General features: G+C 46.7%; 57 protein-coding genes, 1 riboswitch and 2 other annotated features (2 of these 60 running past the window's edge). Of the genes, 27 read left to right on the top strand and 30 right to left on the bottom strand.

Annotated features, from left to right (window positions below):
- The 5 genes from BHE18_RS16275 to BHE18_RS16255 form a co-directional block, all read left to right on the top strand.
- On the top strand, positions 1-301 hold the final stretch of the coding sequence (locus BHE18_RS16275) for a cytochrome c oxidase subunit I (RefSeq protein WP_440480397.1). 1,628 nt of this gene lie to the left of the window's left edge; the window shows 301 of its 1,929 coding nt (coding positions 1,629-1,929); its start codon lies beyond the left edge, outside the window; it ends in the stop codon at positions 299-301.
- Entirely contained in the window at positions 298-882 is a 585-nt protein-coding gene (locus BHE18_RS16270; protein WP_071619566.1) for a cytochrome c oxidase subunit 3, read from the top strand. Before BHE18_RS16275 ends, BHE18_RS16270 begins: the two co-directional genes overlap by 4 nt.
- 4 nt (positions 883-886) lie before the next feature.
- On the top strand, positions 887-1,153 hold the full coding sequence (locus BHE18_RS16265; RefSeq protein WP_071619565.1) for a hypothetical protein: 267 nt from the start codon (positions 887-889) through the stop codon (positions 1,151-1,153).
- An 11-nt stretch (positions 1,154-1,164) separates the two neighbouring features.
- Complete coding sequence (locus tag BHE18_RS16260) at positions 1,165-2,757, top strand: FMN-binding glutamate synthase family protein (protein ID WP_071619564.1); 1,593 nt, start codon at positions 1,165-1,167, stop codon at positions 2,755-2,757.
- 79 nt (positions 2,758-2,836) lie between these two features.
- A complete protein-coding gene (locus BHE18_RS16255; RefSeq protein ID WP_171910730.1) occupies positions 2,837-3,349 on the top strand; it encodes a DinB family protein in 513 nt (170 codons plus the stop codon).
- Positions 3,350-3,379: 30 nt separating this feature from the next.
- Here BHE18_RS16255 and BHE18_RS16250 read toward each other — a convergent pair whose 3' ends face one another.
- From BHE18_RS16250 to BHE18_RS16210, 9 genes are all read right to left on the bottom strand, one after another.
- The gene (locus BHE18_RS16250) at positions 3,380-3,943 is read right to left on the bottom strand and encodes a GNAT family N-acetyltransferase (RefSeq protein WP_071619563.1); all 564 of its coding nucleotides are present in this window, start codon (positions 3,941-3,943) and stop codon (positions 3,380-3,382) included.
- Between the two features lie 70 nt (positions 3,944-4,013).
- Positions 4,014-4,505, bottom strand: coding sequence for a hypothetical protein (locus BHE18_RS16245; protein ID WP_141771903.1), 492 nt, complete (start codon positions 4,503-4,505; stop codon positions 4,014-4,016).
- A gap of 130 nt (positions 4,506-4,635) precedes the next feature.
- The gene (locus BHE18_RS16240; protein ID WP_071619561.1) at positions 4,636-4,818 is read right to left on the bottom strand and encodes a hypothetical protein; all 183 of its coding nucleotides are present in this window, start codon (positions 4,816-4,818) and stop codon (positions 4,636-4,638) included.
- 512 nt (positions 4,819-5,330) lie between these two features.
- Positions 5,331-6,761, bottom strand: a complete 1,431-nt coding sequence (gene proS / locus BHE18_RS16235) for a proline--tRNA ligase (RefSeq protein ID WP_071619560.1) — start codon at positions 6,759-6,761, stop codon at positions 5,331-5,333.
- Between the two features lie 44 nt (positions 6,762-6,805).
- Positions 6,806-6,997 (bottom strand) — a binding site (T-box leader).
- 49 nt (positions 6,998-7,046) lie between these two features.
- Positions 7,047-8,264, bottom strand: coding sequence for an MFS transporter (locus BHE18_RS16230; protein WP_071619559.1), 1,218 nt, complete (start codon positions 8,262-8,264; stop codon positions 7,047-7,049).
- A gap of 88 nt (positions 8,265-8,352) precedes the next feature.
- Positions 8,353-8,600, bottom strand: a binding site (T-box leader).
- Between the two features lie 47 nt (positions 8,601-8,647).
- Positions 8,648-9,274, bottom strand: coding sequence for a hypothetical protein (locus BHE18_RS16225; RefSeq protein ID WP_071619558.1), 627 nt, complete (start codon positions 9,272-9,274; stop codon positions 8,648-8,650).
- A complete protein-coding gene (locus BHE18_RS16220; protein WP_141771902.1) occupies positions 9,267-9,821 on the bottom strand; it encodes a sigma-70 family RNA polymerase sigma factor in 555 nt (184 codons plus the stop codon). The genes BHE18_RS16225 and BHE18_RS16220 overlap by 8 nt, the downstream gene beginning before the upstream one ends.
- A 355-nt stretch (positions 9,822-10,176) precedes the next feature.
- On the bottom strand, positions 10,177-10,350 hold the full coding sequence (locus BHE18_RS23305) for a hypothetical protein (RefSeq protein WP_171910729.1): 174 nt from the start codon (positions 10,348-10,350) through the stop codon (positions 10,177-10,179).
- Between the two features lie 858 nt (positions 10,351-11,208).
- The gene (locus BHE18_RS16210; RefSeq protein ID WP_071619555.1) at positions 11,209-12,657 is read right to left on the bottom strand and encodes a carbon starvation CstA family protein; all 1,449 of its coding nucleotides are present in this window, start codon (positions 12,655-12,657) and stop codon (positions 11,209-11,211) included.
- A 300-nt stretch (positions 12,658-12,957) separates the two neighbouring features.
- Here BHE18_RS16210 and BHE18_RS16205 point away from each other — a divergent pair, with 300 nt between their 5' ends.
- Entirely contained in the window at positions 12,958-13,854 is an 897-nt protein-coding gene (locus tag BHE18_RS16205) for a glycerophosphodiester phosphodiesterase (protein WP_071619554.1), read from the top strand.
- Positions 13,855-13,899: 45 nt separating this feature from the next.
- On the opposite strand, the gene BHE18_RS16200 is transcribed toward BHE18_RS16205, so the two are convergent.
- The 4 genes from BHE18_RS16200 to BHE18_RS16185 form a co-directional block, all read right to left on the bottom strand.
- The gene (locus tag BHE18_RS16200; RefSeq protein WP_235860351.1) at positions 13,900-14,613 is read right to left on the bottom strand and encodes a LytR/AlgR family response regulator transcription factor; all 714 of its coding nucleotides are present in this window, start codon (positions 14,611-14,613) and stop codon (positions 13,900-13,902) included.
- Positions 14,591-16,357, bottom strand: a complete 1,767-nt coding sequence (locus BHE18_RS16195; protein WP_071619552.1) for a sensor histidine kinase — start codon at positions 16,355-16,357, stop codon at positions 14,591-14,593. Before BHE18_RS16195 ends, BHE18_RS16200 begins: the two co-directional genes overlap by 23 nt.
- A 112-nt stretch (positions 16,358-16,469) precedes the next feature.
- A complete protein-coding gene (locus BHE18_RS16190; RefSeq protein WP_071619551.1) occupies positions 16,470-17,312 on the bottom strand; it encodes a YihY/virulence factor BrkB family protein in 843 nt (280 codons plus the stop codon).
- Between the two features lie 37 nt (positions 17,313-17,349).
- Positions 17,350-17,766, bottom strand: coding sequence for a YtxH domain-containing protein (locus BHE18_RS16185; RefSeq protein ID WP_071619550.1), 417 nt, complete (start codon positions 17,764-17,766; stop codon positions 17,350-17,352).
- A 284-nt stretch (positions 17,767-18,050) separates the two neighbouring features.
- On the opposite strand from BHE18_RS16185, the gene BHE18_RS16180 reads away from it, so the two are divergent.
- Positions 18,051-18,272, top strand: a complete 222-nt coding sequence (locus BHE18_RS16180; RefSeq protein WP_071619549.1) for a DUF1128 domain-containing protein — start codon at positions 18,051-18,053, stop codon at positions 18,270-18,272.
- A 927-nt stretch (positions 18,273-19,199) separates the two neighbouring features.
- On the opposite strand, the gene BHE18_RS16175 is transcribed toward BHE18_RS16180, so the two are convergent.
- The 11 genes from BHE18_RS16175 to motA all read right to left on the bottom strand — a co-directional run bounded on the left by BHE18_RS16175 (position 19,200) and on the right by motA (position 33,054).
- Positions 19,200-19,715: a type 1 glutamine amidotransferase domain-containing protein gene (locus BHE18_RS16175; protein WP_071619548.1), complete on the bottom strand. Its 516-nt coding sequence runs from the start codon at positions 19,713-19,715 to the stop codon at positions 19,200-19,202.
- A gap of 79 nt (positions 19,716-19,794) precedes the next feature.
- Positions 19,795-21,108, bottom strand: coding sequence for a lysine N(6)-hydroxylase/L-ornithine N(5)-oxygenase family protein (locus BHE18_RS16170; RefSeq protein ID WP_235860350.1), 1,314 nt, complete (start codon positions 21,106-21,108; stop codon positions 19,795-19,797).
- Between the two features lie 105 nt (positions 21,109-21,213).
- Positions 21,214-22,203 carry a class I SAM-dependent methyltransferase gene (locus BHE18_RS16165; RefSeq protein ID WP_071619547.1) on the bottom strand — a complete coding sequence of 330 codons (990 nt, stop codon included), beginning with the start codon at positions 22,201-22,203 and terminating at the stop codon, positions 21,214-21,216.
- Positions 22,200-23,519 (bottom strand): FAD-dependent oxidoreductase, encoded by a 1,320-nt coding sequence (locus tag BHE18_RS16160; RefSeq protein WP_071619546.1) that lies wholly within the window; start codon positions 23,517-23,519, stop codon positions 22,200-22,202. The genes BHE18_RS16165 and BHE18_RS16160 overlap by 4 nt, the downstream gene beginning before the upstream one ends.
- Before the next feature lie 251 nt (positions 23,520-23,770).
- The gene (locus BHE18_RS16155) at positions 23,771-26,212 is read right to left on the bottom strand and encodes a PAS domain S-box protein (RefSeq protein WP_071619545.1); all 2,442 of its coding nucleotides are present in this window, start codon (positions 26,210-26,212) and stop codon (positions 23,771-23,773) included.
- Between the two features lie 375 nt (positions 26,213-26,587).
- Positions 26,588-27,010: a GNAT family N-acetyltransferase gene (locus tag BHE18_RS16150; RefSeq protein WP_071619544.1), complete on the bottom strand. Its 423-nt coding sequence runs from the start codon at positions 27,008-27,010 to the stop codon at positions 26,588-26,590.
- Positions 27,011-27,287: 277 nt separating this feature from the next.
- Positions 27,288-28,214, bottom strand: coding sequence for a pseudouridine-5'-phosphate glycosidase (locus BHE18_RS16145; RefSeq protein ID WP_071619657.1), 927 nt, complete (start codon positions 28,212-28,214; stop codon positions 27,288-27,290).
- A gap of 51 nt (positions 28,215-28,265) precedes the next feature.
- Positions 28,266-29,360, bottom strand: a complete 1,095-nt coding sequence (locus BHE18_RS16140) for a carbohydrate kinase (RefSeq protein ID WP_071619543.1) — start codon at positions 29,358-29,360, stop codon at positions 28,266-28,268.
- 488 nt (positions 29,361-29,848) lie between these two features.
- On the bottom strand, positions 29,849-31,249 hold the full coding sequence (locus BHE18_RS16135; protein ID WP_071619542.1) for an alanine/glycine:cation symporter family protein: 1,401 nt from the start codon (positions 31,247-31,249) through the stop codon (positions 29,849-29,851).
- A gap of 241 nt (positions 31,250-31,490) precedes the next feature.
- Positions 31,491-32,276 carry a flagellar motor protein MotB gene (gene motB, locus BHE18_RS16130; RefSeq protein ID WP_071619541.1) on the bottom strand — a complete coding sequence of 262 codons (786 nt, stop codon included), beginning with the start codon at positions 32,274-32,276 and terminating at the stop codon, positions 31,491-31,493.
- Positions 32,263-33,054 (bottom strand): flagellar motor stator protein MotA, encoded by a 792-nt coding sequence (gene motA, locus BHE18_RS16125; protein ID WP_071619540.1) that lies wholly within the window; start codon positions 33,052-33,054, stop codon positions 32,263-32,265. Before motA ends, motB begins: the two co-directional genes overlap by 14 nt.
- Positions 33,055-33,230: 176 nt before the next feature.
- On the opposite strand from motA, the gene BHE18_RS16120 reads away from it, so the two are divergent.
- From BHE18_RS16120 to BHE18_RS16095, 6 genes are all read left to right on the top strand, one after another.
- Positions 33,231-34,712 carry a methyl-accepting chemotaxis protein gene (locus BHE18_RS16120; RefSeq protein ID WP_083573834.1) on the top strand — a complete coding sequence of 494 codons (1,482 nt, stop codon included), beginning with the start codon at positions 33,231-33,233 and terminating at the stop codon, positions 34,710-34,712.
- 121 nt (positions 34,713-34,833) lie between these two features.
- Positions 34,834-35,034, top strand: a complete 201-nt coding sequence (locus BHE18_RS16115) for a hypothetical protein (RefSeq protein ID WP_071619539.1) — start codon at positions 34,834-34,836, stop codon at positions 35,032-35,034.
- 250 nt (positions 35,035-35,284) lie between these two features.
- Complete coding sequence (locus BHE18_RS16110; protein ID WP_071619538.1) at positions 35,285-35,692, top strand: hypothetical protein; 408 nt, start codon at positions 35,285-35,287, stop codon at positions 35,690-35,692.
- Between the two features lie 406 nt (positions 35,693-36,098).
- Positions 36,099-37,007 (top strand): ABC transporter permease subunit, encoded by a 909-nt coding sequence (locus tag BHE18_RS16105; protein ID WP_071619537.1) that lies wholly within the window; start codon positions 36,099-36,101, stop codon positions 37,005-37,007.
- 5 nt (positions 37,008-37,012) lie between these two features.
- Complete coding sequence (locus BHE18_RS16100; RefSeq protein WP_071619536.1) at positions 37,013-38,053, top strand: hypothetical protein; 1,041 nt, start codon at positions 37,013-37,015, stop codon at positions 38,051-38,053.
- Positions 38,040-38,636 (top strand): hypothetical protein, encoded by a 597-nt coding sequence (locus BHE18_RS16095; RefSeq protein WP_071619535.1) that lies wholly within the window; start codon positions 38,040-38,042, stop codon positions 38,634-38,636. Before BHE18_RS16100 ends, BHE18_RS16095 begins: the two co-directional genes overlap by 14 nt.
- A 46-nt stretch (positions 38,637-38,682) precedes the next feature.
- Here BHE18_RS16095 and BHE18_RS16090 read toward each other — a convergent pair whose 3' ends face one another.
- Positions 38,683-39,057 carry a DnaJ family domain-containing protein gene (locus BHE18_RS16090; protein WP_071619534.1) on the bottom strand — a complete coding sequence of 125 codons (375 nt, stop codon included), beginning with the start codon at positions 39,055-39,057 and terminating at the stop codon, positions 38,683-38,685.
- 255 nt (positions 39,058-39,312) lie between these two features.
- Between BHE18_RS16090 and BHE18_RS23300 the strand changes: the two genes are divergently transcribed.
- Entirely contained in the window at positions 39,313-39,480 is a 168-nt protein-coding gene (locus tag BHE18_RS23300; RefSeq protein WP_171910728.1) for a hypothetical protein, read from the top strand.
- 48 nt (positions 39,481-39,528) lie between these two features.
- On the opposite strand, the gene hmpA is transcribed toward BHE18_RS23300, so the two are convergent.
- Positions 39,529-40,758 carry an NO-inducible flavohemoprotein gene (hmpA, locus tag BHE18_RS16085; RefSeq protein ID WP_071619533.1) on the bottom strand — a complete coding sequence of 410 codons (1,230 nt, stop codon included), beginning with the start codon at positions 40,756-40,758 and terminating at the stop codon, positions 39,529-39,531.
- 175 nt (positions 40,759-40,933) lie between these two features.
- On the opposite strand from hmpA, the gene BHE18_RS16080 reads away from it, so the two are divergent.
- On the top strand, positions 40,934-41,386 hold the full coding sequence (locus BHE18_RS16080) for an RrF2 family transcriptional regulator (protein ID WP_071619532.1): 453 nt from the start codon (positions 40,934-40,936) through the stop codon (positions 41,384-41,386).
- 341 nt (positions 41,387-41,727) lie between these two features.
- Here BHE18_RS16080 and BHE18_RS16075 read toward each other — a convergent pair whose 3' ends face one another.
- Positions 41,728-42,093: a hypothetical protein gene (locus BHE18_RS16075; RefSeq protein ID WP_235860356.1), complete on the bottom strand. Its 366-nt coding sequence runs from the start codon at positions 42,091-42,093 to the stop codon at positions 41,728-41,730.
- A 248-nt stretch (positions 42,094-42,341) separates the two neighbouring features.
- Between BHE18_RS16075 and BHE18_RS16070 the strand changes: the two genes are divergently transcribed.
- Entirely contained in the window at positions 42,342-43,574 is a 1,233-nt protein-coding gene (locus BHE18_RS16070) for an aminopeptidase (RefSeq protein ID WP_071619530.1), read from the top strand.
- A gap of 80 nt (positions 43,575-43,654) precedes the next feature.
- Here the strand turns inward: BHE18_RS16070 and BHE18_RS16065 are convergent, their stop codons facing one another.
- Complete coding sequence (locus BHE18_RS16065) at positions 43,655-44,236, bottom strand: DUF6944 family repetitive protein (protein WP_071619529.1); 582 nt, start codon at positions 44,234-44,236, stop codon at positions 43,655-43,657.
- A gap of 161 nt (positions 44,237-44,397) precedes the next feature.
- Between BHE18_RS16065 and BHE18_RS16060 the strand changes: the two genes are divergently transcribed.
- The 10 genes from BHE18_RS16060 (at position 44,398) to BHE18_RS16010 (ending at position 55,155) form a co-directional block, all read left to right on the top strand.
- Positions 44,398-45,687, top strand: coding sequence for an MDR family MFS transporter (locus BHE18_RS16060; RefSeq protein WP_071619528.1), 1,290 nt, complete (start codon positions 44,398-44,400; stop codon positions 45,685-45,687).
- A 196-nt stretch (positions 45,688-45,883) separates the two neighbouring features.
- Positions 45,884-46,012: a YflJ family protein gene (locus BHE18_RS16055; RefSeq protein ID WP_071619527.1), complete on the top strand. Its 129-nt coding sequence runs from the start codon at positions 45,884-45,886 to the stop codon at positions 46,010-46,012.
- Positions 46,013-46,201: 189 nt separating this feature from the next.
- Positions 46,202-46,303: riboswitch (purine riboswitch) on the top strand.
- A gap of 125 nt (positions 46,304-46,428) precedes the next feature.
- On the top strand, positions 46,429-47,625 hold the full coding sequence (locus BHE18_RS16050) for a NupC/NupG family nucleoside CNT transporter (protein WP_235860347.1): 1,197 nt from the start codon (positions 46,429-46,431) through the stop codon (positions 47,623-47,625).
- A 136-nt stretch (positions 47,626-47,761) separates the two neighbouring features.
- On the top strand, positions 47,762-48,265 hold the full coding sequence (locus BHE18_RS16045) for an acyl-CoA thioesterase (RefSeq protein ID WP_071619525.1): 504 nt from the start codon (positions 47,762-47,764) through the stop codon (positions 48,263-48,265).
- A 475-nt stretch (positions 48,266-48,740) separates the two neighbouring features.
- Complete coding sequence (mreBH, locus tag BHE18_RS16040) at positions 48,741-49,745, top strand: rod-share determining protein MreBH (protein WP_071619524.1); 1,005 nt, start codon at positions 48,741-48,743, stop codon at positions 49,743-49,745.
- A 659-nt stretch (positions 49,746-50,404) separates the two neighbouring features.
- Positions 50,405-50,977 (top strand): RNA polymerase sigma factor, encoded by a 573-nt coding sequence (locus tag BHE18_RS16030; RefSeq protein ID WP_071619522.1) that lies wholly within the window; start codon positions 50,405-50,407, stop codon positions 50,975-50,977.
- The gene (locus BHE18_RS16025) at positions 50,974-51,672 is read left to right on the top strand and encodes an anti-sigma factor (protein ID WP_071619521.1); all 699 of its coding nucleotides are present in this window, start codon (positions 50,974-50,976) and stop codon (positions 51,670-51,672) included. Before BHE18_RS16030 ends, BHE18_RS16025 begins: the two co-directional genes overlap by 4 nt.
- Positions 51,673-51,857: 185 nt before the next feature.
- Positions 51,858-53,204, top strand: a complete 1,347-nt coding sequence (locus BHE18_RS16020) for a copper amine oxidase (RefSeq protein ID WP_071619520.1) — start codon at positions 51,858-51,860, stop codon at positions 53,202-53,204.
- 111 nt (positions 53,205-53,315) lie between these two features.
- Entirely contained in the window at positions 53,316-53,954 is a 639-nt protein-coding gene (locus BHE18_RS16015; protein WP_235860346.1) for a class F sortase, read from the top strand.
- Positions 53,955-54,132: 178 nt separating this feature from the next.
- The gene (locus tag BHE18_RS16010) at positions 54,133-55,155 is read left to right on the top strand and encodes an STAS domain-containing protein (RefSeq protein ID WP_071619519.1); all 1,023 of its coding nucleotides are present in this window, start codon (positions 54,133-54,135) and stop codon (positions 55,153-55,155) included.
- A gap of 508 nt (positions 55,156-55,663) precedes the next feature.
- Here BHE18_RS16010 and BHE18_RS16005 read toward each other — a convergent pair.
- Both BHE18_RS16005 and BHE18_RS16000 read right to left on the bottom strand, forming a co-directional pair.
- Positions 55,664-56,365, bottom strand: coding sequence for an N-acetyltransferase (locus BHE18_RS16005; protein WP_071619518.1), 702 nt, complete (start codon positions 56,363-56,365; stop codon positions 55,664-55,666).
- A gap of 13 nt (positions 56,366-56,378) precedes the next feature.
- Complete coding sequence (locus BHE18_RS16000) at positions 56,379-57,488, bottom strand: mandelate racemase/muconate lactonizing enzyme family protein (protein ID WP_071619517.1); 1,110 nt, start codon at positions 57,486-57,488, stop codon at positions 56,379-56,381.
- An 87-nt stretch (positions 57,489-57,575) separates the two neighbouring features.
- Here BHE18_RS16000 and BHE18_RS15995 point away from each other — a divergent pair, with 87 nt between their 5' ends.
- Positions 57,576-57,671: the start of a hypothetical protein gene (locus BHE18_RS15995; protein ID WP_071619516.1), read on the top strand. The gene runs 1,170 nt beyond the window's last position; 96 of the gene's 1,266 nt are visible here — the first part of the coding sequence; it begins with the start codon at positions 57,576-57,578; its stop codon lies off the right edge, out of view.

Below are 57,671 nucleotides of genomic sequence, written 5' to 3'. Positions count from 1 at the left end.
CATCGATCGCCCGGTCGTCACGACGATCGATCAGTTATGGTATGAAAAGCAGAAAGGGGACGGGACCCTCCGGACCATCAGGGAGGACGGACCGATTTATGTATCCCGGAACACGGCACAGCCTGTGTTTCTGTCTGGCATCCTTTTTGTTTCCTCCTTCGGCTTCATCTTTTATCAGCCCCTTATTCAATGGGCGGGTGTGATCGGGGTAGCCTCTATGCTGATCCTGAGGTCCTTCAAGGATGACAGCTGGCAGGCTTACACCCGCTCCGAGCTTGAAGGAAAGGAGGAAAAATCATGAACACAGAGTCCTTTCTTCTCGAACAGAAAGAAGACAAGAAAATGGGAATGTGGTTTTTCATCGCCGCGGAGGTCGTTATCTTCGCTTCTTTATTCGGTGTCTACCTGACGCTGCGTTCCCATACCGACGGAGGTCCTTCCCCGAAGGAGATGTTCGAATTGAATGGAGTGATGGTCTCGACCGTCCTCCTGCTTTCGAGCAGCTTCACGATTTACATCGCAAGCCATGCGGCGGAAGGAAGACAAGCCAGTAAGACCTCCGTATACCTTTCGCTGACATTGGTCTTGGCCGGGATATTTTTATTCATGGAAGGAAAGGAACTTCTTCATTACTACGAAAAAGGTTACGAAATGCAGAACAGCTCTTTCTTATCCGCATTTTATCTGCTGGTCGTGACCCACGGAGCACATGTTGCGGCAGGATGCATCTGGATGGCCCTCCTGCTCATACACCTGAAGATGAAGGGTCCTGGCAGACAAGTGCAGTCTAAGCTTGCCGTGTTTTCCCTTTACTGGCATTTTGTCGACCTTGTATGGGTCCTGATTTTCACACTCGTTTATTTATACGGGAAGGTGGGGTAGCACCATGAAAAAATCGACGCTCGTCTTGCTATACGTGATCGTCATCGGCACTGCCGTCGCAGGGTATCTTCTGATCGAATTCGGGAGGAAGCAGTTATCACCGGCAGCTGCCCTGGTCTCGATTCTCGCTCTTGCCGCCGTCTCCATCGCGGTTCAGCTGTCAGCACTGATGAAGGCGGGGCCCCCGCTGAACAAATGGAAATGGCTCTCGTTATCAAGCGGCCTCCTCGTCGGGGGACTTGCGGTTTTATATCTGGTTTTATTAGAATAGGAGGAAATCAAATGGATGGAATCTCAATCGTATTAGGCATTTTACTAACACTTATTGGACTGGTCATCCTGGTTCCGGCCGTGATGATCCTGTATCTTATGTTCAAAGATGAAAAGCAGGAAGAACATGCCGTCCTTCGTAATTTTCCGATCCTCGGAAAGATGAGGTATATTTTAGAGAAAATCGGTCCGGAAATGCGGCAGTATCTCTTCTCGAATGACAATGAAGGGAAGCCGTTTTCCCGGAATGAATACCAGCAGACCGTGCTGTCAGGAAAGTACAAATCCCGCATGCTCGGTTTCGGTTCTGAACGCGATTTTGAAAAGGAAGGCTATTATATCCGGAATACATTATTTCCCGTACAGCGTGATGAACTGCGCGTCGACAACAGCCAAAAAATCACGTCGATGATGTATAAAATCGACAAGGACAACCTGTTCAGGCGCAAAGAACACCGCGAGGAAAAAGAGGTCTCCCCCTTCCTCCTCCGGGAAGAAGATTCCCCGGTCATAGGGAAAGACACGTGCAGGCACCCTTTCAAAGTCAGGAGCCTCGTCGGACAGTCGGCCATGAGCTACGGATCGCTCGGGGAAAAAGCCATCACCGCCCTGTCGACCGGTCTCGCCCTTGCCAAAGGGACATGGATGAACACCGGTGAAGGCGGGTTATCGAAGCATCACTTAAAAGGCGGTGTCGATATCATCTGCCAAATCGGACCGGGCCTGTTCGGTGTCCGCACCAAGGACGGAGAGTTCTCATGGGAAGAATTCAAGAAAAAGAGCGATCTGGATGAAGTGAAGGCATTCGAACTGAAGCTCGCACAGGGAGCCAAAACACGCGGCGGCCATGTCGACGGGGCCAAGGTGACACCGGAGATCGCCAACATCCGCAACGTGGAACCGTATAAATCGATCGACAGTCCCAACCGCTTCAAGGAATTCGGGAACAATGAAGAAATGCTTGATTTCATCGAGAAAATGCGCGAGATAGGCGGAAAGCCGGTCGGGATCAAAATCGTTATAGGGAACACGGATGATTTTGAAAAACTCGCTTCCTATATGGCTTCTTCCGGAAAACACCCGGATTTCATCACGGTGGACGGCGGAGAAGGCGGAACCGGGGCTTCCTATCAGGAGTTGGCGGCTTCAACGGGTGTGCCGATCAAATCGGCCCTGCCTTATGTCCATGATACGCTCCTTAAATTCGGCGTCCGCGACAAGTTGAAGATATTCGCTTCCGGAAAACTTCTGACCCCTGATAAAATCGCATTCGCTCTCGCCCTCGGTGCCGATTTCGTCAACATTGCGAGGGGCCTGATGTTCTCCGTCGGCTGCATCCAGGCACAGGTATGCCACACCAACAACTGCCCGGTCGGCGTCGCAACGACCGACGACAAACTTCAAAAGGCCCTGATCGTCGAAGAAAAAGCATTCCGTGTCTGCAACTATATGCTTTCCCTTCGCGAAGGACTGTACAATCTTGCAGCAGCGGCAGGCGTCGATACACCTGTAAAACTCAATCGCGAGCACATCGTCTTCCGCGATAAAGACGGCCGGCTGCATCCGATGAAACCGGTTGAGGATCATGTTTTGCAGAAGGCATAAAAATCTTGCCCGTCCCTCGAAGGTATGACCAGGGGCGGGCTTTTATATACCATTGACAATCTACAACTATGATAAAATATTGAATACATACTATTTGAAAGAAGTGATGGGTGTGAAGGATCCAAGAGAAAACATTCTTTTTCATCATCAAGAATTCATCCGATGGGCACATTCGCTGAACTCTCTTCCTAAGGAAGAATGGCACCGTCCAGTTGAAGAAGGCAAGTGGAGCATCGCCGAAATAGTCGGTCATTTTGAGCCATGGGATGAGTTTGTGGTGAATAAGCGCCTTCCTTTCCTTGGAACGAAAGAACCGCTGCCGCATGCGCCCTATCCACAGATGTTAAATGATGAATCTGCTTCAAAGGCACGCACAAGCGAACAATCAGTTGTAATTGAACGATTTATCCTTTCCAGAGAGCAATTGATTGAAAGTCTTGAAGGGATTCCTCCTGAGTCCTGGGAACAGACACTCAAACCAGGTAATAAAGAAATAACCTTGATCGAATATCTCGAAGGGCTGGCTGAACACGACCTTCACCATAAACGGGAAGTTGACCGGGCCCTTTCAAAAAGAAACGCCGGAATCTAAGGATCCCGGCGTTTCTTTTTCACAATGGATTTAGTAATAATCCTCTGCATTCATATAAAACACATGATTATCCGTCCACTTCCCATTTTCATTAATAAAGCCTTTCCGCGTGCACTCATACTTCATACCGATTCCTTCTGCAAGCTTGATCGAAGGCGTATTATCAAGATTGATATGAGCTTCCACCCGGTGATAATTTAGTTTTTCAAAGGCGATCTTCAGCGCACCCCGGACGGCTTCTTTCCCGTATCCGCGCCGCCAATGTGTATTATTCAGCGTATATCCGACCCGGCCCCAATGAAAATTCAGCCTCATCAGCGTCGAGAAATCAACGCTCCCTATATAAGCACCCGTTTGCTTAAGAAAGACTCCGAATATATACACCTCATCGCTATTCATCATGACATTCTGCTGATCAATCATATTGTGGAACCAGAATTCCGTACACTCGCTCATATCCTGCAAACCGATGTCATATTTATGCTGCGAAGGCAGCTTGTTCATATTTTCATGCAGCCAATTATGATAGTCACTCTTCATGAACGGCCTGACAATCAGCCTGGCCGTTTCTACACTTAAACTCCTGTTATCCACGGAGTCACCTCGCTTTCAGGGCGGACCCGGAAAATATTTTTCTCTTATTATACCAGTTTATGAGGTGCACCTACTTCATTCTTTCAATCTTGATTTCTTTTTTATAAGGAAAACCGAAATACATATACTTCACCGTAACGGAGTCGACTTTTTTGCAATGATCGACCGCCACACCGTAATGACGAATCGTACTTCTGTTATCCAGTTCTTCCAGCTCGATGACCTCTTCACGGCTCAACTTCGGTTCGATCTCATACTCATCTATAGGGTGAAAACTGATTCCCTCAATTTCTTCTTTTATTGCAAAAATGCCAATCAGCGCACTGGAACGGCTCACACCCAAATCCACTTTGCAAGGACGGCCGCCTTCATTGACCAATACCTTTTTCAACTTAACCCCGTGAAAGCCTTCGTTCTGCAGCTCCACCGTCACGAGTCCGGGCTGTTCACTGCTCCACCCATAGCCATCACTCGCAAGCGGAGGATTCAATTTTAAATAGAGCACCAGACATGCCAGGAAAAACGCGGCACCTCCGATGATCCACCTCACCATCTTATTCACTGAGTTTCACCTCGCCGTTATCCTCTCCTATCAGCCTACGATACAGATTCCCATGTTGTGCTTATTCCTCATCCTCTAATTTTTCCCGCAAAAAAAGAAGCGCCCCTTCAAGAGAAACGCTTCGCTTCAATCATTTTTGCTGATCCCACTTTTCCCACTCTTCCTCAAGCTCCTTCTCTATTTCCTCATCCGAAAGGGAATGGTCGTCACCATTATCAAAATGATTGGCAATGCGGCCCAGCTTCACATTAATCATCCACAGACTGATCACCACGAATGAAATAATAAGAATCACAATAAGTTCCATAAACACTCCTAATCCCCTCCTTACCTATTTATATTAGGCAGGGTCACCAAATAGACGAGGGTTTAAAAAGAAGGGCCAGAAGAATTAGACAGGACTTGGGCGGGGCTGCGGTGCCGGTTGGGGACAGGGTTTGGCTGAGTCAGGGGGACAGGTACCTTGGTCCGATTGGTGCCTGTTGGCGGGATACCGGGGCTGCGGTTGAGGTGCCTGGCTCAAATCGGGGTGACCTGAGCCTGGCTCGATTCCGGCCTTATGAGCCTGGCTCGAATTGGGGTTTTGGTGCCTGGAACAAACCCAGGCAGCTGTGCCTGGCACAAACCGACTCGATTGTGCCTGGCACAACCACCTGCAAAAAAATGTACCAGGTACAAATCTCATCCCCTGTACCTGGTACATTTCCTCTAGATTGTACCAGGTACAAAATTATCAATCTGTACTTGGTACATCACTGCATCATTGTACCTGGTACAAACACCCCCCCCCCCGTACCTGGTACACACACCTCATACCTCAAGTTCTTAATAAGCCTTTGCCCAATACACCATCTTCTCAGCCGGCTTCCCACAGCACACGCAGGTATCTCCCACTTTTTCCTGATCAAACGGCATACAGCGTGAAGTCGCTCCGGTTTCTTCCTTGATTTTATCTTCACAGGCAAGCTCTCCGCACCACATTGCTTTTACGAAGCCGCCTTTTTCCGATACAACCTTCTTGAAGTCTTCAAACCCTGCAGCGATGCTCGTCATTTCCTCACGATGCTCCTTTGCTTTTTCAAAAAGGTTCTTCTGGATTTCTTCGAGAAGTTCTGGGACTTTCGTTTGCAGCTCATCCACTGGAACCGTCACTTTCTCACCGGTATCGCGGCGGGCAAGGATCACCTGTCCGTTTTCAATATCACGAGGCCCGGCCTCAAGACGAAGCGGAATCCCCTTCATTTCGTACTCATTGAACTTCCAGCCCGGCTTCTTGTCGCTCGCATCGATCCCGACACGCGCCACGGCTGACAGCTTCTTCTTCATATCATAGGCAAAATCAAGCACGCCTTCTTTATGCTGCGCGATCGGCACGATCATCAGCTGAGTCGGTGCCATGCGCGGCGGTACGACGAGTCCGCGGTCATCGCCGTGCACCATGATCATCGCCCCGATGATGCGCGTTGTCAGTCCCCACGATGTCTGCTGCACATGCTGGAGCTTCCCTTCGCGGTCGGTGAACTGAATGCCGAACGCTTTTGCAAATCCGTCACCAAGGTGATGGGATGTCCCGGATTGCAGCGCTTTTCCGTCGTGCATCAGGCTCTCGATCGTATACGTATACTTCGCGCCGGCAAATTTTTCTTTTTCCGTCTTCTGACCCTTCACCACCGGGATTGCCAGCAGCTCTTCGCAAAGCTCCGCATACACTTCGAGCATCCTTACCGTTTCTGCGTGGGCGTCTTCATCCGTCTCATGGCATGTATGACCTTCCTGCCACAGGAACTCAAGTGTCCTCAGGAACGGCCGCGTCGTTTTTTCCCAGCGCACGACATTTGCCCACTGATTATAAAGCTTCGGCAGATCGCGGTAGGAGTGGATGATGTTTTTATAATGCTCGCCGAACAGCACTTCGGATGTCGGGCGGACACATAATCTCTCGGTCAGCTCTTCTTCTCCTCCGTGGGTAACCCATGCCACTTCCGGTGCGAATCCTTCAATGTGATCCTTTTCCCGCTGGAGGAGACTTTCCGGAATGAACAGCGGCATATACACATTTTCATGCCCCGTCTCCTTGATTTTCGCATCGAGCGCACTCTTTATATTTTCCCAGATTGCATAGCCGTAAGGCCTGATGATCATCGAACCTCGGACGCTCGAATAATCGACCAGCTCCGCCTTCTTCACGACATCTGTATACCACTGGGCGAAATCCTCGTCCATTGCGGTGACGTCTTTTACAAATTCTTTTGCCATACTGGACACCTCTTTTTTATAAAATTAAAAAAGCCCCGCTCATCATCAGGGACCATTACTGGCGGTACCACCCTGATTCAAAGCAAAGCTTCACTCTCTCGCATGATAACGGTATGAACCGCTGAATATTCAGACTCAGAGGCAGGTTCAAATGAATGTCAATGGGAGCCTCGCACCAATCGGCCCCCTCTCTGAAAAGACAGGGTCACTTTACTGATCCTCATCGAAGATTTCAAGTATTTGAACTGATTATATAGAGATTTCCATGTAGTGTCAATTTAATTTTCAGCCGGTTTCGACCTCGGCTCTTTCAGCCTGCTTCTCCCCCGCCCGTCTCAACGAATGGATACAGAGTAAAACGGTTACGGCGACCATGACAAGGCAACCGCCTGCCACGACGTTACGGATGGACAAAACATGAGCACCCGCACCGATCAGGATGGTTGCAGCGATAACCAGAAACCCTTCGACCCAGCCGTACACACTGCTCACCCGTCCCATCACTTCGACAGGGATCCGCTCCTGAATGAATGTGTCAAACCCGGTTTGAGCAAAAGCAAGAGAAAAGGACAGCACCGAAAACCCGATGGCAGCAGCCATAAATCCGTCCGAGACCGAATAAACCATATAACCTGCGGATACCATGACCGAACCGAAAGCAATCAGCTTCACATCCCGGACCTTGTCTGCAATTACGGTATTCACCATTGCGCCAATGAGATATCCCGCTCCAGCAATACTCACCAGATATCCATACGTGCTGTTCGAAAGGCTGAGCACTTCTTTTGAAAAAGCAGCTTCCAGCGAATCCACCGCTGCAGTCAGAACGAGCATGCAGCTGAATAAAAAGTACACCACCATCACATATATGCGGTTCAGGCTGAAACGCATGACCATCCGCAAATCCTCTTTTATCATGTCCAGCGACAACTTCTTCGCCCCCTCGGCTGCTCCCCCTTCAACATCCGGCAGAAAAAGGGTCGCCACCCCGGAGAGTAACAACGCCGCTCCATTTAAAAAGATGGCCGTCTCGGGTGTCCCCACAATGAAAAGCAACCCTGCAATCGCAGGCCCGACAATGAATGCACCAGAACCCACCAGACTCCTGAAGGCATTGAACCTCTGCCTTTTATTCTTCGGGATCAGCTTCGTCATATACGTCATCGATGCCGGATAAAAAACCGAACTCCCCATATTGACCACAAACACTACCGCGTACATAAGCGGCAGTGAAGAAATGAACGGCAGCATTGCCACCAGGACCGCCATTGTTACATCCAAAATCACCATCAACATCCGCTTATTCAACCGGTCGACCACACTCCCCGCCCACGCATTCGTAAACAATGCGGCAAGTGGATTCAAAACATACAATATACCTACCGCCAGTGCCGAACCCGATTCATCCAGCACGATTAAATTCAGAGCGATCAAGAAAATCCATGCCCCGATATTAGACAATCCGATACTCAGCAACAGCAACAACGGATTCTTCCAACCCATTAACCATTCCTCCCCGCGATTTAATCAAACATCCCTCGTCTCCAGAAGGACGACAATAAAAAAATCCCACCCCCAAGACCTCTTCAGTCTTGGGGGCGAGATTTGATCGCGGTGCCACCCCAGTTCGCCGATATGTCTCCACACCGGCCTTTTCGGGTACCGCCATGCGGCCCATACCCTAGCTCTATAACAGGAGCTCCCGTCACACCATCCCCGCATGGGTTCCGATGTGCAGCTCAGAGTCTTGGTTCACCGACAGCCTCCCTGCCCCTTTTCAGCTCCCGGGGCTCTCTGGCGAAGGATTCTGACGGCTACTCTTCTCGTCATCGCATTTGTTAATTTTTACTATATTATCATCTGATGAGGAGGAAGTAAACCTATTTTTAAATCATATAATACGGCTCCACCATTTCCTCATACCCGGGTTTCTGTTTGATCATCTCGAACATCAATTCCCACAGCTCATCCAGCGCGCGGCTGTCGGCCGTTGTGTGGCAGCCGGAAGATTGGTACTCATAGTTATCTTTATTTATCCTCACCTTCACGTCATATCCACCATACGGCTGGTAATTGCAGCCTTCCCCGTCAGGAAGGTCCAATCCCCCTTCAAAATCGATGCTTTCGATTTTGGCAAAAATCCTATCCCTCTCATCTTTTGTAAAAGAAATTGGTTTTACGACATCTTCCCGGGTAATAGTCCCGTCAAACGTACTGACCGATGGACCGTGGGAAGCGTTGATTTCAATATCAAAGTTCGAACTGTTCTCGAAAAAACCGCTCAGCCATTCATTTCCGATGAAGCCGAGCTTCTCCCCCTTCACCACCGCAAAAACAAACAGCAGCAACACCACAATCAGCAAACTGATCACGGGAGCATACCACCGCCTCCGGTACGGCTTATCCCGCTTTAATTTTTGGCGGACTTTCCCCTTCAGCTCGGAATTGAAATCCAGATCCTTCAGCCCCTCATCGGTCATCCTCTTGATCTTCCGCTCTAGTTCCCTATCCATCATGCCGCCCCCGTTCTCCGTACAATCGATACAGCCTGTCCCTGCCCGTTTTCAGCCTCGTCTTGACCGTACCCGGGTTAAGCTCCAGAACCCCGGCTATCTCTTTCACCTTTAATTCCTGATAATAATGCAAAAATAATACCTCCCGATACTTGACCGGCAGTTTGAGGAGCTTGGAATGCAGCTCACTCTGTTCTTCTCCATGGATTGTCTTCGATTCAGGATTTCCGCGTTCCTGAAGGACCTCACTCAGCTTATTTGTAAAAAGGATCTTCCTCGTATCCCAGCGCTTAAGATGATCCTTGCATTGATTGATCGTGATCCGCATCAGAAATGTCTTCAAACTCGACTCACCTCTGAATGAATCCATTTTACTGTAAAACTTCACGAATACTTCCTGCGCAATATCCTCCGCAAGCACATGGTCCTTGACATACGAGTACGCCATATATAAAACCGCCCGGCCATACCGGTCCATGGCCTCTTCAAGCAGTCCGTCCCTGATTAGTTTTTCACTCGGCAATTCGTCCGCATCCAATAGATCCACCCCAGTTCTCTACACCTTTGACGATTCTGGAAAGTAGTTGGTTTGATTTTTTCAAAAAGAGGTTTTGACAATCTGAAGAAGTTGGGAGGAGAGTACTTGGTTTAAGGTCCATAAAATGGTAAATTAAGCGTGAACAAAATTTTTTTCATAAAATGAAATTTTTCAGCATATATTTGAATTTGTCAGCATATATTAATAGTTTTGCGCATAAAACGGGATTAGTCACTAAAAATTTGATTCGAATCCTGAGTTAGTGGGTTCGTAGCGGTACGACAAGGAAAATTCTGCTGCCGCCCCTAAAAAATTCAATAAAAAAAGAGCCCCCTACAAAATCTAAGCGCTCTTCTTCGTTCTATTAACTTCCCATCTTACGGCGGGTATTACTCGGCTTCTTCGTTTGCTGACTCTGCATACGCTGATTCGAAGCCAGACCGTTCTTCGACTGCTTGCCGCCTGACTGGGCTTCTTTCTTCTTCGCCAGCTGCTGCTTCATCGCTTCCTGCAGGCTGACCTTTTTCTTTTCCGTCATCTTGAAACCCCCTTTTGAGATGAAAACCTTCTATTTCTCCATTATAATACATCTTTTCGGGGAAAACAGCTTGTTTTTTGAATGCTTCCGGTTAAAAACAGCGTCCTCCTGCCCTCCGGCGTGTCCGTTCTAGTAAAAATTTTGGATGCCAACCTCTTTTCAAGCCACTTTTCACATTTTCCGATCCACTTTCAGAAAATACAAGCCACTTTCCAAATTTACGTGCCACCTTTCAATTTTATGAACCACTTTCATCGATTTTCAAGCAACTTGTCGAAAAATCTTTACGTCAATCCCCCGCCACACGCCATTTCCCATAACATAAACGGCAGCCCAGGAAGGCATCATCATACCCGCTCACCTAAAGCCCGCCAACCCAAAAAAAGACCAACCCCCAAAGAGATTGGCCTCTTAACAAACCCTAGTGATAGCCATTCTGCCCATTTGCAGAACCAGATGTCTTCTGCTTAGGCTTGTGGTTTTTATTCTGCTTTGTTCCGCCGTCTTTTTTCGTTTTCTTTGTCATGCTGAATCACTCCTGTTTCATTGGATTTAAAAACAAGTCGTAAAATCTGCATCCGGTCCGTGCCGGGACAAGGGACCTGTCCCCGCGTCCCGCTGTGGCATACAACCCTGCAGCCAGAATCAGAACCGGCAGCTTAACAAAACAATGGTTTTATGAACCATTCTTATTTTGTGCAAAAAAAGAAAAGAGCTTCCCGGTAATAACCGGAAAACTCATAAAGGATAACAGAAAAATGTCATGGCCCCCGGATGAGGAACCTTCTTCCCATCCGGCACCGTCAACCACGTTCAGGCTGCAGCCGGTCTAAGCAAGCTCCAGAACTAAGACAATCTTTACGCGGCTGGCTGAGGAACATCCTCATCAACCTGGATCACACCGCCTGCGTTCAATTGTTTTCTCAGGCTCCAAGCAAAGGCGATGATAACAGCGATCGTACCAGCCGTCGCTCCTGCATATGCAGTTCCCATCGATAACCCGAACCCGATCGGTGCGTTCAGGATATACGTGAACGTGACCATCGTCATGAATACGGCCGGTACACTTGCCACCCAGTGAGGTTTTTTCTGAAGTGCAAGGTACATGGCGCCGACCCATAGTGCAATCATGGCTGTTGATTGATTTGCCCAGGAGAAGTATCTCCATAGTAAGTTAAAATCGATTTGTGTAAGCGCTACTGAGATTACGAATAGTGGAACTGCAATCCAGAGGCGGCTTGACATTTTCACCTGCTTCACGTTGATGTAATCAGCAATGATCATACGGGCGCTTCTGAAAGAAGTGTCGCCTGATGTAATCGGAAGGACGATGACACCAAGGATGGCAAGTGTTCCGCCGATGGAACCAAGCATAAGCATGGACACTTCGCTGACAATGGCTGCCGGTCCGCCTTCAGCAAGGATCGCGCTCAGTTCACCCGGGCCGAATAAGCTCATCGCGGCAGCTGCCCAGATCATCGCGATGATGGCTTCAAGGATCATCATTCCGTAGAAAATCTTGCGACCGTTCTTTTCATTTTGAGTCGTTCTTGAGATGATCGGTGATTGTGTTGCATGGAAACCTGACAGTGCCCCGCATGAAATTGTCAGGAACAACAGCGGGAAGATCGCTGCAGAATCAGGATGCATGTTCGTCAATGACATCTCCGGAATATCAGCACCTGTGATCACGAGCCCGGCGCCGACACCCACTGCACTGATCAATAGCAGTGCCCCAAATAGCGGATACACGCGGCCGATGATCTTATCGACCGGAAGTAATGTCGCCAAAATATAATATACAAAAATTGCGGCAATGATTACTCCCAATGAAATCCATGCAGGAGTCAAATCGGCAATCAGCGCTGCAGGTGCTGTTACGAATACCGTACCTACAAGCACCAGAAGTAGAATCGAGAACCCATTTACGACGTGCTTCATTGTTTTTCCTAAAAACTTCCCGGCAAGGGCAGGCAGATGAGCGCCGCCGTTGCGGATTGAAATCATACCGGTCAAATAGTCATGGACCGCTCCGGCAAAAATAGCCCCGAGGACGATCCATAAAAATGCGACCGGTCCGTATAAAGCTCCCATGATCGGTCCGAAGATCGGCCCGACGCCCGCGATGTTCAACAGCTGGATCATCGAGTTTTTCTTCGTGTTCATCGGTACATAATCGACGCCGTCCGCTTTTGCGTAAGCAGGTGTCGTCCGCGCCTCATTCACACCAAAGATTTTTTCGATGAATTTTCCATATGTGAAATAACCAACGATTAATAATGCAATTGCAACAAGAAATGTGACCATGATGCTGATCCCCTTTCGTTCAAAATGAATACGCTTACATCATATCAAACAATGTCACAGGATCGTCACATTCATGTCCAACGTGTCAAAAAAACAGACTGACATGCTTTCCAGACTGGCTGACGTGCAGCGTGGAATTATGCCTTTAACCGCCCCGGACATATCATTTTACCCGGTTACTTCTCCCTGCCTGTAATCTTCCCTTAATGGAATCTTGACACAGGCTTTTCAACTCTTTCATCCTCTCTTTATGTTTGTTCATTACCCTTAAATAGAACGTTATTTGAGAGGAGAATGAATATGAATAAATTCATGAGAAACATCTGTTTATCAGCAGCTGTAATCGGTATCGGGGCAGTTGCCGTCACCCCTGCAGCAGCCCAATCAGGCAATAATCCCCAGTTGAACGACAACCAGATCCTGAACATTTCACACCGCGGGGCTTCAGGATATGCACCTGAACACACACTGCCTTCATACGAGCTTGGTGACCAAATGGGCGGAGACTACATAGAGCTCGATCTTCAGATGACGAAAGACGGAGAGCTCATCGCCATGCATGATGAGACACTCGACCGCACCACAAACGGCACCGGCAAAGTCAAAGATCACACTCTTGAAGAAATCAAGTCATTGGATGCCGGCTCATGGTTCAACGCGGCATATCCGGAAAAAGCGAAGGATGAATATAACGGGCTGCAGGTCCAGACACTTCAGGAAGTGATCAAACACTTCGGTAAAAATAAGAATTATTATATTGAAACGAAATCACCTGACGTTTATCCAGGCATGGAAGAAAAACTGTTGAAGATTCTGGATGAATATAACCTGACCAGACAAAATGGTCCGTCAAGCCGTGTCATTATCCAGTCATTCAGTGAGGAGAGCCTTCAAAAGGTCCACAATCTGAATGATGAAATCCCGCTTGTTCAGCTGCTTGATTACAAAGGGACAGCCACGATTACGGATGAGGAGCTTGATTATTATTCCGAGTACGCAGAAGGCCTCGGGATGAGCTACACAAAAATCAACCAGGACTATGTACAGAAAGTCCGTGAACATGACCTCTTGATCCACCCATACACAGTCAATAACAAAGAGGACATGAGACAGCTGCTTGAATGGGGAGTGACCGGGATGTTCACGAATTATCCGGACGTATTGGAAGAAACAATGAAAGAATTGAAGCTGAATTAATTCAAAAAAGATGCGAAGCACCCCGCTTCGCATCTTTTTCTATTATCATAGCTCCAGCCTCTCCCGCAGTTCCTTCACATAATTCCTGCTCACTGGGATTTTCTCCTTCGCCCCGCTCACCTTCAGCTGGTAGACACCGTTCCCCCAGGGAATGAGTTCCTCGACAAATGGCAGCTGGACGAGGTAGCTTTTGTGGACACGGAAAAATGGATAGGTGGCAAGCTTTGCCTCGAGTTCCTTGATCGGAAGCCGGCACGTATACCGTTTTTTCCCCGTGCAAATATACGTTTCACGCTCTTCGCGAAAAATATAGAGGATGGCGTCCGGCTCGATGAAGATGATCTTGTCTTCATCCTGGACAGCGAGCTTCCCGTGACTCCTGGATTCCCTCTCACCAGCTGCGACGGTCTTTTTCAGCCTTTCCATTGTCCTCGCGAGCTGCTCATCATCAAAAGGCTTGAGAAGGTAGTCGACCGCTTCAACCTCAAATGCTTTCAGGGCGTAATCTGGATAGGCGGTCGCAAAGACGATCTGAGGTCTTTTCTTCATTTTCCGCAGTGCCTCTGCAAGCTCGACTCCGCTCATGCCCGGCATTTCAATATCAAGGAACAAAACTTGCGGGTCATCCGTCAGCAGCAGCTCCATCGCTTTTTCAGCCGAGCTTGCTTCCCCTATTACTTCGACCCATTCATATGCATTCAACAGATGTTTCATTTCTTCACGGCTGTATGGTTCGTCATCGATGATTGCGACTTTCATCTGCTGCATTCCCTCCTTTGATTGTGAACTGAGCGGCGGTTCCTTCTCCTTTAACGGACCGGATTATGAGTCCAGACTCTTCTCCGTTCATCATTTCCAGTCGTTTATTGACATTGTACAAGGCAAGGCCGGTGCCTGTTTCGGATTCCACCGGTTGAAGCAGCAGGGTCTCAAGTCGGGACTGCTCGATCCCATCCCCGTTGTCCTCCACTTTCACCTTAACAACATTGCCGTTCTCTCTGGTGATCGATATGTTTAAAATAAACCCTTCTGCCTGATTCTTCATCCCGTGTTTGATCGCATTTTCGACCAGCGGCTGCAGGGTGATCGATGGAACGACAGCCTGCATGGCATCTTCATCCAGGTCGTATTTGACCTGCAGGCGGTCGTAGAATCTCGCTTCTTCAATCGCAAGATACGCTTTCACATGCTGACATTCCTCTTTCAAAGTGGAGGTGGATTTCGTACTACCGCTCAGGTTCTGCCTGATGAACTGTGAGAGGGAAATCAGCAGCGTCCGTGCTTTATCGGGATTGATCCTGATCAGGGATACGATGACATTGATCGCATTGAACAGGAAATGAGGACTGATCTGCGCCTGCAGTGCCTTGACCTCTGATTCCTTGGCCAGTTCTTTATGCGTATCGATCTCCGCCAGCTCAAGCTGATTGCTGAGCAGCGTCGCGATTCCCTTTGTGAGCTCCATCATGATCGGTGAGATCACTTTTTCCGAGTGGAAGTAGAATTTCAACGCCCCCACAATCTCGTCCCCTTTTAAAAGAGGGGCCATGACGGCAGCGCCGAGCGGACAGTCATCCCGGTCGCAATGGATTTCCTTTTTACCGACCTTCAACAATTCCCCGGTTTCAATCACCCGCTTCGTTGCTTCTGTTTGAATCGGTTTGTGCTTCTGATGATGATCGGAAGCGACCCCGACGTGGGCGAGGATATGGGTGCGGTCCGTGATCGAGACGGCAATGGCATCGACTTCTTTCATCAGAATCCGGCAGGTGGCGTACGCTGAAGATTCATTCAATCCCTTCCGCATATACTTAACCGTTTTATCGGCGAGGCGGAGTGCCTTCTGTGACTGCACCGCCCCCATACGTTCCTCTTCATACACAACACTCTTTATGATCAGAAGGAAAATCCCTGTACCGATCCCGTTGGCAATGATCATCGGCCATCCTATATCCGATACAAGTTCGGAGGCTGCCCCATATGGTTTTGCAAAAAGAAGAATGATGGCCATCTGCATCGCTTCTGCCAAAAATCCGACCACGAATGCTTTTAGAGGGGACACCAGACGATTCTTTTTCTCACGCTTTCCTATGTATCCAGCCAGCACTCCTGCAAGGACGGTGGAAATCCCGCAGGCGAAGGCGGTGAACCCTCCAAGAAAGTAGCGGTGGACCCCGGCGACCATTCCTGCACCAAGACCAATCCAGGGCCCGCCGAGCAAACCGGCTGCCACAATCCCGATGACCCTTGAATTTGCAATGGCTTCATTCTCCTGAAGCGTCATATGCCATTTTGCATATTCATCTGCTTCTGCATTCACAATCAATCCTGTATAAGAACCGATGATTCCAAAGAAACCAAACAATAAGATGATCAAGACGGTTTGGGACTTCTTCACATGGCTCCTTTGTTCGATCAGCTTTCGGAAGAAGCCGAGCCTTGTCATAACAAAGGCAATCGTCACGATGATCCCAAGCCGTTCGATCATGGCTGCTATCAGCATCTCTCCCACCCCTTTTACTCCATTATACTTGACCGTTGCAGGTGCACACAAAAAAGGAAAGACCCATCAAACGTTTGTTTAATAGAATCTTCCCCTAATTGAATTATATTTATCAGCACGGTGTATCGTCTTTCTCTGTGGCAAGGGCGTTGATTTCCCCGCCGATCATGATGATGATCCCTGTCAGATAGAACCAGATCATCAAGACGATGATCCCCCCGATACTCCCGTAAGTGGCTGAGTAGTTGCCGAAATTGCTGACATAAAAGGAGAATGCCAGCGAAACGAGCACCCAGCCGACTGCAGCGAAGATTGCGCCCGGGATGGCGCTCAAGCATTTGATCCTCTTACTGGGTGCGAAATAATACAATCCGACAAACACAATGAACAGGATAAGCGGCGATATTGCCCAGCGAATGCCGTTCCAAATCGTCAGGAATTGATCGGAAAAGCCGAACTGGGAAAATAAAAACAATCCGATCTGCTTACCGAAGACCGGAAGCAGGAGTGCAACCACAAACACAACGACCATCCCGAGTGTCAGGACAATCGACATCAAACGTGTAACAATGAAAGATCTCGTTTCCTCGACATCATAGGCCCGATTCAAACTTTTCACGATTGCGTTCATCCCGTTGGACGCTGACCAAATTGTCGCGATGATGGAAATCGAGAGCAAGCCCGTATTCTTATTGTTCATGACATCGCTCAAATTCTCCTCAATCATCGACATTGTCTCACCCGGCGCAAAATCCCTTATCACACCCAGGATATCCGCCTGATCCACCGGCAGATACGGCAGCAGCGTAAAAACAAAAATCAGCAGCGGAAATAGTGACAGCAAGAAGTAATAGGCAATCTGCGCCGCCAGCCCTGCTATATCATTGGCACTTATTTGTTTAAATAATGTTTTTGAATCTTTCTTCCAACCTTTGCGGGTCGTTCCCACAGACATCCTCTCACCTCTTTCAGTAATCCTCCGGTGTTCCTCCTCAGTAGCCTTTGAAAGATGAAGCAACAGGCTGACTGCCTTCTTCACCCGCGTTGAATTCATTCGAAGGATGATCAGAGAACGTCTCTTTGTAAGCTTCCGTAGAATCTTCGAATGTTTCTTTCGTCTCCTCGATCATCTCTTTCACTTGAGGGGTCATCTCTTTGATTTCATTCACTTTTTCTGAAATGAACTGAATATCCCTGCTCACCTGATCGGCAGTCGTCTTCATCTTTTCATAAATATCTTTCGAAGTATCCGCCAGCATCTTCGGATTCTTCGAATATCTGGAAATGGCCGACCCGCTGTTTTTCAGCGTTGTGCCCATCTCCCTGCGTGTCGTTTTATCCAGAAGCGACAGCAGTCCTCCTGCGGCGGCTCCCAGCATGACTCCTTTAAAAAACTTGCTATTTCCCATTTCATGATCCTCCTATATTCTATTTTCATGTCGGCTGCAGCCGCAGCCATTTACTATTGTTTTCTCTAAATAAGGTCAGAGTTCCTTCAAAGTCCGGTTTTCCGCTATAGTTTTCCCCAACCTTGCATGCTTAACTACTAATTCCCCAATTCCTAATAGTGTAAAACATTCAGGTAAAAAAATCCTTCTTTCTACACTCACATCATTAAAGCAATGTTGACAGAGCACCGGAATCATGGAAAGATGAATACTAATAAAAGGTACGATAGAAAGGACGAACAGTTATGGACTTATCACAAAACACTGCAGAAAACATTGAATACATGGTCACCGCCATCAAGGATAAACTCAACGTTGTAAACGCAGGCGCCATCAAGCCTGAACACTTCAACCAGGAAATGTACGAAGACCTTCGCTACCTCTACCTGATGGTCGAAAAGAAAGACCGCTTCAGCCCGAGCGAAATGACAGCGATCATTGAAGAACTTGGTGCGTTGAGGAAATAATTCTGTGAAAGCCCGTCCTGGACTTGCGATTAAGTATTGACGCAATGTCCAGGACGGGCTTTTTTGCATGTTGTATTTAGTACGGGGCCAGACTGCGGGGGACTTGGCGGGGATTTGCGCGGAGGGCTTTACTGTGCGCTGCGTTGTGGTTATTAGGAAGTTGGGCTTAAACGGATGCGCCATGTCAGCAGGGAATTCAGAGGGTCGTGCCTGCCTGGGAATCCGGTGTGAACGGCTGCGACTTGGATGCCTGGGAAATCGGTTTAAGCTGGTGATCGTGCCTAGCTAGGAATACAGGCCGTTCTTTAGAATGATTCTCAAAAGATCATAAATTCGTAAAACGGAACGTATTTTTTGTCGAATGGATCATATATTTCAAATTTGGATCATAAATCCTCAGAATGGATCATATTTCTCTAAGTTGAAACATGACAGTACTCAAATACGAGTCCCCGCCCCTAAAAACATAGAAAATCCTCTTAAACCGCTCAAGAAATCATAAAATTGAAATTAAAACTACCCTAAATCGGCACGATGGCCGACTTGACCACGGTCTCCATATATGAATTGATCACGGTTTCTTTTAAAAGATCCAAATTTAGGTTAAACTGTAAATGAGTCATCTTTATTCCCTCTCTTCATTGTTTATCGTCGTTGAAAACAGTGTTGCCAAGAAGGAATAAAATGACTCCTTTTCTTTTTACACATTTGTATGGACTTAATCCTTTCATACCTTAAAATTGCGCCAAAATGACTTGCACATCCTAAAAAAAATTAAAAGTAACAAAAATGGTTCGAAAACCAAAACCAACCACTTTTCACACTCCCTCCCAGTATGAACACCACTCCTTAGAAACAGCACCTCCCCAAAAACATCACACAAAAAGGGACACCCCATCAAGGATGTCCCTTTTACCAATATCAATATTATTTAGACAGCAAAGCCAGCGACTCACGGTTAAACGCCGGAATATCATCCGGTGTCCTGCTTGTGACAAGCTGGTTTCCGCATACGACGACTTCTTTATCTTCGTATGTGACACCTGCATACTCCATGTCGACTTTGATGGACTTGAAGCCTGTTGCGTGTCTGCCTTCAAGCGCCTTCGCGGTGATAAGGAGCTGCGGTCCGTGGCAGATGGCAAAGACCGGTTTCTTTTCATCCATGAAGTGCTTCGTGAACTTCACGAAACGGTCATCCGCGCGGAGCTGGTCTGGTGAGAATCCACCGGGCAGCAAGAGTGCGTCAAAGTCTTCAGGTTTAACATTATCGATGCTTTCATCGATGGAAACCGTCGCGTCTCCCTGCTTTCCATTTACGGATTTGCCTTTTTCCTTTTCGATTGTAATGACTTCGTGACCTGCTTCTTTCAATGCTTTTTCCGGGTCCGTAAATTCCACGTCTTCAAACATATCTGTAATTAAGCATGCAACTTTAGCCATAAAATGAAACACTCCTAATTGGTAGTTTGTTTATTTGCTCACATAATAAATGTACCCGTTCACTCGAAAATAAAACGTATTATTCGGAATCACCCATTGAAAATTGGGAGAAAATTGTATTTCGCTGTACCTTGTATACTTCCTTCCCGGTAATGTCATTGATGATGGCGATATTCCGGTCTACTGAGAGTCCAAGATTGGTGGCACCGGCACCGTGGGAATGTTCAAGATTCGTCAGCGTGTAAAAATGATGACTCCGCTCCGCCCCGTTCTTGAATACCAGTTTATAATCACGGGACACCTTGAACCTCTTGTCATCCTCCCACACGATTTCGTCACCGAAAGCATCGTCGAACCAGGACGGGATATTCGGGACATAGCCTGTTGCCAGGATGACTTTGCCGGACACATACGAAAACTCCCGCTCTTCCTGCCACTGCCTGCAATCCAGGACATAACCTTCCTCTTCCTGCCGGACCTTGTTAACCTCGGTCAACGGCTGGATCACAATGTCCGGGGCATCCTCGCTGACGGAATGGTGGTAAAGGATATTATAAATATTATTCAGCGTATCCATATCGATCCCGTTCCTGAGCTGATCCAGTGTCTTCAATGCCTCAAGCCTTTTTTCAAAGGACAGTCCGTGGAAATAATCCACATAATCAGGGGCGAAGAACTCCTGGCCGAGCTTTGATGACTCGAGCTGCAAAATCCCCTCCGACCTCGTCATCCAGGTCAGCTTGTACGGATGATCGCGCTGTTCTTTTAACAAATCATGAAACACTTCCGCGGCACTCTGTCCGGAGCCGATGATCGTGATTGACGAGCTTTCCAAAGTGGATTCCTTATGAAACAGGTAGCTGCTTGTATGGTGGACATCCTCAGGGGGCAGCCCCTCCATCCCGTCCAGGATGAGCGGTTTGCTCCCGGTCCCCATCACCACATGCTTCGCCTTGTACACTTCGCATTCATCAGTCAGCCCGTTCCTGACTTCGACTTCAAAATAATCACCAGTATCCTTCACACCGATGACCTCGCTGTGAAATTGACAGTGCGGAAGCTGCTTTACGACCCAGCGTGCATAATCATTGTATTCCTGCCTCGGCATTTCAAACTTATGAAAAAAGAAAAACTTATACAGCCGGTTATGGGTATGTAAATAATTCAGATAGCTGTACCTGCTCTGCGGATTCGCAAACGTGACCAGGTCGGCTATGAACGGCACCTGAAGATCGGTCAGGTCGATCAGCATGCCTGGGTACCACTGAAATTCAGGAGTCTTGTCAAAAAATTTCACCTTCAAATCCGTCTTTTCATCCATCAATGCCGCCAGGCTTAAATTATATGGGCCGATACCTATGCCGATACAGTCCAATATCTCATCTCTTTCCAACGCACTTACCTCCTGTCCTCGGACATGTTCTCTATATGTTTTCCTAAGTAAAGAAAAACTATTTTAGAAGGACTTCCCTGCAGTAAGGAAGTCCTCCATCATTTTCTATTTCTTTTTAAAGCAGAGCGCATACCATCCGCCTTCCTTTACGATCGGTTCTACAGAAACCACTTTGAAGCCTGTCTTTTTTGCGAGTGTCTCCATCTCCTTTTGAGAAGGGATCGGGTGCAGGTTCTGGAACGTCATGAAAAAGCTGTTGAACGCACTTGAGAATTGTTGGCCGTGCTTTGATTTCTGCATCGGCGTCAGGACGAAGAACAGCCCTTTTTTCTCCAGCCAGTCCGAGGCTTTTTCAAAAAACTGCAGCCTTTCGGACGGATCTATATAGTGAAATAGATTGTTTGCCATGACCATATCGAATGCTTGCTGCGGCTCATATTCATGTAAATCACAGCACTCGATGTCTACGTTCTCATAACTTTGCAGCTGATCCTCCGCCTCCCTTGCCACCCCTTCGTGGATTTCGATGCCGACCATTTTTTTCTTAGGGTAGCGGTCTGCGAGCCTGCGGATATATCCGCCTTCCCCGCATCCCAGATCCAGCACTGAATTTACCTTGGACTTCTTCATCACTTTTTGAAGCTTTGGAAAAGCGAATCGTTCCAACAGGATGGATGTCTTGGCAACGGTCGAACCATGCAGATCCGAGTTGAAATGCTGCCTCGTCTGATTCCTCAAAAGACTTGGGTAGGAAAGAAGGGCCGGGATATGGAGCTCCATCATTTCCTTCAGCAAAACTCCTGAGGAAAACGTTTCTTTTTTGGAAGAAGGCAGCTTCCAGCCGTTTTTCACCTTAACCCTGCCTTTTGAGTGGCGTTTCAGATGCTTCAGTGTGATTCCGACTTCCACCCACTGTTCAAGCAGATCCATTTCCACATTCTTTGCTAAAGCCACTTCCTGAATCGAAGCGGGCTTCTTGAAGCTTTCGAACAGCTCCATTTCATACCCCACGTAGGCATGCCAGCTGTATAGAAACGGGACATTCTTCTTCATCCAGGTCCTTGCCCGCCAAACTTTTGCCATTTCTGCAATCATCGTAATGCCTCCGTTTCTTTCCAAGGATAATCTTGATTTTGTGTGAAAATGGTGCAGCCCTGCTCTTTATCGCAGGAGATCTTGTCCGTTCTGATCGGAAGGAGTCCGCCTTGTATCATCCGGTCGTACAGGGTTTCCCTCCACAAACCAAGCCCTGAAATATTGAGCATTTGTTTGTAGTGGGACACCGTATCCTTCTCCATTCGCTGCAGGCTGTTTTTGCGCAGCCAGCCGATCGGCCTGTAAGGATAAGAGTAGGCGAGCGCCGACAAGTGGCTCAGATGCATCTGATGGGAAACCCTCTTCTTCCGCACCTTCGGATACCACTCAAGATTGGCAGGCTCAAACTTCCCATCCTTGTGCATATCGCATAGCAATTCACCGAGAACATCGCCGTCCTGGATCGCCATGTTCATTCCTTCACCTGCCATCGGGTGCACAGTATGCGCTGCATCCCCGATGATCGCCAGGTGATCCTTCACATAGGTATCGCTATGATATTTCAGCGGCACCATCAGCTGGATCTGCTTCCACTCTTTTATTTGCTCGACGTATCCCTCCAGTTCGGGACACATCTTTTTATAAAGCTTGTGAAACTCAGAAATCGGCTTTTTCCTGAGAGATTTATACTCGCCCGCTGGAATCAGATAAACCGATCTTACTTCGTTGTCAGAGAGCGGGAATAATCCCAGGAAAGACTGATAAGTCGAGATGATTTTCCCTTTCACCATCGATTCGGGCCTCGGGAACGTGACAGTCAGGAAATGGTGGTTATAATTCTTTTCCTTTACTGAAATCCCCATATAATCACGGGTGACGGAGCTCCTTCCTTCCGCCCCGACAATGAAATCACACTCTATCTCATAGTTCTGATTTTCTTTCCTGTCCTCGAGCGTCACTATATGATCCTGTATTTTTTTGCATACGGTGTGGGGATGGTAGTGAAAAGAAGGATATTCCTTCGCCTTATCCAAGAGGATTTCTTTGAGGGTTTCATGATGGATCATCAAGGAAAAAGGATAACGGCTCGGCAGTATCGAGTAGCTCATCAAGGAATGTTCCGGTACAGCTTTCAGATTTTTAAGCTCGGTCATCTCAAGATCCGAAATTTTATGTCCATGATTGAAAATGGACTCGATCACTTCAAGGGAATCGAGTATTTCCAGACTTTTCGGCTGTAGCAGCTCCCCTTTATAAATGGGACTTGGTCCAGGAAGCCTTTCTGCAACCGTCACATCGATCCCGCATCGGGCTGCCTTCAAGCCCAGGGTCAGTCCGCCGATTCCCCCTCCGCTGATAAAAACGCTTGTCCGCATATCGTTTCACCTCTTACCTATCATTTATCCTTTAGCACGATTGTTGAAACCTGCCGATGTGCCGGCGACAAGAAACGGGGCGGGAAGAAATTTGTAGAATGATCTATTTCCCGGAAAATAAACATTCCCCCCGCAATGGTACGCGTTATTCGTCATATTTCCCCCGGCAGAATTCGTCATCTTAACAAAACAAATAGCAAAAAGCTTCAAAACGGGAAATGATCATTCCGTTTTGAAGCTTTGCATCTTTATTATTCTTTCCCTGCAATCGGAAGCAGGATCGTGACGATCGTTCCTTCATTCACGTTGCTTTGGATTGAAAATGAACCGTTGTGTTCCTTGATGATTTTTTGGCAGATCATCAAGCCGAGGCCGGTTCCTTTTTCCTTCGTACTATAAAATGGTTCGCCAAGATGCTTCATCCGCTCAGGGGGAATCCCGGCTCCGTTATCCTGAATGGATATTTTCGCACAGCCGTTTTCCTTTTCAAGCTGCACGCTCAACAGTCCGCCATCCGGGAGAGCTTCCAGGGCATTTTTCATGACGTTGAGAACAACCTGCTTGATTTGATGGGAGTCGCAGTAAATTTCCGCTTCTTCAACGGAAAAACGAACATCCACTCCCTGCTTCAGGCATTCCATCTTGATGAACTCTACTGAACTCGTCAACAGGGTTGTAAGGGAGGTCATGGAAAAATGGACGGCACGGGGCTTTGCCAGTGCCAGGAATTCATTCGTGATGATCTCGATGCGGTCCAGCTCACCCTGGATGACCTGCAGATGGAAATCATCTTCTGCACTTTCCTTCATCAGCTGCAGGAAGCCCTTGATCGTGGTCAGTGGGTTGCGGATTTCATGTGCCACCCCCGCAGCAAGCTGGCCGATCATTGCAAGCTGTTCGGATTTTTTCAAGAGATCTTCATTTCGCTTTTTTTCAGATAAATCGCGGATAATGGCTGAAATTCCGATCAGCTTGCCTGTGTCATTCAGGATAGGGTTGAGGTTGAACACAATTTCGATCGGTGAACCGTCTTTGCGGTACCGTACAGTTTCAAAATCTTTGATGCGCTTCCCTGCCTTGACCATTTTCAGATTCTGCTTAAATTGAGAAACCTGTTCTTCCAAATGAAGGATCGTGATACTTTCTCCAATTATTTCAGCTTCACTCCATCCGAACATCAATTCAAAATGCTGATTGACCTTCAGTATATTCCCTGCCGGATCAAGAAGGGCGATTCCGTCACCAGCATGTTCAAAATAAGCTTCCAGCAGCTCTTTCGCCTCTTTCAGCTCCTCTGCTATTTTCATCCTTGCCGTAATATCCTGCCCGATCCCGTAAATACCGATCACTTTATCATTTACACGTATCGGGATATTTGTCACGCTTATATGGCTTCTGGTTCCTTCCTTGTTTTTAAGGGTCGTAATATATCTTGTCGCCTCCCCCTGAAGCGCTGTCTCAAAGTGCTTGATGGTTTCTGTTTGCTGATCTTTTGTGACAAATTCACTGAAATGCTTCCCGATCATATCATTTGATGGAAATGTCCATTGTTCTTCTGCTGCAGGGTTCACTTCCAGTACAATCCCTTCAGTGTTTAACATATAAATATTATCGGGGCTGTACTGTACCATCGACCGGTATTTTTCCTGTGTTTCAATCAATTTCCTCTGGATATCCTTGATCATGGATATATCAGCGATGGAGCAGATGATGGTGGTGACTTCACCGTCTTTTATGACCGGAACCATCGAGGCAATATATTCAAGACCCTTGTATTCATCTTCGTACGTCAGTTCTTCTCCGGTTTCCCAGATTTTCTTGAGCTTCGGCTTAATTTTCCCAAGGTGATATGAGTCGAAGACTTCCTGTATCGTTTTGCCGATCACACTGGAAGGTGATATATCGAGCTTCTTAAGAAGGTCTCCTGCTGCCATGTCTATTACAAAATCATTTTGATGCTTTTTTATCTTATACGTAATGGTTTTTTGAAGTCTCAGAGTATTTTCCAGCTCAACTTTCAAAGAAATCAAATCATTTTCATATTCCTTTTTCTCAGTGATATCGTGAAGGATGATGCCTACTTGATCGACTGCTCCCCGCTGATTATAATCCGCAGGTGAAATGGTGATGTGACAGGTGCATTCCTGTTCATCCCCCACCTTGAAGGTAAGTTCTTCACTCTGCACATTCTTCCCCTCAATCCCCTTCATGATCAGATTTACAAAACCAGGGTTCTTGAAGGCAGGCTGCCGGCAGAGCGATTCCCCGATAGCTTCATCTGTCAGCTTGAAGAGCTTTTTAAAAGAATCATTCATTTCGGTCAGGATCCCATTCTTATCAATGATGCACACTGAAGTCGGTGTGTTGCGTATCAAGGATTGGTAAATATCCGAGCTGGAATTTTCTTTATCTTTTTCATCTTCCGAAAGCCTGTTTTCAATGCACGGGACGATCATCAATAACTCCAGGCTGTCTTCCACCGTCCTGCGCTTCAGTGAATAAGGACAATCGTTGTAAACAAAATGTTCAGCCTCTGATTCCCACAATCTCTTACTATTGAAGCAGTCTTTTCCTGATAGTTCTTCCCATTCGGGATTGGCTTCTGTGATGGTTGAGTTGGCAGGGTTCCATAAAGCAGCGGGGACTGGGATTGAATGAACGCTTATGGCGTTCACAGGTCTGATTTCAGCCATAGTACCTTCCTTTTCGTAACGTGATATATGTCCATTTTACCCTACCTTTATGTTCATATAAATGCTTGTCTTTATACTAAAATGGGAATCTGCTCCATTAGTCTGGGAATGAGTTTACTAGTTGCTGAAACAACGCTACTGATTTCCGTGGAAGACTTCGCTTTCGGCGGGTAGCCCGTGAGCCTCCGGGCATTCTCGCGGCAGATCCTGTCCAGCTCCGGCGGCCAGCCCCTCGAGGTCATAAGATAGATGGACCAAAAAGCAAAGAACTCCTTTCCGGCCCATTCATCTTATACTTGCCGGGGCTGAGCAAGCCGCCTCCGCTTTTCTGACCGGAGTCTTCTTCCATTCCAATCAACCGCTGCAACATGCTTATCACAACTTAAAATTGAACAATTGCTGCCAATTGATATTTTCATAACCAATTTGTTTATAAAATTCGTGTGCTTCTTTTCTCTGACCACCTGAACGTAATCTTATCTCCTCGTAGCCATTTTCTTTTGCCCATTCCTCACATTTTTTCATTAACTTCAACCCAATTCCTTGTCTTCTATAGTTGTTATCAACAACCAATCCACCAATTTCGGCATATTCCAGTTCAATTAAATGTTTTCCAAAAACGTGTACCCATCCAGAGATAGTATTTTCATTAATTTCATAAACAAAAATAGCATGTTCTTTATCTTTAATTAACCGTTCAACCCGTGGCTTAATTTTTTCGATTGTTATTAAATAACCTAACTGTTCACATATCCTTGTAATTTCTTCTATATCAGTCAGTTTAACATTCCTAATCACCTTGAATTCTCCCCTGCTAATTTGTATTTAAACTTTTTTACGCAATTAATTAATATTCACAATTTAAAGTATGTATCCCTTCTTCAACTAAACGCTTTAATGGAATATACATTATTTACAATTCTTCTTACTATCTCTTACTAGAGTCTCAAAAAAACTAGAATGAAAACGATGTAATGACAACAAATAAAGCAGGTCTAATTCATATGCGAATTAGCCTGCTATCTGTAATTTTCCCTCCCAAAATGCAACCTCTTAAAAAATCCCTGATTTTATTTTATACATATGTTGTTTTCATGGATTCATATTCCACGGCCAGTTTGGCCCCTACCCGGGCATTGTTCTTAACCAGTGCGATGTTGGCGGCAAGGCTTCTGCCTTCTGTCAGTTCTTTTACTTTTCCCAGCAGGAACGGGGTGGCTTCTTTTCCGGTGATGTTTTTTTCCTCTGCTTCCTGCAGCGCGGATTCTATTATGCTGTTCATCTCGTTTTCTTCCAGTGCGTCTTGTTCGGGGATCGGATTCGCTACAACTACGCCTCCGCTCAGTCCAAGCTCCCATTTTGTCCTTAATAATGAAGCCGTTTCTTCACATGTGTCCATTCGATAGTTTACTTGATAAGGACTTTTTCTTGTGTAAAAAGCAGGCAGGGAATCGGTCTGATAGCCAAGGACAGGCACCCCTTTGGTTTCAAGGTATTCAAGCGTCAAGCCGATGTCCAGTATCGATTTTGCACCGGCGCATACGACGGCGACGTTTGTACGGGAAAGCTCCTCGAGGTCTGCAGAAATGTCCATTGTTTTCTCTGCACCGCGGTGGACCCCTCCGATCCCGCCGGTCACGAATACCGCAATATCGGCAAGTTCGGCAAGAATCATCGTGGCCGCAACCGTCGTCGCACCATCTTTTCCGGAAGACAGAATGTATGGCAGGTCTCTGCGGCTTGCTTTGATGACACCCGACGCCTGCCCCAGATATTCCAGCTCTTCTTGAGACAGCCCGATTTTTATTTTACCGTTTAGTATGGCAATTGTCGCAGGGACTGCTCCCCCGGCGCGGATGATGTCTTCTACTTCGCGTGCCGTCTGTACGTTCTGCGGATAGGGCATTCCATGTGAAATGATCGTGGATTCCAAGGCTACGATGGCTTTCCCATTCTTCTTTCCTTCCAGGACTTCTTCTGAGTACTCGATAAAAGATTCCATTCTCATTGCTTCATTCCTCCATTTTAGTTGTTCTTAACGTTCCTGAGAAATCTAATAATACAGGCTGAAATGCTGCTGCAGCTTACCCTTTGTAAGAGAAGGGCTGACCGTATGGGAGGATTGCAGCGTCAATGACGAGCAGGTGATGCCGATCCGGCAGGCCCCTTCCGTGTCAGACCCTTTGAGGTATCCATAGATGATGCCCGCCACAAGCGCATCGCCGGCACCGGTGACGTCGATGACTTTCACTTCCGGAGGCAGGATGGCACTTGCTTCTTTGTAAACCGTGTAATACACCAGTCCCTTATCCCCTCTTGTGATGACGACCCTTTCCGCCCCTTTTTGGGTGATCATCTTAGCAGCCTTGAAATAATCTCCCTCTGTATCGATCGTCATACCCAGGTAAGCTTCAGCCTCTCCCTTGTTGCAAATGAACCAGGTGACTCCTTCAAGGGATGGCGGCAGCTTCTTTACCTTCGGAGCCGATACGGGCACAACCGTCAACGGAATCCCTTCCGATTGACATCTTTTGATGATGTAACTCAATACCTCTGCAGGAAAATTCGTATCAAGCAGCACCATCTCGGATGAAGAGACCGTCCCCCACTTTTTCTCGATGAACCCGATGTCAACGCTTTCATTTAATTCCATGTCTGCAAGTGCAAACATCATTTCCCCCCGCTTGTTCAAAATGGCCGAGTAGGTCCCGGTCGTTCTTTTAAATAAAGAGACCGACGCAGAGACATCGACATGATTCTTCGTCTGGTTAAGAAGCCAATTTCCTTCGGTATCATCGCCTACGACTGTCAAAAGGCATGACTGAAGTCCAAGGCGGCCGAGATTTTCTGCAATATTCCGGGCAACTCCCCCGCTTGCCTGGCTGGAAACGGCAGGGTTCGATGTCTCTGGAAGCAATTCTGCGTGAAGCTGAAGTTTCCGGTCGATATTGGCTCCGCCAATGCACATGACCCCTTTTTTACCCGGAAGAACATATGCCCTTCCAAGGATTCTGCCTTCCTTTATCAAATTTGATATGTATCCAGCAACCGCAGACCGTGACATCCCGCTTTTCTCCGCCAGCTCCTGCTGGCTCATAAACGGGTTACCCTCGATATAAGACAACAAGAGCTTCTCCTTCTCGTTCAACGACTTCCACTCCCCCTGGTAAATATGTAAATATTGACTTTTGTTAATATTCTAAACTTTTGTTTAAATATAGACAAGAAATGAATTTCGACAAAAATTCAGCACAGAATTTTATACACCGCTATTGATTCCCGTGTAAGACTTCGCTTTCCGCGGGTAGCCGTGAGCCTCCTCCCTTTGTTCAAAGGGGGGTAACTCTCCAGCTCCAGGGCTTAAAGGCACATGGCATAAGCCAAACCGGCCAAGAAGGCAAAGAACGCCTTCGTGCCCAATTCGTCTTATGCCACCCGCCTCTGAGCAAAGCCCTTCCGCATTTCTGATAGGAGTCTTCTTCTTGCACTCCAATCAACCGCTGGATGAGCTAATCATCATCTGTGCACACAAAAAACCCGAACTGACTTACCTTCTAAAAAGCAAGTCAGTTCGGGTTTTAATTAGTCTAAAACGAACGCTTTGTTCAAGTCAGGTCATACCTGCGTGTGGCATGACTAACTAATCTTCTTGTCTTTCTTCACTTTTCCGATGTCTTTCAGGTAGTATTCATCCGACGTAAAGAATTCTTTCGTCAGCCTTCTCACTTCTTTACTTAAGAGAAGGACGGCGATGATATTCGGTATTAATATGGCAGCAAGCGCAAGGTCAAGGAACTGCCAGATTGTCTTGGCTGCACCCACTGATCCGAGCACGATGGCCACTACGTAAACAATCTTGATGGCCTGGGCCGTTTTCCATCCGAATAGGAATTCTGCCTGTTTCGCACCGTAAAAGACGATGACGATGATCGTCGATAGGACAAAGAAGATCAATGATACCGTCACGAGGATACCGCCGAAGGATCCAAAGTATTGAGTGAAAGCTTCGGTCGTCAGAGCAGATGGATCATCAAGTGCATCTTCCGCCGTCCACACACCGGACGAAAGCACGACGAAGGCTGTTGCCGTACAAACAATCAAGGTATCAATGACGATTCCCACAATCGCCCATAACCCTTGTCTTACCGGGTGATCCGTCTTCGCGGCGGCATGGGCGATAGGTGCAGTACCAAGTCCTGCTTCATTCGAATACAACCCGCGGGCAAACCCCCAACGAATCGTTTCTGCAATCGCCGCACCGGCAAATCCGCCCATCGCGGACATCGGCTGGAACGCATTTCCCAGTACCAGACTGAAGAACTCCGGGATCGCACCAAGATTCATGAACATGATGACAAGTGCTCCCCCCACATAGAACAGGGCCATGAACGGGACAAATATTTCTGTTACCTTCCCGATCCGTTTAATGCCTCCGAATACGATGAGCACAACGATGAAGGCCATGATCAGACCCGTGGCAAGGCCGTTCACATTGAATGATTCCTCAACCGTTGCGGCAACCGAGTTTCCCTGTACCATGACGCTCGGGATCAGCTCGATCATGAGCGCGAAGGCAAACCATACGCCGAGCCACTTCATATTAAGACCGTTTCTCATGTAATACATCGGACCGCCGACGAATTCCCCTTTTTCATTCTTCTCCCGATAACGCACGGCCAGTACACTTTCTGAGAACTTAAGGGCCATCCCTATAATAGCGATGAACCACATCCAGAAGACCGCACCTGGCCCTCCGAACATGATTGCGGCTGGCACACCGACAATGTTCGCTGCCCCGATCGTAGAAGAAAGTGCCGAGGTCAAAGCCTGCAGCGGCGTGACCGTCCCTTCACCTTTCAGCTCCTTTTTGCTGAATACACTTCCAATCGTCTGCTTGAAAATGTACAGGGGGTGCCTGAACTGAATGAACCCCAGCAGGAACGTCAAATACAGTCCTGTCCCTGCCAGTACGATGATCAGCGGCGGCCCCCACAGCCAAGCCGATATTTTACCTATGATGTCAAAAAAATTCTCCAACGGAACTCCTCCTCATGGTAGAAACAATGTCTAAACGCCAGAACATCTCAACTAATTATGTATGTTCAAATAAACTTATGTATGGCGTACCCGGCCTCAATCGGTTCTGAAAATTTAGACACTGGTTCTGCTGTTTCTTTTTTTCTTTCCCCTGAATCGCCGCTGTGAAACATCCCAAAATAAAAAACCTGAAACCGCTTCTACAGGCAGTTTCAGGTACATACATATCCACTTTTTATTATTATTCCGTCACACGCGGCAGGATCAACACTTCCACCCTCCGGTTCAATGACCTTCCCTCAAGCGTGGCATTGTCCCCGACCGGCTCAAACTCACCGAATCCCTTTGCACTGAACCACTGGGGATTCAGTTCCTTATTTTCGAGGATGATCTTCATGAAATTCACTGCGCGCATCACGCTCAATTCCCAGTTAGAATCAAATTCCGCATTACGGATCGGCACGTTATCGGTATGGCCTGAAATAATGATATTTCTTGGCGGATTCATGACCAGTAACCCGGACAGTTCGCGGGCCACATCAAGATCCGTATTGTGCACGACAGCAGACCCGGAATCAAACAGCACATTGTCCCGGATTGTCAGCAGCAGTCCTTCATCGGTAAGCTTGGTAATAAACTGTACTTCGAGGTTGTTCGTCTTGATGTACTCATTGATTTTCCCCTGAAGTTCTTTTAATTCTTCCTGATCTTTCAAAAAAGCCTGTCGTTCAATTTCTTTTTTATCGAGCTCCGCTTTCTCATCAGATTTTTCAGCGGCGCTGGCCTTCACTTCTACTTCGCTCTTTTTCGGGGGTTCGACCGGACTGTGTTTATCCATGATCCCGGTCCCGCCCGTAAAGACTTCATTAAATGATTCCGATAGTTCCTGGAATTTCTGAGCATCGACAGAACTTGCAGCATAAAGGACGATGAACAGTGCCAGCAGCAGTGTAAGCAGATCCGCATAAGGGATGAGCCAGGATTCATCCATATGATCATCATCGTGTTTCTTCTTACGCCGTCTCATTCGCTTCCCCCTCCATCAGCAGCAGCCGCTCGCTTGCCGGCAAATAAGAGGCAAGCTTCTGCTCGATGACCCTTGGGCTCTCCCCTTCTATAATGGAGAGAATGCCTTCTACCATCATCATTTTCAACTGCACTTCACGCTTTGATTTACGTTTCAGTTTATTGGCAAAAGGATGCCACAGGACATAGCCGGTGAATATTCCGAGCAGCGTCGCGATGAATGCACCGGCAATCGCTTCACCCATCTTATCAGTGTTTTCCATATTGCCGAGGGCTGCGATCAAACCGATCACGGCACCAAGCACCCCGAGCGTCGGGGCATATGTGCCTGCCTGAGAAAAGATGGAGGCTCCTGCACTGTGACGCTCTTCCATCGCATCTATTTCTTCATGAAGGACATCTCGTATGTAATCTGCACTCTGTCCGTCGACGGCAAGGGAAAGGCCATTTTTCAGAAACTGATCTTCTACCTCCTGAGCTTTCGACTCAAGTGCAAGCAGACCTTCCTTTCGGGCGATATCCGCTATTTCCGAAAAGTAGCGAATGACTTCCTTCGGGTCCTGTATCGATTGTTCTTTAAACAGCATGCCGAATAACTTCGGTACTTTTTTTATTTCATGTGTCGGGAATGCAATGGTGACGGCAGCTGCCGTTCCAAGCAGGATGATCAAAATGGCTGCGGGATTAACGAGGGCTACCGGGCTCACACCTTTGAAGAACATACCCACACCAACCGCGATCAAACCTAAAATGACTCCAATAACTGACGTTTTATCCATCGATTTGTCCACCTTACTCTTTGTAGTAGTCTACTTTTACTATCGGACAAAAGATGAATATATTTAACTTTGGCTTTTGCCAAAATATTTTCCATATATAGTATAAAAGTTGCATTCATTATACCGATATACATTGAAAAGGGATTTTATTTTATATATTAAAGGGGAGAAACATCTTGTCACCTGATCAAATGAAAATTTTCGATACAAAACGGAAGAACCTTTTATTACTGATCACGTATTCAGTAAGCCTGATTGCGGGTCTCGTTTTTTCCATCATGAACGACTCAGGCATCATCGCCGTTTCGGTATTTGCTTCACAGCTGATTCTGCTGGTTGTCTATTTCGTCGTTCTTCAACTGATCATGAAAAAACCGCAGCTGTACGTCTATTTTTCTATTCCGACCATTTACGTCATTATGCTGATCTGGCTGCTTACCGACGGTGCGAATGCCAAGAATATGGTAATCCTGACGCTCATGGCCGTCCTGTCGGCAATCCACTTCCGCACCGTCATATTCGTTATCGGCTATGTATCTGGTCTGAGCATCCTCGTTCTGAATAATGTCTTCGCCGCCGGGGATGATGTCCTGTTTAATGAGTTGTTCCTGCCGGCTTTACTCACGTATCTGCTCGTTGGGATCGCGCTCGGTGTCGTCATCCATCTGAATAAAAAACAATCCGGCCAAATTCAGGAGTTTCTTCTCAGAATGGAGGAAGAGGGCAAGAAAAAAGATGAGCAGCGCTCTCTTTTCGCAAAAGAATTGACCACCATCTCCACCAGCATCAAACAAATAAATGATCAAATCCAGGTACATCTTGTCTCTCAGAATGAAATGAGGACGGCGGTCACTGAAATCTCTGCAGGCAGCCAGAATCAAAGCGATCAGATTAACAACATCGCTTCAGTTGCAGCCATGACCATGACAAAGATGGAGGAAGTCACGCATCTTTCCAACGATTTGGCCGAACAGTCCGATAGTGCCAATCATCTGGCTTTATCAGGCAATGAACGGGTCACGTATCTCCACGAAAACATGACGGAACTAAAAAATATCATAGAAGGTCTGAGCAGTACATTTAAAGAATTGACGAAGAAAATCGAGGAAACAAACACGTTCATCGGCAGCATCCAGGATATCACCGATCAAACGAATCTGCTTGCATTGAACGCTTCCATCGAAGCAGCGCGTGCAGGCGAAGCAGGAAGGGGCTTCTCGATCGTGGCCGATGAAATCCGCAAGCTTGCCGAAATCACCAGAAATACGGCGACGAGGATCAATGAAAATTTGTCATCCGTGAATGAAGTCAACTCTACAGCCCTTGAAATCATGTCTTTGAGTTCAACTAAGCTTCATGAAAACATGTCGGCCACCGGTGAAGTAACGGAATATTTCTCAAAGCTCCGTGAAAAACTGGACGGCATCTCAAACGAATTCCAGAGGCTGGCATCCACAGCCACTGAGGTTAAAGGCCAGACCGTGGACGTGGAGCTTTCCACAAAAGAGCTTGCTGCAGTGATTGAACAGTCAAGTGCCGGTCTTGAAGAAATCAGTGCGACAATCGAAACCCTTAATCAGGACAATGAAACGATCGCACACTACATCCAGGATACCTCCGCAAGTGCAGAGCGGATCGAACACAGCATACATCAATAATATACTAGGGGGCAGGCCTTGGCCTGTCTTTTTTATATAAGGAGTTGTCATTGGATTGTAGATATTTCACCAAACAATCTATGATAAACTTAAGTCAACAGAAATAAAGGATGTGGCATTTTTGAAAAAAAGACTCATCTTCACGATCCCGATCATGCTCGTCGTGTTCCTTGTTGCCAACTCTTATCTGGGCAAAGCTTATACAGAGGTCCCCGAAGGCACCAGGACACTGATTGTACTCGGCGGTACATTATTATCAGGGATCATCTCTTACTTCCTTTTCAAGCCTGAAGGTGAACAGGGAGAGAAGCAATCAAAATAAATGGTTCTAACAAGAAACATAAAGCACTGGATTTCTCACTGAAATCCAGTGCTTTTTTATTGGGACGGCAGGACAGCAACAGAGGACTGTAGAAGTAAGTATAGTATTAATTTCCCACCTCAGGAGGCGTATCTGCATTAACATTCTAAAAACTGGTGTCTTATTATTACTTTTTTCAATTGTTCTATTAGCTGGATGTGATGGAAACGAAGGTAACCTTAGAGATGGCGATCCACAGCTGACCGCCGAGATGAACGAGCTTATTTCTGATTACATCATTCAAACATACGCGGACACATATTACGGGACAGAAAAACAATTTGAAGTCCACAAAGTATATGGAACAAGTGAATCGAATGGTGTCATCAATGTCTATATGTGGTCTTATTATGGAGGTTTTAATAGAGCCACAGGCACAGAATCGCAGTCAGGGCATTCATTGCCCGCTGTCATTCAATTAAGTAAAAGAGACGATCATTATTCAGTGACAGGTTACAAAGAACCGAAAGACGGCAGCTTATATCAGTCCTCTTTGAAAAAAATGTTCCCCAAAAAATATGTAAAATCAGCCGGGCAGGACAGTGGAAATATAGCTGGTTTACAAAAAGAAATGTATCAAAAAGTTGAACATTGGCTGGGGAAGCAAGAATCGTTGTGAAAAATTTGATGTTCATCAATGGAAATCTTTAAAGAGATTTAATTAATCCCAGAGTTAATTTGCATTCATACAGACAAATTAACTCTGGTTTTTATATTTTGTACATATGGATATATAGTTCCAGCTCGTTCCCGGGGTTCTTTTCCAATATACAGGGATGCTCACCAACCGCCAGCGGAAAGCGAAGTCTTGCACGGAAATCATTAGCGGAGATTAGAACCTCCTCTACTTGTCCTGAGCTTTATTACAATTATAGAAAGAGGAATTGTTTATTAGTTTTTCCAATCTATTTTCCAATCTAGGGGATGGACTCATTCTCATTTGTAATAATTTTATAAATATTTTGTAATTTTTGACATATTTAATTATAATCTATTCATAGACAGAATGATTCAAGGGGGCCAAAATGAAACAGATTCGATACTTTATGTTGCCTGCACAATTTTCACTGACATGCGCGGGTTTATTTCTTTTCAGCGGGGCAGGGGTCCTGCTCTCATACGATATTGAATTGGTAGTCATGATGGGGAAATATTTTCATACCTTATCCGAAACCATCAGTCAATTATTGCATCCTTCTTCCCTCATCGTTGAAATCAGCTCCAGCCCAAAAGTAAGTGCCGATCCGGATTTTAAGAAATACCCTATTTATCCGATTTTTTTTCAACTGTTCGGATATTCTTTTCTTCTTTTATTTCTGGCTTTCCTGGCTGCCGCGGCCATTTCTTCGCTTCTGAGTTATTGTTTCATGTTCTTGCCGAAAAAAGTGTATAAGGTATGTTTGAAGATCATGGATATTTTTGATTCGCTTCCGGATGTGTTGGTCATCGTATTCATTCAGTTCTTTGTAATCTGGTTTTTCAAAAAGACAGATATTCTATTGATTGACATCTATACATTGGGAGATGAAAAAGTTTACCTGGTGCCGATCATTTGCCTTGCAATCATGCCGATTGCTTTTCTCACGAAACATTTTCTCTTTCAGCTGAGGGAAGAAGAGGAGAAGCCTTATGTGGAATATTCTTTCTCCAAAGGGTTTTCCAGGGCCTATACGATATGGGTGCATCTGTTCAGAAATGTGTGGATCCATTTTTATTTTCATATCAAACCCATTTTCCTACTGATGCTGTCCAATCTATTGATCATCGAAATCCTTTTCAACATAAATGGCTTCATGAATGTCCTGCTGGACGTTTCGCAGAGGAATCCCAGCGCTTTTTTCCTTGGCATGCTGATGATTTACATTCCATTCTTCGCGGTGTTCAGCCTGGGCGGACTGCTCTTGAAAAAATGGCTGCCTCATGAGGAGGTTTAGTCCTGATGACCATCCGCTTATTACGTTTGTGGATACCGATCGGGCTCCTGTTATTACTGATCGCCGTGAGCTTTGTCCTGCCCGGCACCCACCCGCATCTATTTGAACAAGGACCTTCTTATTTAAAGGATGAGGAAACTGGCAAATTACTCGCTTCTCCCCCATATACCCCCTCAGAAATGGGGCCGATGGGGAGTGATAAGTTAGGACGGAATGTTTTTTATGTGTTGATTGAAGGAGCTAAATATACTCTACTCGCCGCGGCTGCGATTGCCCTGATCCGCATGGTCGGAGGCTTTATGTTTGGATTGACTTACGCATTTCTTCCAGGCTGGGTGAGGCAGGTTTGCAAAGGCCTCGGGGACACGTTCAATTTCATCCCGCTTGCCATCATCGCCTTTGTGTTATTGGCTCCACTTCAGAGAGCTTTTGAAACAGGCTCTCTCTATTCCATGAAGTTTCTTGTGATTCAAGTCATCGTGATTTCCGTCATTGTCATCCCTTCTCTCGGTATGTACATCGGAGAGGAAATGAGGGAGTTTCTTAAAAATGATTTTATATCTGTTTCAAGGCAGATCGGAGCCGGCAGGTTTTTTATTATCAAAAGACACCTTCGCTCCCAATTCAGCCGCCATGCAATCGTGATGCTTTCCGAGCAGCTGGCCCAGACTCTCTATCTGCTCATTCAGCTCGGCATCCTGCATATTTGCCTCGGGGGTCTCAAAATTGTCGAATTCGGAATCCTCGAGCCAAGTCCAGAATATTTTTCCTTCATCAATGACTGGGCTGCCACGATGAGCATTAATATCTATCAGGTTCATCTTTATCCCTGGCTGCTCCTTGCACCCCTAGCCTTTTTTGCGGCAGCGATTTTTTGCGTGAATGAAATTAATTCGGTTATAAAGGAAGTATTTATTGAAGGAAAGTCTCTGAGGAAGCCGAAGAAAATTACGGTTAAACCTGAGACCCCTCCTTCATCCGCCGATAACTTGTTTGTCCTTGCCGGCCGTGAAAACAGGAGGGGGAATCATCATGAATCGATATAAGCGGGGCTTCATACTTTTGATCATGAGCACCCTCCTTCTGGCGGGCTGCAGAATCGAATGGGATGCCACACCGGCTGTAAAAACAAAACAGAATACAGGGAAACTTGTGAAACTGGATGGAAAGGTGAACCTTAAATCAACTGAGCTCATCATCGAAGGAACAACCAATCTCCCTAAAAACTCCATTATTTATGCAAGCATCAAGGAATACGGCGACCTTTCCAGCAAATACGGAGCCATCATCCATTGGCAGGCGGAGGCAAGTGCGGAAATCACTGCTGAAGGAACCGGTAAAGTGGATAAGGACGGAAACTATACAATCACTGTTCCCAGAAAGGACCCCTCCAAACGATATTTGATGGAAGTTCTGTTCAATCCCGCCCTTCAGCCGCTGAACATACAAGAAATCTACGGATTGAACGGAGAAAACATGAAGCTCATAACCGGTATGACGAAAGTGGACGATGTTACTGTAGTATCACGGGTTGTCCCAATCGTCAGCATAACCGATCCGAACGGAAACGATATCGCTTGGGGATTGTGTGAGACGATGTTCCAAACCAAACCTAAACCAATCAAGTAATCGATAGGCAAAACCCCCGCTCGCGGATTGAGCGGGGGTTTTTCTGTCACAGCAGTTTCTTTTCAATTTTCTGCTCATAATTCTTAAAAATGGAGCTGTTCGTCTTCACTCTTTTTTTCGAGAGCATCGAGTTATATCTCACCATCTTCTCGTTAAGACTCTTCTGCAGCTCTCTTTTTCCCGCCTCATCTTCACAGACCCGGATCAGATCCTCGATCCTCATCATTTCTTTCTTCATATCCATTTCTTCTGTCGAATAGCCGGCATTCTTCATGATCCGGTGCGCCATCCTGAGAGCCGGCGGTATCGATAGATCATCGTCGAGATTCTGCGGCTTCCCGTAACCCGGAAGATTGTCAAACTCCCCGTCTTCCTGAGCCTTCTTGATCCTTTGTTCAGAAACAATCATTGAAAAATCCATATGAATCCCTCGCTTCCTGAAAGATTTCAGCGGGACTGTCTGATTATCCAAAAGAAGTGCGGCTGGCCGCTTGTTACTATTAGTGTATACGAAATTCTGCTTTTGACCGGCATGATTTTTGACGAAATAGCAACATCCGCCGACTGAGCGTTCAGTCCGGATGCAAACGCCACTGTTTACCAGCCTTCATCATCTACATATTTTCATCGCTCCAGGAAAAACTAGGCTTATGACATCTTGAAAGGAGTGTTTCTTATGGCACGCGGAAAATCATTTGAAGACAAGAAAAAAGGGCATCCGGGCAATTTCCCTCAAAATAGCACAACAGAAAGACACACAGAAAAACCACCCGGCGACGAAGAGTTGATTGTCACCCAGGAGGCTTTCAAGAACAGGGTCGATAACGACGAACACCGTTTGTAATATGAAACAGGCATCAGGAAATTGCTCCTGATGCCTGCTTTTTACTTATTAAGCTTTCACTTTTTCCTTCTCATCAACCGTTGACAGATCCATCGCAGGACCAAAGAACTCGAAATTGATTTTGTCTTCAGGAAGACCGATTTCTTTCAATGTCATGATCACGGCTTTCATGAATGGTGCAGGTCCGCACACATAGCATTCCGTCTCGCTGTCAACATAGGTGGAGAGGATTTCTTTATTCACATAGCCGGAAAAGTGGCAGAGAGAAACGTTGGCCGGATTCTCAAGGATATAGCAGGCCTTTCCGTTTTCAAGCTTATCCATAAGGCCGTCTATGTCTTTCCTGAATGCCTGCACGTTTTCATTCTTACTCGCGTGGATGAATGCAGCCGGGCGTTCAGGTGTTTCTTCCGCAATGGTTTCAAGCATGCTCATCATCGGAGTGATACCAACACCGCCTGAGATAAGTGCAACCTTGCCTTCTCTATTTTCTTGATTCAAGAAGAAGTCTCCTGCAGGGGCGCTCACTTCGATGACGCTTCCTTCCTGGACTTCCTCATGAAGGAAAACAGAAACAATTCCGTTCGGGTCCATTTCCGCTTCTTTTTTAACAGAGATACGGAAGTACTCTTCGTTATATGCACTTGATAAGCTGTATTGGCGGATATGTGTATTCTTTTGACCTGGAATCGTCACCCGGACTGAAATGTACTGACCTGGATTGTACGAAGGTACTTTCTCTCCGTCCTGAGGCTTCAGGTAGAAGGAAGTGATTACATCGCTTTCTTTCACTTTCTTCGCAACGACGAATGGTTTGAAGTCACGGAAGCCCGCTTCCTTGCTTTCTGCTTCCACGTACATTTGCTCTTCCACATCGATGAAGACTCCTGCAATCACGCCGTAAGCATCTGCCCATGCCCCGATGATTTCATCAGTGGCAGCATCGCCAAGCACTTCTTTGATGGCACCGAGCAAATGCTCCCCTACGATCGGGTAGTGCTCAGGCTTGATCCCGAGGCTTCTGTGCTTATGAGCGATCTGCTTCACGGCAGGAAGCAATGCTTCTAATTGATCGATATGCTTAGCAGCCGCATAAACCGTATTGGCGAGTGCTGTCTGCTGTCTTCCTCTCTTTTGGTTGGCATGGTTGAAAATGTCCAATAATTCCGGATGGCTTGCAAACATATTTTTATAAAATACAGAAGTAATTTCAGTCCCTTTCACCTCTAAAACAGGTGCAGTAGATTTCACGATATCAATTGTTTTTTGAGATAACATTTCATTCACCTCTAAAGAAATATTTTTAATACATCTTTAACTTACACCGATAACGGACTCAAAGCAATATTTTAAATACTTCTTTAACAGATTTGACACAATTGCATACATTATTTAGACACAAACGTTGCGGATTAGTATAATAGGTACATAGGAATGAAAAGGGTGAATTCATATGAAATTGACACTGTACACTGACTATTCACTGAGAGTTTTGATCTATCTGGCGTCCAAGCCTAAGTCTGAACTCTCTACTATAAAAGAAATCGCAGATTCTTATCAGATATCCAAGAACCATCTCATGAAGGTCACCTATGAATTGGGGAAAATGGGGATCATCGAAACCATCCGCGGCCGTTACGGCGGGATCAAGCTTGCCAAGGAGCCGGCTGACATCAACATCGGCAAGCTCGTACGGAAAACAGAAGAAGACTTTGAACTTGTCGAATGCTTCGGCAAAAACAACAGCTGCGTCATCACTCCCGTCTGCGGCCTCAAGCATGTCCTCGCCAAAGCCCTGAACGCCTATCTAACGGTGCTTGACGGATATACACTCGCCGATCTCGTTACAAACCCGATGGATTACCGACTGCTTTTTCAGGAACAGCAGCCGGAAACCGAACAGTAACGGATGAAGCCTTTCATTGTTGTGAAAGGCTTCTTTTTTTAGCTTTCGGTGCTCTTTCATGGCGGGTGCCAGGCTCAATTTGATCTTTCTGTGCCTGGCACGAAACGCCTCTTCTGTGCCTGGCACAAACTTCTCTCTCCGTGCCTGGCACAAATCATTCATTTTGTGCCAGGTACAAACAGCCCTTTCTGTACCTGGTACTGTTCGACACTTTTGTACCAGGTACAAATCTCCGCTCCTGTACCTGGTACACCAAGCCGCCCCCCTTTAACCGGGATCCGGACACTACCTAAAATCCCCCACAAAAAAACCTGTCCCCAAACTGGAAACAGGCTTCCCGCTTACTTTTTGCTCTCCGCATACTTGAATGTCATCAGCATGAACAGGAAGAAGCTGACTAGCAGCGTTGTCCCGCCGACGATATAAAAGACCATGGTAAACGTCCCGGGAAGATTAAACGGATTAAGATTATAAAGCCACATTCCGGACGTCAATCCAAATGTCCCGATGATGGCAGTCCAGACGTGAAAAGCAGCAAGCTTTGAAGTCTTCGGAACTTTATACGACCGGTAATAAGATGAAAAAGCAAAAAGACTCAGCCATCCTACAACCAGAATATGTGCATGGATGGGTTTAAATGCGTATGAGCCCGCCCCTGCCATATGAGATCCCATAAAGGCCCCGATCAATGCATATACTGCGGACATTCTTAGTAAAAGTACATTCCAGGCCAACCAGGTTTCCCCCTTCATTTCACTAAAGATATAAGATTATTATATCCGCGGGTCTTCAGACCTGTCGACAAAAAACGGGGATTGTAAAAGAACGTTCATATTCCCTCTTTCGTGCTAAAGCGGGACCCGTCTATTTATGTCGGTTGAAAACACTTGCAAACCTTGATGGCACTGATACAATTGAATTGTAATAGAACATTCTGAAAAAAAGGAGAATACATATGTCTAACTTTCAGCAAAACCTCGAAAAGTACGCAGATCTTGCCGTTCAAGTCGGTGTCAACGTACAAAAGGGTCAAACTTTGGTGATCAACACCTCCATCGATGCGGCAGAGTTTGTCCGCCTTGTAGTAAAAAAAGCCTACGAAGTTGGCGCAAAGCATGTTTATGTGAATTGGAATGACGATGTTGTGAATCGTACTAAGTATGACCTTGCACCAGATGAAGCATTCCAGGAGTTCCCTCAATGGAAAGCACGTGAAGTTGAAGAGCTCGCAGAAGGCGGCGCTGCGTTCATGAGCATCGTCTCTTCAAGCCCGGACCTTCTGAAGGGTGTGGACCCTGACCGCATCTCCAACTTCCAGAAGGTTGCCGGTAAAGCGATGTCCAAATATCGTCAGTTCATCCAATCCGACAAAGTAAGCTGGTGTGTACTTGCCGCTCCTTCAAAAGATTGGGCTGCGAAAGTATTCCCGGATGCTTCCGAAGACGAGCAAGTGGACTTATTATGGGATGCCATTTTCAAAGCGGTACGTGCCGATCAGGCAGATCCGGTTCAGGCTTGGAAGGACCATGACGCAACACTTCATGAAAAAGTGGAATACCTGAACGATAAGAACTACCAAAAGCTTCACTATACGGCTCCGGGTACAGACCTGACAATCGAGCTTCCAAAAGGACACCTTTGGGTAGGTGCGGGAAGTGTCAATGAGCAGGGTGTCGAGTTCATGGCGAATATGCCGACCGAAGAAGTCTTCACCGTTCCATTGAAAACAGGAGTCAACGGTACTGTTTCAAGCACGAAGCCATTAAGCTACGGCGGGAACGTGATCGACAATTTCACCATCACGTTTGAAAACGGCCGTATCGTCGACGTAAAAGCGGAAGAAGGCGAAGAAATCCTGAAGCGCCTTGTTGACACGGATGATGGCTCACACTACCTTGGAGAAATCGCACTGGTTCCCCATAAATCACCGATTTCCCAATCAAACGTCCTTTTCTACAACACGTTGTTTGACGAGAACGCATCAAATCACCTCGCCATCGGGAATGCTTATGCATTCTGTATCGAAGGCGGAAAGAAAATGAGTCAGGAAGAACTTGATAAAAACGGACTGAACAACAGTATCACCCACGTTGATTTCATGATCGGTTCAGACAAGATGAACATCGATGGAATCAAAGAAGACGGTACAGAAGAACCTGTCTTCCGTGACGGCGGCTGGGCGTTTTAATTTCATCCGTTTCAGAAAAACCGGGAATGGGCTGCGGCTCCATTTCCGGTTTTTTGATGATGCAAGAGAACTACTGCGTCTCATACACCCCCGAACTCCTTTGTTAGGGCGATGGCCGCCATCGTCGCACCCGCTGCCTGACCATAGCTTCCAAATGCCGTTATTTGAAGACCCAATTCTCTTTTCCCCTTCAAGATAAAATTTTCCCCGATTCCTTCAATAATCGCTCCAATCGCTTGAACGGTATTCCCTGCAGCCAGCAGGTCTTTGTATCTCAGCTGACTCAAGCCTGCACCGTACGCCTCGAAGCCAAGTCCCGTCGCCTGGATAGAGTCCCCGACCACATCCAGCTTCAGCCCTTCTGTTTCTTCACCGGAAAATTGAAGTTCAGCTGCCACTACATTTGTGGCATTCCCGGAAGCCTGCACCCATTCTCCTATGGTCCTGAGCCATTCCGCCTCAGAGCCGTCGAATATCTGAAGGGAACCAACTCCCTGAAGGGAATTCCCTGCCGCCTCAAACCCGTTGCCAATCGAGACCAGCCTGTAACCCGGGGAGCCTGCTCCAGAATCTTTTACGAGAAGGGTCTCCCCGACAGCAGCGATCACTGTGCCTGCCACTTGTGTCCATGCTCCGCTGAGGATAATCTCTTCACCCGTCAACTCCGCTCCCCCTCCCGCACAAAAGATACATTAGTGTATTCAGTATTATTAAGATAGGCCTTGAAATTTGTAAATTCCAGTAAATCTATCTTGTCTAATTCCATTTATCGAGCTATGATATTCTAGTTCATCCAGAGTTTTTCAGAGGGGAGGAGAAATAAATGAGAATTCGCGATTGGGACCGCAATCTGAAAGTCCGGCTGTTTGGGGAAGCAGCGATCAACATCACATTCTGGATGTTTTTTCCGTTCCTGACGATTTATTTTACGGAAGCATTCGGGAAACAGACTGCAGGATTGTTATTGGTTCTTTCCCAGTTATTTGCGGTGGCCGCCAACCTGATGGGCGGTTATTGCGCGGACCGTTTCGGACGCAAGACGATGATGGTGATTTCCGCCTTCGGTCAGGGATTTGCCTTTTTGATATTTGGCCTCGCAAGCTCTCCTTGGCTTGATTCTGCACTGATCGGATTCATTTGTTTCAGTTTAGTCGGGGTATTCGGTTCATTTTACTGGCCTGCAAGCCAGGCGATGGTAGCCGATGTGGTCGATGAGAAGGACCGGAGCCATGTCTTCGCCGTTTTCTACACATCCATCAATATTGCAGTGGTCGTCGGGCCGATCCTCGGAGGCATATTCTACGTCCATTACAGATTCCAGCTCCTTGTGGCTGCAGCCATCATTTGTATGGGACTGTCTTTTCTTTTATATAAAATGACCCGTGAAACCGCACCTGGGGATCGAAGCAGGCTGCTTGTGACTGAGGGCAAAAAGAAAGACTGGTACAGCGTGATGACCGATCAATTCAGGGATTACGGGATTATCTTCAAAGATAAAACGTTCTTATTATTCATTCTCGCAGGGGTCCTTGTCGGGCAGACATTCATGCAGCTCGACTTGCTGATACCTGTTTATATTAAAGATGTAATGGATCAGGCTGTGCTGTTCAGCATCGGCGACTGGTCTTTGACGCTGGTGAGCGAGCAGATCTTCGGACTCATCCTTTCGGAAAACGGATTCCTCGTGGCGCTTTTAACAGTGGTCATCACGCGCTGGATCACCAAGTTCCGCGAACGGAATGTGTTCATCCTTTCATCTGTTATTTATGCCGGATCGATCCTTATGTTCGGGCTGTCAAGCTCCGTTTGGTTCTTCATCGCCGCGATGGCGGTATTTACGTTCGCAGAACTTATGACCGCAGGCATCCAGCAGAGCTTTGTCTCAAAGCTTGCACCGGATCACATGAGAGGTCAGTATTTTGCGGCGGCAAGCCTGCGTTTTACGATCGCAAGGACGATTGCACCGCTGTCCATCACCCTCTCGCTCTATGCAGGTTATAACTGGACGTTCATCATCTTATCGCTGCTTGCATTGATCAGCGCAGGCTTGTTCTACATCATGTTCGAGCGTTTCGAAAAGGAAGAAAGTCAATTAAAGAAAGCTGCCCAATAAAAAGGAATGATCCCCAGGATTATTCCTTTTTTCTTAGAAATTTTCAGAAATGCCCGAATCCGAAAAATTCCGGATCACCCCTTTAAACGTAAAAACTCAGATGTTAGAATGTACAACCGTAAGCAATCTTAATGTAACTCTCGACCCGAGTTAGTCGGAGATTCCAATCAATACTACGCAGAAAGGATGTATTCAGATGCATAGAGGAAGCAAAGGCTGGTACGTGGAAGAACTTAAAAAAGCAGGCGTTCGCCGTTACGAGGAACGCAAAGTTGAATCTTACAAAAAGCACGTTCTGGCAAACTTACTAGAACGTACAAAATAATAGACAATGAGGGACGGGCCTTCATTCCTATGAAGTGGTCACAGGAATGGAGTCCCGTCCCTTTTTTTGGTTTGCGTGAGAATTTTCTTAATTTAGTAGAATAAAAAGACTATTGCCATGTAAGCATTTACTTTTGAAAAAACCATTGTTGCGGTATTCCGGGCTGTGTTAGAGTAGACAACATATTTTAATCATTTCATACGAATTCCTTATATATCTATGGTGATATGGACCATAAGTCTCTACCTGGCAGCCGTAAAATGCCGGACTATAAGGAAAGTTGGATCACAGCTTTTTTACGTGTATGCAGACTTTCTTATAGAGTAGAAGATTGTCTGTGTGCACGTTTTTTTATTCTTCCAGGAGGTCTGACATCAGATCTATAGGGGTTCGTCATTTTATTCACTGGAGGTATTATGATGAATATACTACTCGGTTTCTTATCACTCGCCGGGGTCCTCTTCCTCGGCTGGCTGTGGAGCGGCAGCCGCTCGGCAATCAAATGGAAGACGGTCGGAATCGGCATTGCCCTTGAATTCCTTCTTGTGCTTTTCGTCCTGAAAGTGCCTTTCGGGCAGACCCTGTTGAAAAAGACGGCACTTGGTGTCCAGAAGGTCATCGACTACAGCAATGAAGGAATCATGTTTGTATTCGGCGGTTTTTTTGAAAAAGGCAGCAATATCACATTTGTATTTGCCATCAATGTGCTCGGGGCCATCATTTTCATTTCCGCAGTCATTTCTGCCCTGTACTATTTACGCATCATCCCGCTTTTTGTGAAATATATCGGCATCGTCCTTGGAAAAATTCTCGGCACGACGAAGATCGAATCGTTCAATGCCATCGGGAATTCATTCCTCGGACTCGTCGAAGCACCGCTTTTGGTCAAGCCTTATCTGGCACGATTGACGCGCTCGGAGCTTTTCGCGGTCATGGTCGGGGGGACAGCTTCTGCCAGCGGCGCAATCCTGATCGGTTATTCCCTGATGGGGATCGACATGAAGTATCTGCTTCTGTCTGTCTTCAGTGTACCGCTCGTCTCGCTCGTCATGGCTAAGGTCATGGAGCCTGAAACAGAGGAATCCAATACTAATGGAAACATTTCGCTTGGAAAAACCGGTCACACCAACATTTTCGAAGCCATATCCGAAGGGGCGATCAGCGGCGTTCAGCTTGCCATCAATATAGGGGGATTACTGATTGCCTTTATCGGGATCCTTGCCCTTGTGAACGGTGTACTTGGTCTCGTTCATACGGACCTTTCCACGATATTCGGTTATGTTTTCTACCCTATCGCCCTATTGGTGGGAGTTCCGGCGGATGAAGCATTCCGCGCTGCATCCATCATCGGGACAAAGCTTTCCGTGAATGAATTTGTTGCGTATGACCAGCTTTCAGGAATGATTGATGAGCTATCGCCAAAAACGGTCGCAATCCTGTCAGTAGCACTTTGTAACTTTGCAAACCTTTCATCCATCGGGCAATTGATCGTGGGACTTGGATCGCTGGAACCTTCCCAGCGTCCGACCGTATCAAAATTGAGCTTAAAAGCGATTGCAGCCGGTACACTTGCAAGTTTCATCACAGCGATCATTGTCAGTATGTTCATCTGATTATTTCACCTGGGGATTGAGATGAAGTTACCTGCTTTCCAGGCAGGTAAGCAAAAAAATCCCGGATATGTTTCTATTCTCCGTATTTGGTGAATAGTAAATGGTAGTGTACATTTAAGACGGAAGGTGAAAGAGTATGAGAGAGAAAAAATTCATGAAAGAAACAAAAACCAGCAAAACAACCCATGTGCTTCCGCCGGACACCAACCACCACGGAACCTTGTTCGGAGGAAAGCTGATGGCCTATATAGACGACGTCGCGTCCATCGCGGCCACACGCCATGCACGCAAGCCGGTCGTCACAGCTTCCACTGACTCGGTGGACTTCCTTCAGCCGATCAAAGTCGGGGATGCTGTAACCCTCGAAGCAATGGTGACCTACACCGGACGCAGCTCCATGGAGGTCGGGGTCAAGGTCACGTCGGAGGTGCTGCTGACAGGTGAAACCAACGTCGCAGCCATTTCCTTCCTGACATTCGTCGCTCTTGAGGACGGAAAGCCTGTCGTGATCCCGGAAGTCATACCTGAAACGGAAGAAGAAAAATGGCTCAACGAAACGGCGAAGAACCGTGCCGAACACCGGAAAGCACGCAAAAAGCACAGCCAGGAGCTGGCTGAATTTTTCAGGAACGCATATTAGTTTTTGCAGAGATGCCCATGTTGGGCATCTCTTTTTTTGTAATCACCGGGTACGGTCTCTTACTTTTTAACCAGCTGGTCACTGCTGAATCACTCAGTCCCATGCCGCGTGCAGAGCTTTTTCCCCACTCCAATCCTTTTATTATCTGATACTAATATACTCAAGACACAATGTTTTTTTCATTATATTTCCTATTTGAAGCCGGGCATCACCTTCCTACTAGTAGTAATTGCACCCGCCTCTTTGTTACAGGACGTTTAAATTTATTTAACGAGAGGCCGGACAGCCAACCTCAATAAATACCCATTTAGGTATTAAAAAAGGCTCTGTAACTATCTTTTTGTCAAAACAATCCTTGTCACACTTTGTAACATTGTGTCAGTGGTAAATATCTCCACCTTCAAAAACGTCAAAAATCTCCTATACTAGATAGAAGGTTATACTGTGAAGAATTCTTATAGTTGGAGGAATTTTGATGTTATCAAACTCTGAAATCGGGATCGATTTAGGAACCGCAAATATTCTAGTTTATAGTAAAAATAAAGGAATCATTTTAAACGAACCTTCTGTTGTCGCCATTGACACAGAAACTAAAAACGTATTAGCTGTCGGCGTAGAAGCCAAAAGCATGATCGGGAAGACACCTGGTAAAATCGTAGCGGTACGCCCATTGAAAGACGGCGTCATCGCAGACTTCGATGTGACAACTGAAATGCTTAAGCAAGTGATGAGGAAAGCAAGCAAAAAACTTGGATTCTCCATCCGCAAGCCGAATGTTGTCGTATGTACTCCATCAGGCGCGACAAGCGTGGAACGCAGGGCGATCCAGGATGCTGTGCGCGGAAGCGGTGCGAAAACAGTCACTCTTATCGAAGAGCCTGTTGCAGCGGCGATCGGTGCTGACCTTCCGGTTGATGAGCCTGTAGCCAATGTAATCGTCGATATCGGAGGGGGAACTACTGAAGTGGCCATCATCTCTTACGGCGGTGTAGTATCCTGCAACACGATCCGCATCGGCGGGGACCAAATGGACGAAGATATCATCCAGCACGTACGCAAACGCTACAACCTGCTGATCGGTGAAAGAACGGCGGAAAACATCAAGATCGAAGTCGGCCATGCGCTGATCGACCACGAAGAACGCACAATGGAAATCCGCGGCCGCGACCTTGTGACAGGACTTCCAAAGACGATTTCACTTACGTCTTACGAAATCCAAAGTGCCCTGAAGGAATCACTCCTTCACATCCTGGAAACCATCCGAGCGACACTTGAGAACTGTCCTCCTGAACTGAGCGGGGACATCGTGGACCGCGGTGTGATCCTGACAGGCGGAGGCTCTCTCTTGAACGGACTTCAGGACTGGCTCAGCCACGAAATCGTCGTGCCTGTCCACCTTGCACCGAATCCATTGGAATCAGTGGCAATCGGTACAGGACGTTCACTGTCAGTGATCCACAAGCTTCAGAAGGTAAGATAATGGCTCTATGCAGTTAAACGGACTCCCGGTGGATCGGGGGTCTGTTTTTTTGTTATGTGCTTGGTGTTGCCTGGTGTTCCCTGCTCCGGGGCGACTGTTGTTTCGCTTGCGGAATTTGTCGCTTTTTGAAGAATTGTCGGTAAGTACGGTTTTTTTGTTGATAAATCCTAAAAATTGTTGATAAACCACTACTCACATATATTTCGAAGCACGCCACTCTGTCCCGGATGCCCCAATCCCTAATCAAGCTCCACTACCATGCCCTCGTGCAGCTATGTTTCGCACAACGAAATTTGTCGCTTTTTAAAGAATTGTCGGTAACCCCTGCATTTTTGTTGATAAACGCTGAAAATTGTTGGTAACCGGCTGGTTTTCGTAGGTAAATCCCAATTCTTGTTGATAACTCCTAAATATTGTTGATAAACCAATATTCGATGCCCGCTACTCACTCCAAGAGACCCCCATACTCGGCTAAACCCCTCCCCCTCCTCTATCCCCAAACTCCAACCCCCTATTTTACCCTCCCCTCTTACAATTCCAAACATAAAATGATCCAACTCTCCCTTTGTTCCGTTAGCTATATAGAAGCATTGTTAATTGAGTTCAAAGGGTTATTTTAGTATCCTTAATTTACTTATGTCATGTTTAAGGAGCGTATTATGCCACAAGAAATCAAGGATATTGATTTGTACAGGAAAGTGGTTAAGAATCGGGATTCGGCCGCTTTGCGGCAGCTTTACCGAAAATATGAAAAATTGATCTATTCGTTCACCTATAAAATGACCGGTGAACAGGAGATTGCGGAAGAAGTCATTCAGGAAGTGTTCCTGAAGCTTTGGAAGGAGCATGCCCCCTACGACAGCTCGAAGGGGAAATTTTCGTCGTGGCTGCTGACCTTGACACGCAATACCTGTCTTGACGCCCTGCGCAGGCAAAAAAAGCATGAGTCGGTCGAGTACCTGGAACACGACTCCCTTCACGCACAGGTCCATAATGAGACACCGGCGGATATCCTCGAATGGAAAGAAAAAGGAAATGCGATACGGGACTGCATCCGCACGCTGAAAGAAGATCAGCAGCGGATCGTCCATTTGTTTTATTTCAAGGGATTGACGCAGCAGTCTATTTCAAAGAATACCGATACACCGCTTGGTACAATAAAAGGAAGAATAAGGCTGGCGCTGAAACATCTGCACAGCTGTCTAAAAGGGAAAGGAGGGCAAATGGAATGACTCGCCACTGTGATCACTTACTCGATTATTACAACCAGCACTTGAATGAGTCTGACAAAGCAGCGTTCGAGAAGCATCTGGAAAACTGTTCAGACTGCCGGGAAGCCATAAATGAGCTTTACCAGCTGAATGAGTTCCTCCCCTTTGCATCCGAGCCCATCGACCCTCCCCGGGGATTGGAAGAGCGGGTATTTGCCAATATAGAAGAAAGCGTTACTCCTTTAAGAAAAGAAAAGCCGCAGAGACGCTGGCTCTTCCCTTCTGCAGCAGCTGCGCTTGCTCTGTCGTTACTGGGCAACGCCTATCTGTTCACGCAGATTCAAAAAGAGGAGGAAATGGAGGAACAAGCAGTAATCGATCAGGTTACCCAATATGTCGAACTCGCTTCCGTTACAGGAAACGCAAAAGGTACAGCGAGTATCATCAAGCAGGGCGAACAATCAAGCCTTGTGGTGCAGGCTTCTCAGCTGAAAGACTTGACTAAGGACGAAGTGTACCAGGTATGGCTCATCAAAGATGAAAAGCCTCAGCGCGCCGGAACGTTTGTAACCGGAAAGGACGGAAAAGGATCTGTCGTTTTTAAAATGAACGAAGAATTCGCCCGGGAAGACTGGGATACCGTCGCCATCACCCTGGAACCAGATGCAAACAGTCAGCTTCCGGAGGGGGATATCGTTCTCGCCTCTGAAATTTAATACAATTTTCACGAACCCGGCAGATTCACGCCGGGTTTTTTTATTTGTATGAGTTCACCTGCTATACGTCCCCTCAACACGTTCAAATTTCTTCTCTTAAAAATTTTTTCAAAAAAAAGTGATCCAACCCCAAACTTCTGTCGTTAGCTCTATGAAAATACAAAAACAAAAGGAGAGATTACCCTATGAAATTCAAAAAAAGTTATTTGGCGATCCCACTGAGCTTGTCATTGTTGATCCCGGCTGCCGGAACAGTATCCGCCCACAATGGTGAAGATCACTCCCCGATGGCTGTTACGCCTGCGTCAGATTTAAGAACCACACTTCAGCATTATTTAAGTGAGCACGCGTATCTTGCTGTAGAAGCCATGAGAAGGGGTGCTGAAGGTTCCGAAGATTTTGAAGCGGCGGCGAATGCCTTGAATGCCAACACGGAAGACTTAACGGCTGCCATCGCTTCCGTATACGGTGAAGAAGCCGGAGAGCAATTCAATGAAATGTGGTCCAACCATATCGGATTCTTCGTCGATTATGTAAAAGCGACCGGAGCAAACGACCAGGCTGCGAAAGACGAAGCCTTGAAGAAACTTGATAACTACCGCGCGGACTTCTCTAAATTCCTTGAAACGGCCACCGGCGAACGTCTGGAATCAGACGGCCTGGCAGAAGGACTGCAGATGCACGTGAATCAGCTGATCGGAGCGTTTGACAGTTATGTCGCGGGCGATTACGAACAAGCTTACAAATACGAGCGCGAAGCCATCAATCATATGCATATGGTCGCAAAAGGATTATCCAGTGCGATCACCGATCAATATCCTGATAAATTCGAAAACGCGATGGCCGTCACGCCTGCTGCTGACTTAAGAGCGACTCTTAACCACTTGCTGACAGAACACGCAGCACTTGCCACAATGGCGATGCAGAACGGAATCGACGGCTCAGAGGACTTCGAAGCTTCCGTCAATGCATTGAATGCCAATACCGAAGACTTATCTGCAGCGATTGCTTCTGTATACGGTGAAGAAGCGGGAAATCAGTTCAAGGAAATGTGGTCCAACCATATCGGATTCTTTGTGGATTATGTAAAAGCAACGGGTGCTGAAGATGAAGCAGCGAAAAAAGAAGCCCTTCAAAAGCTTGATAATTACCGAGCTGATTTCTCCAAATTCCTTGAAACGGCCACTGACGGACGATTGAAGTCAGATGCATTGGCTGAAGGTCTGCAGATGCACGTTGATCAGTTAATCGGGGCATTCGACAGCTACGCTGCAGGAGAGTATGAAAAATCTTTCGAGGATATCCGCATGGCTTATGAGCATATGCTGAATCCTGCAAAGGGACTGTCTTCCGCGATTGTCGATCAATATCCTGACAAATTCGCCCAGGACATGCCTTCCCAGATGCCGAACACCGGAATGGGCGGTACGGCTGATGCTGAAGAATTCCCGCTTGAATACCTGCTTGCAGCATTGATGGCGATCGCCGGCGGATCTGTACTTGCACTGAAAAAATTTGCAGCAAATAAATAATCCGGGATTGAATATTCCACCTGCATAAAAACAAATAAAATGACAAAGCAAAAGGGACAGCCCCCTGCAAGGTCTGTCCCTCTTAAGTGAAGATGAAAGGAGTGGCTTCACATGTTTTATACTATGAGGACTGCCTTCCTTGTGCTTGTACTAATGACTATTTCTGCATGCAGTTCAGAAATGGGCGTGAGCTTGGAACCTGCTGAAAAACCAGCCAGGCAGGCGGAAACAACCCAACAACCCGTGGCCAGCACAACCACCACCTCATCCCCCTACGCCGAATCGATCATCAAGGACGAAAGAACCGGGATTATTCCCTCCTCCCTTGAAATACCGGCAATCGGCCTGAAAACCGATGTCGAATCCGTCGGTATAAAGGAAAATGGGGAGATGGCTGTCACCGAAAACTTCAATACGACTGGGTGGTTTGAAAAGGGCTACAAACCGGGTGAACCCGGAAATGCAGTCATCGGCGGCCATGTCGACAGCCGGAACGGCCCCGCCGTTTTTTATGAACTGAGCAAGCTTACAGAAGGCGACGAGGTCAAAGTCACCAGCAAATCCGGTGACACAAGAACCTTTATCGTGACTGGTAAAAAAGAATACCCTTGGGATGACGCCCCGTTGAAAACAATCTTCGGTTATACCCACAGAAGCTCATTGAACCTGATCACCTGCACAGGAGACTTCGACCGTTCAGCAAGAAACTACAGTAAACGGCTGGTCATCTATACAGAACTGAAAAAGTGAAACCCGCCCCTCCAGGCCGGGTTTTTATTTTTGCCAATTTCTTTTTTCCAGCTAAGCGTGCAGATTTACTCTATCAATGGATATCCGTATAATTAATTTGATAAATAAAAAACTTTATAGTCCCTTTTTTTGGGTATAGGTAACTATCAACATATTTGTTTTATGGAGGCTGCTGTTTATGACTGCGTATGAGGTGAATGTCAACGGATCAATATTTGACTGGAATCTGGAGAATGGAGATTTTCATTTTGAGAATGATGAAGTTGTACTGTTTTGGGTGAATACAGCTTTTAAAACGCTGTTTGATTCCATTGAAGAAATTGCAGGGGAAAAGGAATCAGAGCTCGTTCTTGAAACAGCCGGGTACAGGACCGGAAAGATTGTGAGTCAATTCTATATGGACACGATCGGACATACGGATGAAATCTTGACTAATCTTCCGAATACATATGCCGCTGCGGGGTGGGGCCTTACTGATGTAGTCTATTACTCTATTGAAGACAGGAAAGCGGTGGTCACCGTCAAAAATGGCTGGGAGCACAAAGTGATCCTCGCCCAGGGAAAAGCAGATGAGGGGAAATTCCTTCCCGGACACTGGGCAGGAGTATTCTCCGGATTATTCAATGCAAACGTATGGTACAGGATTGTAAAGAGCCAGATAGGCGGAGACGAATATAGTCAGTATGAATTCTTCCCGTCGGATATCACACCGACCTTGAATGTAAAGACTCTATTCGATGAACAGACAAAAAAGGCGCGTTCAGAATTGGAGCAGCTGACGGAACAGCGTACCCAGGTGCTTTCGGATATCATCAAGGAAATTTCCTCCCCGATCATCCCGGTGATGGACTCGATCCTGGTGGTCCCGCTAGTCGGGCCATATGATGAATTGAGAGGAGAGGAATTGTTGAACCGGACGTTGCTGAATCTCCCTCATTATAATGCTCAATATTTAGTTCTCGACCTGACCAGCCTGACCGGATTCGACGATTACACGCTTGATTTCATCCGGAAGTTTGTTGGATCTGCCGGCCTGCTGGGAACGAAATGCCTGCTTGTTGGAATATCAGCGGAACTCAGCATGAAGATTGTACAATCCGGACATTCAGTGGCAGGCATCCCGTGCTTCACCATCTTGCAGCAGGGAATCAAGTACGCACTGGATCAGCAGGGACTGGAAATCACACATAAAAGATCATAGCCGAAAAAAGCATGTACCTGGTTCGGATTGATTTTGAATACAAAAACTAAAATAAGGGGAGTTTTTCCCTTTATCTTGAAGAATCGGGATAGATTAGGGGGAGATAAGGGGAGTTTTTCCCTTTAAGGTAAGGTGAAAGGGTCCATTTTCATACATTTGAAGTAAATAGGGGGAAATGTTTCCCTTATTTACTTCATATTAAGTGCTAATAAGTTAATAAGATGAATTTATCCCCTTATTTTCGTTTTAGTCGTTTATTTTATGTAATGGCATATATTTGGAGATCGTTAACCAGTGCTTATCCCTGTATAAAAAAGCTTGGAGCCTCTGTCTTCAAGCTTTTTTATATTCCGGTATCCTTGCTAATCAGCTTCTTTATTTTGGTGCGAATTACTATACGAAAAGCAATGTTGATTCATATTTTGCATTTCAAAACAGAACCCCTTACAGTCCACGAACCCGTTTTTTCTGTACATATTATTCCTCTGCTCAGCAGGCCGATTTCACGTCACCTTTTCACGTATACCACCACGTACCCGCCTTTCTCTTCCTCCATCGAAATACCGCGCCAGCCTTTACCAAGCAATGCCTGCTGACCCGCTGTATCCCCCATCGGCACTCCCTCAAGCTCGTAAATTTCCCCTCTCGTATCCCTGCCGTCCAATCGCTTGATGAAAATATAGCGCAGCTGGTCGGCATATTTAATCTTAAGGGCAGCGATTTCCATCCCCTGGCTGAATTTATCTTTCAAACTGGGAATGTTGAATGGAGCGACCGTGCAGGCAGCATAAGTAAAGTTCCGTTCCAGATTCCCCAGCTCTTCCATGATCAAGTGGGCAAGGGTCTGCTGCAGCCGGTTGCCCCTGTAACCAGGGTGCACAGTTGAGATTTCCTGATAAATCACATCATTCAGTTCTTCTTCGGGCAGTCCCGCATCCAGTCCGAGATGTTCTTCATCGATCGGCGGGATTAAAAGGGCCCGGAATGCGATCATTCCATACTCTGTAAAAGCACCGAGCATCAGGCCGTTCCCATCCAAAATATATTCCAGCTCTTCGTACGTGAGGGGCTGTAAAGCCGATTTTTTCTTCAGGTCCATCACTACCAGCTCCTGCAGTTCATGAATCTGATCAATATCCTCTTTATTCAACAATCTGACAGTATAGGATTCTTTGTTTTTCTCAAGAAAGCCTTGAAATAGATAGTCCATGTATTCATGCTCCTTACTCTATGAAACTCTTAAACCCGGTCAATTCTTCAAGGATCCCTTTGTCCACTTCCACCCCGAGACCTGCCTTTTCCGTGAGACGGATATAAGGGATATCATAATGCAGATCGCCGACATCCTTCGAGAATTTAATCGGTCCCGTCAATTCTACACTAGTGATGACCTTTTTGGAAAAGGCAACATGGTAGCCTGCCGCCGACGCGATCGATGACTCGACCATCGAACCGACCTGGCATTCAATTCCTGCCATTTCTGCCATATGGGCGAGTTTGACTGCCGGGTGGATGCCTCCGCTTTTCATCAGTTTGATATTCACTTTATCCGCTGCCTTCTTCGCAATGATTTCCCGCATTTCACGCACACCTTTAAACCCTTCATCGATCATGAGCGGAATATCCGTCATCGTTCTGATCCGGACCATCCCATCAACATCGTCAGCGGCAACAGGCTGCTCCAGCCAGTCGATGTTCAATTCCTGAAGGTGGCGGATGGCCCTTAACGTTTGGCTGCTGTTCTTCCAGCCTTGATTCACGTCCACCCTTATCGGTACTTCCAGCCCGATACGTTCGCGGACCTTCCTGACTCGTTCGATATCCATTCCGATATCTGTTCCGACTTTCATCTTAAATGACTGAAACCCTTCCCCGATCATCCTGGCAGCTTCTTCTGCCATCCGGTCAGGTTCGGTTATGCTCAGCACATGGGTCAGCTGAAATTCTTCATGGTACCGTCCTCCTAGCAGCTGATAGACGGGCTGCTTCACTTTTTTCCCGATGGCATCATAACAAGCGATATCGACCGCTGCCTTTGCTGCCGGACATTGATAAACGGCCAGGTCCATCATCTCATGAATCTTTTCAATGTTAAAAGGGCTCATACCGATCAGTTTAGGGGCCAGCGTATTTTTCAGCACCTGGAATGTGCTTTCCCACGTTTCCCCCGTCACATGCTCGTCCGCTACCGCTTCCCCGTACCCGGTGATGCCTTCATCCGTTTCCATCTCAAGGATGATGGAAGGCATATCATCATATGTATGGTAGCTGATGATGAATGGCTGTTTCAGCGGCAGCCGGATGGCGTACAAATTAATTTTTTTAATGATCATCAAAAAACACTCCTTTGCATCTGACAAATGTCTTGTAAGATTGATATAATGTCGTTATATAGTCGTTAATCCGGAAAGGAGATCCACATGAATACGAAAATCGCTTTGATCGGCTCCAAGGATTTCAACGCTTATGTCCAGGCTTCCATTGCCCCCCGCCTGAACGGCATCGATCTGATTCCA

Source organism: Rossellomorea aquimaris (assembly GCF_001877785.1).
GTDB lineage: Bacteria > Bacillota > Bacilli > Bacillales > Bacillaceae_B > Rossellomorea > Rossellomorea aquimaris_A.
Note: the sequence above shows the minus strand (reverse complement) of the source record. Positions and strands in the feature narration are given on the sequence as shown.

What these genes read in the sequence shown, in the direction of transcription:
- BHE18_RS16160 (WP_071619546.1), bottom strand. Translation starts at nt 23,519, where the DNA reads ATGCGGACAAGCGTTTTTATCAGCGGAGGGGGAATCGGCGGACTGACC.
- mreBH (WP_071619524.1), top strand. Translation starts at nt 48,741, where the DNA reads ATGTTATCAAACTCTGAAATCGGGATCGATTTAGGAACCGCAAATATT.
- BHE18_RS16075 (WP_235860356.1), bottom strand. Translation starts at nt 42,093, where the DNA reads ATGTCCGCAGTATATGCATTGATCGGGGCCTTTATGGGATCTCATATG.
- BHE18_RS16180 (WP_071619549.1), top strand. Translation starts at nt 18,051, where the DNA reads ATGGACTTATCACAAAACACTGCAGAAAACATTGAATACATGGTCACC.
- BHE18_RS16190 (WP_071619551.1), bottom strand. Translation starts at nt 17,312, where the DNA reads ATGTCTGTGGGAACGACCCGCAAAGGTTGGAAGAAAGATTCAAAAACA.
- BHE18_RS16200 (WP_235860351.1), bottom strand. Translation starts at nt 14,613, where the DNA reads ATGAAAGTCGCAATCATCGATGACGAACCATACAGCCGTGAAGAAATG.
- BHE18_RS16145 (WP_071619657.1), bottom strand. Translation starts at nt 28,214, where the DNA reads ATGGAATCTTTTATCGAGTACTCAGAAGAAGTCCTGGAAGGAAAGAAG.
- BHE18_RS16105 (WP_071619537.1), top strand. Translation starts at nt 36,099, where the DNA reads ATGAAACAGATTCGATACTTTATGTTGCCTGCACAATTTTCACTGACA.
- BHE18_RS16080 (WP_071619532.1), top strand. Translation starts at nt 40,934, where the DNA reads ATGAAATTGACACTGTACACTGACTATTCACTGAGAGTTTTGATCTAT.
- BHE18_RS16005 (WP_071619518.1), bottom strand. Translation starts at nt 56,365, where the DNA reads ATGGACTATCTATTTCAAGGCTTTCTTGAGAAAAACAAAGAATCCTAT.
- BHE18_RS16165 (WP_071619547.1), bottom strand. Translation starts at nt 22,203, where the DNA reads ATGATTGCAGAAATGGCAAAAGTTTGGCGGGCAAGGACCTGGATGAAG.
- BHE18_RS16010 (WP_071619519.1), top strand. Translation starts at nt 54,133, where the DNA reads ATGACTGCGTATGAGGTGAATGTCAACGGATCAATATTTGACTGGAAT.
- BHE18_RS16025 (WP_071619521.1), top strand. Translation starts at nt 50,974, where the DNA reads ATGACTCGCCACTGTGATCACTTACTCGATTATTACAACCAGCACTTG.
- BHE18_RS16050 (WP_235860347.1), top strand. Translation starts at nt 46,429, where the DNA reads ATGATGAATATACTACTCGGTTTCTTATCACTCGCCGGGGTCCTCTTC.
- BHE18_RS16110 (WP_071619538.1), top strand. Translation starts at nt 35,285, where the DNA reads ATGAACGAGCTTATTTCTGATTACATCATTCAAACATACGCGGACACA.
- BHE18_RS16205 (WP_071619554.1), top strand. Translation starts at nt 12,958, where the DNA reads ATGAATAAATTCATGAGAAACATCTGTTTATCAGCAGCTGTAATCGGT.
- motA (WP_071619540.1), bottom strand. Translation starts at nt 33,054, where the DNA reads ATGGATAAAACGTCAGTTATTGGAGTCATTTTAGGTTTGATCGCGGTT.
- BHE18_RS23305 (WP_171910729.1), bottom strand. Translation starts at nt 10,350, where the DNA reads ATGACGGAAAAGAAAAAGGTCAGCCTGCAGGAAGCGATGAAGCAGCAG.
- BHE18_RS16015 (WP_235860346.1), top strand. Translation starts at nt 53,316, where the DNA reads ATGTTTTATACTATGAGGACTGCCTTCCTTGTGCTTGTACTAATGACT.
- BHE18_RS16020 (WP_071619520.1), top strand. Translation starts at nt 51,858, where the DNA reads ATGAAATTCAAAAAAAGTTATTTGGCGATCCCACTGAGCTTGTCATTG.
- BHE18_RS16070 (WP_071619530.1), top strand. Translation starts at nt 42,342, where the DNA reads ATGTCTAACTTTCAGCAAAACCTCGAAAAGTACGCAGATCTTGCCGTT.
- BHE18_RS16090 (WP_071619534.1), bottom strand. Translation starts at nt 39,057, where the DNA reads ATGGATTTTTCAATGATTGTTTCTGAACAAAGGATCAAGAAGGCTCAG.
- BHE18_RS16100 (WP_071619536.1), top strand. Translation starts at nt 37,013, where the DNA reads ATGACCATCCGCTTATTACGTTTGTGGATACCGATCGGGCTCCTGTTA.
- BHE18_RS23300 (WP_171910728.1), top strand. Translation starts at nt 39,313, where the DNA reads ATGGCACGCGGAAAATCATTTGAAGACAAGAAAAAAGGGCATCCGGGC.
- BHE18_RS16175 (WP_071619548.1), bottom strand. Translation starts at nt 19,715, where the DNA reads ATGGCTAAAGTTGCATGCTTAATTACAGATATGTTTGAAGACGTGGAA.
- BHE18_RS16210 (WP_071619555.1), bottom strand. Translation starts at nt 12,657, where the DNA reads ATGGTCACATTTCTTGTTGCAATTGCATTATTAATCGTTGGTTATTTC.
- BHE18_RS16230 (WP_071619559.1), bottom strand. Translation starts at nt 8,264, where the DNA reads ATGGGTTGGAAGAATCCGTTGTTGCTGTTGCTGAGTATCGGATTGTCT.
- BHE18_RS16260 (WP_071619564.1), top strand. Translation starts at nt 1,165, where the DNA reads ATGGATGGAATCTCAATCGTATTAGGCATTTTACTAACACTTATTGGA.
- motB (WP_071619541.1), bottom strand. Translation starts at nt 32,276, where the DNA reads ATGAGACGGCGTAAGAAGAAACACGATGATGATCATATGGATGAATCC.
- proS (WP_071619560.1), bottom strand. Translation starts at nt 6,761, where the DNA reads ATGGCAAAAGAATTTGTAAAAGACGTCACCGCAATGGACGAGGATTTC.
- BHE18_RS16265 (WP_071619565.1), top strand. Translation starts at nt 887, where the DNA reads ATGAAAAAATCGACGCTCGTCTTGCTATACGTGATCGTCATCGGCACT.
- BHE18_RS16185 (WP_071619550.1), bottom strand. Translation starts at nt 17,766, where the DNA reads ATGGGAAATAGCAAGTTTTTTAAAGGAGTCATGCTGGGAGCCGCCGCA.
- BHE18_RS16195 (WP_071619552.1), bottom strand. Translation starts at nt 16,357, where the DNA reads ATGCTGATAGCAGCCATGATCGAACGGCTTGGGATCATCGTGACGATT.
- BHE18_RS16225 (WP_071619558.1), bottom strand. Translation starts at nt 9,274, where the DNA reads ATGGATAGGGAACTAGAGCGGAAGATCAAGAGGATGACCGATGAGGGG.
- BHE18_RS16055 (WP_071619527.1), top strand. Translation starts at nt 45,884, where the DNA reads ATGCATAGAGGAAGCAAAGGCTGGTACGTGGAAGAACTTAAAAAAGCA.
- BHE18_RS16060 (WP_071619528.1), top strand. Translation starts at nt 44,398, where the DNA reads ATGAGAATTCGCGATTGGGACCGCAATCTGAAAGTCCGGCTGTTTGGG.
- BHE18_RS16030 (WP_071619522.1), top strand. Translation starts at nt 50,405, where the DNA reads ATGCCACAAGAAATCAAGGATATTGATTTGTACAGGAAAGTGGTTAAG.
- BHE18_RS16270 (WP_071619566.1), top strand. Translation starts at nt 298, where the DNA reads ATGAACACAGAGTCCTTTCTTCTCGAACAGAAAGAAGACAAGAAAATG.
- BHE18_RS16155 (WP_071619545.1), bottom strand. Translation starts at nt 26,212, where the DNA reads ATGGCTGAAATCAGACCTGTGAACGCCATAAGCGTTCATTCAATCCCA.
- BHE18_RS16095 (WP_071619535.1), top strand. Translation starts at nt 38,040, where the DNA reads ATGAATCGATATAAGCGGGGCTTCATACTTTTGATCATGAGCACCCTC.
- BHE18_RS16045 (WP_071619525.1), top strand. Translation starts at nt 47,762, where the DNA reads ATGAGAGAGAAAAAATTCATGAAAGAAACAAAAACCAGCAAAACAACC.
- hmpA (WP_071619533.1), bottom strand. Translation starts at nt 40,758, where the DNA reads ATGTTATCTCAAAAAACAATTGATATCGTGAAATCTACTGCACCTGTT.
- BHE18_RS16000 (WP_071619517.1), bottom strand. Translation starts at nt 57,488, where the DNA reads ATGATCATTAAAAAAATTAATTTGTACGCCATCCGGCTGCCGCTGAAA.